The 57,671-nt window shown below is 71.8% G+C and carries 29 protein-coding genes, 1 tRNA gene and 1 pseudogene (2 of these 31 only partly in view); 20 read left to right on the forward strand and 11 right to left on the reverse strand.

Features of this window, described 5'->3' with window-relative positions:
• The 11 genes in view from AC2XR2_RS24715 to AC2XR2_RS24765 are tightly spaced (at most 59 nt apart) and all read left to right on the forward strand, a layout consistent with a single transcriptional unit that may run on beyond the window.
• Window positions 1–814 carry the 3' portion of an amino acid adenylation domain-containing protein gene (locus tag AC2XR2_RS24715; RefSeq protein ID WP_491516332.1) on the forward strand. Its footprint begins 4,232 nt before the window's first position, so 814 of the gene's 5,046 nt are visible here — the last part of the coding sequence; its start codon lies beyond the left edge, outside the window; the stop codon is at window positions 812–814.
• A complete protein-coding gene (locus AC2XR2_RS24720) occupies window positions 811–20,922 on the forward strand; it encodes an amino acid adenylation domain-containing protein (RefSeq protein WP_491516333.1) in 20,112 nt (6,703 codons plus the stop codon). The genes AC2XR2_RS24715 and AC2XR2_RS24720 overlap by 4 nt, the downstream gene beginning before the upstream one ends.
• Window positions 20,923–20,981: 59 nt before the next feature.
• Window positions 20,982–21,935 (forward strand): ornithine carbamoyltransferase, encoded by a 954-nt coding sequence (locus AC2XR2_RS24725; RefSeq protein WP_491516334.1) that lies wholly within the window; start codon window positions 20,982–20,984, stop codon window positions 21,933–21,935.
• Entirely contained in the window at window positions 21,932–23,224 is a 1,293-nt protein-coding gene (locus AC2XR2_RS24730) for an MFS transporter (protein WP_330265403.1), read from the forward strand. Before AC2XR2_RS24725 ends, AC2XR2_RS24730 begins: the two co-directional genes overlap by 4 nt.
• Window positions 23,205–24,002, forward strand: coding sequence for a thioesterase II family protein (locus AC2XR2_RS24735; RefSeq protein ID WP_491516335.1), 798 nt, complete (start codon window positions 23,205–23,207; stop codon window positions 24,000–24,002). The genes AC2XR2_RS24730 and AC2XR2_RS24735 overlap by 20 nt, the downstream gene beginning before the upstream one ends.
• Window positions 24,003–24,032: 30 nt before the next feature.
• Window positions 24,033–24,968 (forward strand): TauD/TfdA family dioxygenase, encoded by a 936-nt coding sequence (locus tag AC2XR2_RS24740; protein ID WP_491516336.1) that lies wholly within the window; start codon window positions 24,033–24,035, stop codon window positions 24,966–24,968.
• 7 nt (window positions 24,969–24,975) lie between these two features.
• Window positions 24,976–25,782, forward strand: coding sequence for a 4'-phosphopantetheinyl transferase family protein (locus AC2XR2_RS24745; protein ID WP_491516337.1), 807 nt, complete (start codon window positions 24,976–24,978; stop codon window positions 25,780–25,782).
• Window positions 25,779–26,711, forward strand: coding sequence for a TauD/TfdA family dioxygenase (locus tag AC2XR2_RS24750; protein ID WP_381300548.1), 933 nt, complete (start codon window positions 25,779–25,781; stop codon window positions 26,709–26,711). The genes AC2XR2_RS24745 and AC2XR2_RS24750 overlap by 4 nt, the downstream gene beginning before the upstream one ends.
• Window positions 26,699–27,991, forward strand: coding sequence for an MFS transporter (locus AC2XR2_RS24755; RefSeq protein ID WP_491516338.1), 1,293 nt, complete (start codon window positions 26,699–26,701; stop codon window positions 27,989–27,991). Before AC2XR2_RS24750 ends, AC2XR2_RS24755 begins: the two co-directional genes overlap by 13 nt.
• Window positions 27,975–38,687: a non-ribosomal peptide synthetase gene (locus AC2XR2_RS24760; protein WP_491516339.1), complete on the forward strand. Its 10,713-nt coding sequence runs from the start codon at window positions 27,975–27,977 to the stop codon at window positions 38,685–38,687. The genes AC2XR2_RS24755 and AC2XR2_RS24760 overlap by 17 nt, the downstream gene beginning before the upstream one ends.
• The gene (locus AC2XR2_RS24765) at window positions 38,680–39,696 is read left to right on the forward strand and encodes a serine hydrolase domain-containing protein (RefSeq protein WP_491516340.1); all 1,017 of its coding nucleotides are present in this window, start codon (window positions 38,680–38,682) and stop codon (window positions 39,694–39,696) included. Before AC2XR2_RS24760 ends, AC2XR2_RS24765 begins: the two co-directional genes overlap by 8 nt.
• A gap of 81 nt (window positions 39,697–39,777) precedes the next feature.
• On the opposite strand, the gene AC2XR2_RS24770 is transcribed toward AC2XR2_RS24765, so the two are convergent.
• Together AC2XR2_RS24770 and AC2XR2_RS24775 are read right to left on the reverse strand one after the other, a co-directional pair.
• Entirely contained in the window at window positions 39,778–40,491 is a 714-nt protein-coding gene (locus tag AC2XR2_RS24770; protein WP_491516341.1) for a DUF4097 family beta strand repeat-containing protein, read from the reverse strand.
• Window positions 40,492–40,562: 71 nt separating this feature from the next.
• Complete coding sequence (locus tag AC2XR2_RS24775) at window positions 40,563–40,817, reverse strand: hypothetical protein (RefSeq protein WP_381300543.1); 255 nt, start codon at window positions 40,815–40,817, stop codon at window positions 40,563–40,565.
• Between the two features lie 181 nt (window positions 40,818–40,998).
• On the opposite strand from AC2XR2_RS24775, the gene AC2XR2_RS24780 reads away from it, so the two are divergent.
• Window positions 40,999–41,637: a sensor domain-containing protein gene (locus AC2XR2_RS24780; protein ID WP_330265393.1), complete on the forward strand. Its 639-nt coding sequence runs from the start codon at window positions 40,999–41,001 to the stop codon at window positions 41,635–41,637.
• A 142-nt stretch (window positions 41,638–41,779) separates the two neighbouring features.
• Here AC2XR2_RS24780 and AC2XR2_RS24785 read toward each other — a convergent pair whose 3' ends face one another.
• On the reverse strand, window positions 41,780–43,651 hold the full coding sequence (locus AC2XR2_RS24785; RefSeq protein WP_491516342.1) for an AfsR/SARP family transcriptional regulator: 1,872 nt from the start codon (window positions 43,649–43,651) through the stop codon (window positions 41,780–41,782).
• 157 nt (window positions 43,652–43,808) lie between these two features.
• Window positions 43,809–44,324: a DedA family protein gene (locus tag AC2XR2_RS24790; RefSeq protein WP_491516343.1), complete on the reverse strand. Its 516-nt coding sequence runs from the start codon at window positions 44,322–44,324 to the stop codon at window positions 43,809–43,811.
• A gap of 151 nt (window positions 44,325–44,475) precedes the next feature.
• Here AC2XR2_RS24790 and AC2XR2_RS24795 point away from each other — a divergent pair, with 151 nt between their 5' ends.
• From AC2XR2_RS24795 to AC2XR2_RS24805, 3 genes are all read left to right on the forward strand, one after another.
• Window positions 44,476–45,765 (forward strand): sensor histidine kinase, encoded by a 1,290-nt coding sequence (locus AC2XR2_RS24795; RefSeq protein ID WP_449352576.1) that lies wholly within the window; start codon window positions 44,476–44,478, stop codon window positions 45,763–45,765.
• A complete protein-coding gene (locus tag AC2XR2_RS24800) occupies window positions 45,738–46,397 on the forward strand; it encodes a LuxR C-terminal-related transcriptional regulator (RefSeq protein WP_381300539.1) in 660 nt (219 codons plus the stop codon). Before AC2XR2_RS24795 ends, AC2XR2_RS24800 begins: the two co-directional genes overlap by 28 nt.
• 94 nt (window positions 46,398–46,491) lie before the next feature.
• Window positions 46,492–46,947: a phospholipase gene (locus AC2XR2_RS24805; RefSeq protein WP_449351507.1), complete on the forward strand. Its 456-nt coding sequence runs from the start codon at window positions 46,492–46,494 to the stop codon at window positions 46,945–46,947.
• Between the two features lie 167 nt (window positions 46,948–47,114).
• Here the strand turns inward: AC2XR2_RS24805 and AC2XR2_RS24810 are convergent, their stop codons facing one another.
• Window positions 47,115–47,483: a hypothetical protein gene (locus AC2XR2_RS24810; RefSeq protein ID WP_491516344.1), complete on the reverse strand. Its 369-nt coding sequence runs from the start codon at window positions 47,481–47,483 to the stop codon at window positions 47,115–47,117.
• Between the two features lie 544 nt (window positions 47,484–48,027).
• Here AC2XR2_RS24810 and AC2XR2_RS24815 point away from each other — a divergent pair.
• Window positions 48,028–48,216 carry an acyl-CoA carboxylase subunit epsilon gene (locus tag AC2XR2_RS24815; protein WP_491516345.1) on the forward strand — a complete coding sequence of 63 codons (189 nt, stop codon included), beginning with the start codon at window positions 48,028–48,030 and terminating at the stop codon, window positions 48,214–48,216.
• Window positions 48,217–48,436: 220 nt separating this feature from the next.
• A pseudogene (locus tag AC2XR2_RS24820) lies at window positions 48,437–48,649 on the forward strand (DUF8847 domain-containing protein); the annotation flags it as partial.
• A 157-nt stretch (window positions 48,650–48,806) separates the two neighbouring features.
• Here AC2XR2_RS24820 and AC2XR2_RS24825 read toward each other — a convergent pair.
• Window positions 48,807–49,274, reverse strand: a complete 468-nt coding sequence (locus AC2XR2_RS24825; protein ID WP_491516346.1) for a MarR family winged helix-turn-helix transcriptional regulator — start codon at window positions 49,272–49,274, stop codon at window positions 48,807–48,809.
• A 160-nt stretch (window positions 49,275–49,434) separates the two neighbouring features.
• Here AC2XR2_RS24825 and AC2XR2_RS24830 point away from each other — a divergent pair, with 160 nt between their 5' ends.
• Window positions 49,435–50,316: an LLM class flavin-dependent oxidoreductase gene (locus tag AC2XR2_RS24830; RefSeq protein ID WP_491518490.1), complete on the forward strand. Its 882-nt coding sequence runs from the start codon at window positions 49,435–49,437 to the stop codon at window positions 50,314–50,316.
• Between the two features lie 764 nt (window positions 50,317–51,080).
• Here AC2XR2_RS24830 and AC2XR2_RS24835 read toward each other — a convergent pair.
• The 3 genes from AC2XR2_RS24835 to AC2XR2_RS24845 all read right to left on the reverse strand — a co-directional run bounded on the left by AC2XR2_RS24835 (window position 51,081) and on the right by AC2XR2_RS24845 (window position 53,082).
• A tRNA-Pro gene (locus tag AC2XR2_RS24835) sits at window positions 51,081–51,154 on the reverse strand.
• A 34-nt stretch (window positions 51,155–51,188) separates the two neighbouring features.
• On the reverse strand, window positions 51,189–51,974 hold the full coding sequence (locus AC2XR2_RS24840; RefSeq protein WP_381302736.1) for a Pr6Pr family membrane protein: 786 nt from the start codon (window positions 51,972–51,974) through the stop codon (window positions 51,189–51,191).
• Window positions 51,975–52,155: 181 nt separating this feature from the next.
• Window positions 52,156–53,082 carry a metallophosphoesterase gene (locus AC2XR2_RS24845; RefSeq protein WP_381302737.1) on the reverse strand — a complete coding sequence of 309 codons (927 nt, stop codon included), beginning with the start codon at window positions 53,080–53,082 and terminating at the stop codon, window positions 52,156–52,158.
• 100 nt (window positions 53,083–53,182) lie between these two features.
• Between AC2XR2_RS24845 and AC2XR2_RS24850 the strand changes: the two genes are divergently transcribed.
• Complete coding sequence (locus tag AC2XR2_RS24850; protein WP_330265365.1) at window positions 53,183–53,647, forward strand: GatB/YqeY domain-containing protein; 465 nt, start codon at window positions 53,183–53,185, stop codon at window positions 53,645–53,647.
• Between the two features lie 125 nt (window positions 53,648–53,772).
• Here the strand turns inward: AC2XR2_RS24850 and AC2XR2_RS24855 are convergent, their stop codons facing one another.
• Window positions 53,773–56,052, reverse strand: a complete 2,280-nt coding sequence (locus AC2XR2_RS24855; RefSeq protein ID WP_491516347.1) for a transglycosylase domain-containing protein — start codon at window positions 56,050–56,052, stop codon at window positions 53,773–53,775.
• 508 nt (window positions 56,053–56,560) lie between these two features.
• Between AC2XR2_RS24855 and wblA the strand changes: the two genes are divergently transcribed.
• Entirely contained in the window at window positions 56,561–56,899 is a 339-nt protein-coding gene (gene wblA / locus AC2XR2_RS24860) for a transcriptional regulator WblA (protein ID WP_030324083.1), read from the forward strand.
• A 98-nt stretch (window positions 56,900–56,997) separates the two neighbouring features.
• On the opposite strand, the gene bagB is transcribed toward wblA, so the two are convergent.
• A protein-coding gene (bagB, locus tag AC2XR2_RS24865) for an ATPase BagB (protein WP_381302739.1) crosses the window boundary here: on the reverse strand, window positions 56,998–57,671 show its 3' portion. It continues 652 nt past the right edge of the window; only the last 674 of its 1,326 coding nucleotides appear in the window; its start codon lies beyond the right edge, outside the window; the stop codon is at window positions 56,998–57,000.

The following is a 57,671-nucleotide window of genomic DNA, read 5'->3' on the forward strand; positions in this document are numbered from 1 at the left end:
GCCCGCCGGGGTCGCGGGCGAACTGTACGTCGGCGGCACCGGAGTGGCCCGCGGCTACGCCAACCGCCCCGACCTGACCGCCGAACGCTTCCTGCCCGACCCGTACGGCACCCCCGGTGCCCGCCTCTACCGCACCGGCGACCGGGTCCGCCGACGCGCCGACGGCAACGTCGAGTTCCTCGGCCGGTTCGACGACCAGGTCAAGATCCGCGGCTACCGCGTCGAACTCGGCGAGATCCAGGCCGTCCTGACCGGACACCCCGCCGTGCGCGAGGCGTTCCTCACCGTCCACACACTCGACAACGGTGAGAAACAGCTCGTCGCCCACTACGTCGCCGAGTCCGGCGGCGACCTCGCCGACACCCTCGCCGCGCACTGCGCCCAGCGGCTTCCGGACTACATGGTCCCCACCGTCTGGACCCCGCACGACGCGCTGCCCCTCAACGCGAACGGCAAGGTCGACCGGCGCGCCCTGCCCGTCCCCGGCGCGGACACCGGGACGGCAGGCCGGGTGCCGCCGAGCGGACCCGTCGAGGAACGCATCGCCGAGATCTGGACCGAGCTGCTCGGCAGCCAGGTCGGAGCGCACGACAACTTCTTCCACGTGGGCGGCAACTCGATCCTCGCGATCCGGCTGATCTCCCGCATCCAGGAGGAGTTCGAGATCGATTTCGCGGTGCGGACGGTGTTTGAGGGACCCACGGTCGCGCGCCTCGCGGCCATCGTCGAGGAGCGCATCAGGGCGGAGATCGCCGCGCTCACCGACACCGAACTCGTGACGGACGAACTGCTGGTGAAGGGGTACGACGCATGACCGGGGACAAGGCTCAGACGGTCCGGGACGCCGCGGCACTGCGCGACGAGCTGCTGCGCCGCCGGATGGCGGGCCGGCGCGGCGCGGGCCGGCGCACGACGGTGCCGCGCGCGGACCGCACGGCCCCGCTGCCGCTGTCGTACGGCCAGCAGCAGATGTGGTTCCTGAACCGGCTGGAGCCGAACAGCACCGAGTACCTGGTGCCGCTCGTGCTGCGGCTGCGCGGACCGCTGGACACCGGGGTGCTGGGCCGCGCCTGGCAGACCCTCCTGGAGCGCCACGAGATCCTGCGCACCCGCTACGCCCTCGCCGGTGACGAACCCGTCCAGATCATCGACGCGCCGCGCCCCACCGTGCTCGACGTCACCGCGGTGGCGGACGAGCGGAGCCTGCTGCGTGCCGTCGAGGACGACATGGGCCGGCCCTTCGACCTGGCCGGGGAGTGGCCGGTGCGCGCCCGGCTGCTGCGGCGGGCCGCCGACGACCACGTGCTGTCGGTCGTCTTCCACCACATCGCCTGCGACGCCTGGTCCACCGGCGTCCTCGGCCAGGAACTCTCCGCCCTGTACGGCGCCTTCACCAGCGGCGCCGACAACCCCCTGGCACCCCTGCCGGTGCAGTACGCCGACTACGCGGCCTGGCAGCGCGCCGAGCTGAACGGTGGCGCCCTGTCCCGCCAACTCGACTACTGGACCGCCCGGTTGGCGGATCTCGAGGTGCTGGAGCTGCCCACCGACCGGCCGCGTCCCGCCGTGCGGGACACCGCGGGCGACAGCGTGGCCTTCACTCTGCCCGCCCCGCTCGCCGCCCGCGTCCGGGCGACGGGCCGGCGCCAGGAGGCCACCCCCTTCATGGTGGTGCTCGCCGCCTTCCAGGGCCTGATCGGCCGCTACACCGGTCGCACCGACGTCGCGATCGGCACCATCGGCTCCGGACGCACGCTGCCCGAACTCCAGGGCCTGATCGGATACGGCATCAACAGCCTCGTCCTGCGCGGCAGCTGGAGCGCCGATGCGTCCTTCGGCGAGCTGCTCGACACCACCCGCTCCGCCGTGCTCGACGCCTTCGACCACCAGGCCGTGCCCTTCGCGCAGCTCGTGGACCTGCTCCAGCCGGAGCGCGACATGTCCCGCACGCCGCTCTACCAGGTGGCGTTCACCATGCACGGCGAGCGGACGGCCACCTTCGAGCTGGCCGGCGTCACGGCGGAGCCGTACCTCGGCACCGGCAACATCGCGAAGACGGACCTCGACCTCCAGCTGACCGAGGGTGCCGACGGCTCGCTCACCGGCCGCTTCGAGTACGCCACCGCCCTGTTCGACCGCGCCACCGTGGAGCGCATGGCGGACCACCTCCTGCGACTCCTCGAAGCCGTCACCACCGACCCGGCCGCACGCCTGTCCGCGGCCGACATCCTCGGCGCCGAGGAGCGGGCCGTGCTGGTCGGCGGTCCTGAGCGGGTGGAGCCGGTGACCCGGCGGGTTCATGAGGTCTTCGCGGCGCAGGTGGCGCGTACGCCGGATGCCGTGGCGGTCGTGTTCGAGGGTCAGGAACTGTCGTACGCGGAGCTGGATCTGCGCGCGAACCGCATCGCGCATCTGCTGCGTTCGAAGGGGGTGGGTCCGGAGGACCTGGTGGGTGTCTGCCTGGAGCGGGGCATCGAGCTGATGCCGGCGCTGCTGGGTGTGCTGAAGGCGGGGGCCGCGTATCTGCCCCTGGATCCGGCGAACCCCGGTGACCGCCTCGCGTACATCGTCAAGGACGCGAAGGCTCCGGTGGTGCTGACCACGGCCGGACAGGCCGCAGTTCTGGACGGGCGCTACGACGGCGAGGTCATCGAACTGGACAGCGCAGCGGCTCTTCTGGCCGCGCAGCCCGGTACCGATCCCCTCGTCGGTGGCAGTCCGCAGAACCTGATCTACACGATCTACACGTCGGGTTCCACGGGCCGTCCCAAGGGTGTCGCCCTCACCCACGAGAACGTGGTGCGTCTGCTCGCGCGTGGTCAGGAGCATTACGCCTTCGCCGAGACCGATGTGTGGCCGTTGTTCCACTCCTACGCCTTCGACGTGTCGGTGTGGGAGATGTGGGGTGCGCTCTTGCACGGCGGACGCCTGGTCGTCGTCCCGTTCGCGGTCACCCGTTCTCCGGAGGAGTTCCTCGATCTGCTGGTCGAGCGGGGTGTGACGGTCCTCAACCAGACACCGTCCGCGTTCCGTGCGCTGGTCGGCGCTGCCCGTGACGGTGATCCGCGGATCGACCGGCTTGCTCTGCGTGCTGTGGTCTTCGCCGGGGAGAAGCTGGAGGTCGCCGACCTCAAGCCGTGGACCGACCGGCTGGGGCTTGCCCGTACCGCGCTGGTGAACATGTACGGGATCACCGAGACCACCGTGCACACCACCTACCGGCGGCTCACGGACGCGGATCTGGATCCGCAGGCCGGCAACCCCATCGGCCGGCCCCTGGCCGACCTGACCGTCCATCTCCTCGACGGCAACGGCGAGTTGGTTCCTGTCGGTGTTCCCGGTGAGATTTATGTCGGCGGCCCGGGAGTCGCTCGCGGCTATCTGAACCGGCCCGAGCTGACCGCCGAGCGGTTCGTGCCCGACCCGTACGGACCGGCCGGCGCCCGTCTCTACAAGAGCGGCGACCTGGCCCGTCGGCTCCCCGACGGGCAGTTGGAGTTCCTGGGCCGCGCCGACGACCAGGTCAAGATCCGCGGTTTCCGCATCGAACTCGGCGAGATCGAGAACGCCCTCGCCGCTCACGAGGCGGTCCGCGACGCGGTCGTCCTGGTCCGCGAGGACACCCCCGGCGACGTCCGGCTCGTCGCCTACGTGACGGCGGGCGACGCCGGCACCCCCACCCCGGCCGAGCTGCGCACCCTGCTCGCCGCCGCACTGCCCGAGTACATGGTCCCGGGGGCCTTCGTCGTCCTCGACCGGCTGCCGCTGACCACCAACGGCAAGCTCGACAAGCGCGCCCTGCCCGCGCCCGGCCAGGACGCGGTCGGAGCGTCGGCGTACGTCGCCCCGCGCACCGTCGTCGAGGAGCGGATCGCCGAGGTCTGGCAGGACGTGCTCGGCCTCGACCGGGTGAGCGTCGAGGACGGCTTCTTCGAGCTCGGCGGCCACTCCATCCGGGCGGTCACCCTCGTCGGACGGCTGCGTGCCGCCGGGTACGACCTGGCCGTACGCGACGTCTTCGAGTACCGCACCGTCGCGCGCATCGCCGAACTCGTCACCGGCCGCCCGGCGCCGGCCGCCCGGCCCACCACGGTCGCCCCGTTCTCCCTGGTGGCGGACGAGGACCGGGACCGGCTCCCGGAAGGCCTCGCGGACGCCTACCCGCTGTCGCAGGTCCAGCTCGGCATGGTCGTCGAGATGCTGACCGACGACGGAAAGCACCCGTACCACAACGTCACCTCCTTCCGAATACGCGACGAACAGCCCTTCTCCGAGGCGGCGTTGCGGGAGGCGGCGGCCGTCGTCGTCGCCCGGCACGACGTCCTGCGCACCTCCGTGGACCTCGCCGCGTACTCCGTACCCCTGCAACTCGTGCACGCCCACGCCGACATGGCCGTCGGAGTGCGTGACCTGAGCTCCCTCGGCGACGAGGAACTCCTGCTCTCGCTGCGGGAGTTCACGGCCACCGAGCGCGCGGACCTCTTCGACCTGGCCACCGCCCCGCTGCTTCGGCTGCACGCGCACCTCGCGGGCGACGGCAGTTGGTGGCTCACCAACACCGAGTGCCACGCGATCCTGGACGGCTGGAGCCACCACTCCTTCCTGATGGAGGTCCTGGAGGAGTACCGGCGGATCCGGGACGGCGAACCCGCCCCTGCCACCGCGGCGGACGAGCCCACGGCCCGCTTCGCGGACTTCGTCGCCGCCGAACTGACGGCGCTCGCCTCGTCGGAGTCGCGCGGCTACTGGCAGGACATCGTCACCGACCACGCCCGGCTGTCCGTCCCGGCTCCCTGGACGGGCGACGACCAGGACGCCGGACAGCCCTACCGCGTGCCCGTCCCCTTCCACGACCTGGAGGACCGGCTGCGGGCGCTGGCGACGAAGGCGGGCGCGTCGCTCAAGAGCGTGCTGCACGCGGCGCACCTGAAGACGATGAGCCTGATCACCGAGGAGGAGCGGTTCTTCACCGGCCTCGTCTGCAACGCCAGGCCCGAAGTCCTCGGCGCGGACCGGGTGTACGGCATGCACCTCAACACCCTGCCCTTCGCCTACGACCGCTCCGCCCGCACCTGGCGTGAGCTCGTCGGTCAGGTCTTCGCCCGCGAGATCGAACTCTGGCCGCACCGGGCCTACCCCATGCCCGTCATCCAGCGTGAACTCGCCGACGGCGAGCGCCTGATCGACATGCGCTTCAGCTACCACGACTTCGACCAGGTCGACCGGGACCGCGTCGACTACCTGGCGAGCATCGACGACAGCCCGACCGAGTTCCCGCTCGGCGTCTCCGCCCGCGTCGGCCACCTGGTCCTCACGGCCTCGCCCCGCGCTCTGAACAGGGAGGCCACCGACCGTCTTGCCGGGATGCTCCGCTCGGTCCTTGAGGCGATGGCGGCGGACCCGGAGGGTTCGGCGCGGGAGGCGCACCTGCCGGCGGAGGAGTACCGGCGCCAGGTGGTGGAGTGGAACGAGACGGGATTCGAGGCCGAGACCCAGTCGGTGCTGGAACTGTTCGAGGCGCAGGTGCTGCGGACACCGGAGGCCACGGCCGTCCGCTCCCGAGAACTGAGCCTCTCGTACGCGGAGTTGAATGCGCGGGCGAATCAGATCGCGCACTTCCTGCGGGGACGCGGCGTCGGTCACGAGTCGCGCGTTGCAGTGCTCCTGGACCGCGGTCCGGAGTTGATCGCGTCGCTGCTCGGCGTGTGGAAGGCGGGTGCGGCCTACGTGCCCATCGACCCGTCGTCCCCGGCCGAGCGGGTCGCGGCGATCGTGGAGACCTCGGGCGCTCTGGTGGTCCTGGATGACGCGCGGCCGTCGGTGGCGCACCTGCCGGTGACGGCCCCGGAGCGTGTCGATGACCTCGACCGGCTGGCGTACGTCATTTTCACGTCGGGTTCGACGGGGACACCGAAGGGCGTCGAGATCGCGCACCGCGGCCTGGTCAACCATGTCGCTTGGGCGGCACGGGAGTTGGCGTCACGGGGGTCGGGTGGGGCGCCGTTGTTCTCGTCGGTGGCGTTCGATCTGGTGGTGCCGAATCTGTGGGCGCCGCTCGTCGCCGGGCAGGCTGTGCAGACGGTGTCCGGGTCGGTCGACATGGCTGATCTCGGTGCGCACCTGGTGCGGCAGGGTCCGTACAGCTTCATCAAGCTCACCCCGGGGCATCTGGAGATCCTCGGCCACCAGTTGGACCCCGAGACGGTGGCGTCCCTGGCCGGGGTGGTCGTGGTCGCCGGTGAGGCGCTGCCCGGTGAGGTCGCGGGCCGCTGGCTCGCCGCACTGGGACCGGGCCGGCTCATCAATGAGTACGGGCCGACCGAGGCTTCTGTCGGTACCTGCGTCTACCCGGTGAACCAGGCAGAGCCGTCGGAGGTCGTGCCGATCGGCCGGCCGCTGCCGAACATGACGATGCATGTCCTGGACGCGCTGCTCCAGCCGGTTCCGGTGGGTGTGGCGGGGGAGTTGTACGTCGGCGGCACCGGAGTGGCCCGCGGCTACGCCAACCGCCCCGACCTGACCGCCGAACGCTTCCTGCCCGACCCGTACGGCACCCCCGGTGCCCGCCTCTACCGCACCGGTGACCTGGTGCGGCGGCGGGCGGACGGGAACGTGGAGTTCCTGGGCCGGCTGGACGACCAGGTCAAGATCCGCGGCTACCGCATCGAACTCGGCGAGGTCCAGGGCGTCCTGGCCGCCCACCCCGCCGTACGCGAGGCGTTCGTGACCGTGCACCACACGGACACCGGCGACAAGCAGCTCGCCGCCTACTACACGACCGCGGACGGTGAACCCGTCGAGGACCTGGCCGCGTTCTGCGGTCTGCGGCTGCCCGACTACATGATCCCGGCCACCTTCACCCCCCTGACCGCTCTGCCCCTCAACGCCAACGGCAAGATCGACCGCCGCGCCCTGCCCGCCCCCGACACGGACGGCGAGCAGACCGGGCAGGACGACCACATCGCCCCGCGCACCGACGTCGAGGAGCAGATCGCCGCCGTCTGGCGCCGGGTCCTGGAGCGTGAACGGGTCTCGGTGGACGACGACTTCTTCGACGTCGGCGGCCACTCCATCCGCGCCGTCGCCCTCGTCGGCGCGCTGCGCGCCGCGGGCTTCGACATCGGGGTGCGCGACGTCTTCGAGTACCGCACCGTCGCCCGGCTCGCCGAACTCCTCACCGGCCGGCCCGCGCCCGAGAAGGCCGCGCTGACCGGCGTGGCACCGTTCGCGCTCCTCCCGGAGGCGGACCGGGACGCGCTGCCCGCCGGCGTCCAGGACGCCTACCCGCTCTCCCTGGTGCAGACCGGCATGGTCGTCGAGATGCTCGCCGAGGAGGGCGGCAACAAGTACCACAACGTCAGCCTCTTCCGGATCCAGGACCCGGCCGGCGCCCCCTTCGACGTGGCGGCGCTGCGCGCGGCCGCCCGCACGGTCACCGGCCGCCACGACATCCTGCGCACGTCGATCGAGCTGGCCGCCTACTCGGTGCCCGTGCAGCTCGTGCACGAGCACGCCGAAGTGCCCGTCACCGTCCACGACCTGCGCGGACTCGCGACCGACGAGCAGCGCGCGGAGGCGCTGGCCGGCTTCCGCCGCGACGAGGGCTCCCGGCTCTTCGACCTGTCGGCCGCCCCGCTGCTGCGGATCGCCGCGCTCGTCGACGCCGACGACTCCTGGTACCTGGGGCTGACCCAGCCGCACGTCGTCACCGAGGGCTGGAGCCACCACTCCCTGCTGATGGAGATCCTCGACTGCTACCGGCAGCTGAGGGACCACGGTGTCGCGGACCCGCACGAGCCGATCGCCGTCCGGTACGCCGACTTCATCGCAGGCGAGCTGGAGTCCCTTAACTCCGCCGAGGACCGCGCCTACTGGCAGCACACCCTCGACACGCACGTGCCCTTCGAGCTGCCCGCCTCCTGGGCCGAGGCGGACGGTCCGCGCCGGCCCTCCCGGGCCCGCGTCGACCTGCGCGGGCTGGAGCGTCCGCTGCGGGCGTTCGCGGCCGCGGCCCGGGTGTCGTACAAGAGCGTCCTGCATGCCGCCCACCTGAAGGTGATGAGCCTGCTGACGGACGAGCCGGCGTTCTTCACCGGCATCGTCTCGCACGGCCGCCCCGAAGCCCTCGGCGCGGACCGGGTGTACGGCATGCACCTCAACACGCTGCCGCACCCCTTCGACCGGGACTCCGCCGCCACCTGGCGTGAGCTGGCCCAGCAGGTCTTCGCCCGCGAGGCCGGCACCTGGCCGCACCGCCGCTACCCGCTGCCCGCGATCCAGCGGCTGGCCGGCGGCCACCGGCTGATCGACGTGGTCTTCAACTACCTCGACTTCCACCAGGTCGACACCGGCCAGGTGGACATGGCGGGCGCGGTGCACGACGCCGCCACCGAGTTCGCCCTGCACGTCTCCGTGCTCGGCGGACACCTGGGGCTCAGCAGCCACACCCACGCCCTCGGCACCCGTCACGTCGAGCGGCTGGCCGCCCTCTACCAGGCGGTCCTGGAGGCGATGGCCGCCGACCCGGACGGTGACGCGCGCGTCGACCTGCTGCCGCAGGGCGAACGCGAACTGCTCGCCGCGCTGACCGGTCCGGCGCCCGCCGCCGCACCCCGCACCGTGCCCGCGCAGTTCGCCGCGCACGTCGCCCGCACCCCGGACGCCACCGCGCTCGTCCACGAGGGCACCACCCTCACGTACGCCGAACTCGACGCCCGGGCCAACCGGCTCGCCCACCACCTGACCGGCCTCGGCGTCGGCCCCGAGACGTTCGTCGGGATCAGCGTCGAACGCGGCCCGGACCTGGTCGTCGGCCTGCTCGGCATCATGAAGGCCGGCGGCGCCTACGTGCCGCTCGACCCGGCCTACCCGGCCGACCGTCTCGCGTACATGCTGGCGGACTCCGCGCTGCCCGTCCTGGTCACCCAGGAACACCTCCTCGCGAGCCTGCCCGCCCACGACGCGGCCGTCGTCCTCCTCGACGGGGACGCCGACCGGATCGCCGCCCGGCCCGCCACCGCGCCCGAGGTCGTCATGGACGTCGACCACGCGGCCTACGTCATCTACACCTCGGGCTCCACGGGCCGCCCCAAGGGCGTCGTCGTCACCCACCGCGGCACCCGCAACCTCGCCGACGCGCAGGCCGACGCCTTCGGGATCGCGCCCGGCGACCGCGTGCTGCAGTTCGCCTCGGTCAGCTTCGACGCGGCGTTCGCCGACCTCGCCCAGACGATCCTGTCCGGTGCCACGCTGGTCCTCGCCCCCGCCGACCGGCTGATGCCCGGTCCCGAACTGACCTCGCTCACCGCCGAGCACGCGGTCACCCATCTCACGCTGCCGCCCACCGCGCTCACCGTGCTCTCCCCGGACGACGGCCTGCCGGCCGCCGCGACCCTGGTGGTCGCGGGCGAGGCCTGCACCCCCGACCTGGTGGCCGCCTGGTCGCCCGGGCGGCGCATGCTCAACGCGTACGGGCCCACCGAGACGACCGTCTGCGCCTCCATCAGCGCGCCGCTGGCCGGGGCCGTGACCCCGCCGATCGGCCGCCCCATGCCCGGCTTCGTGCTGCGGGTGCTCGATGCCGCGATGCGGCCGGTGCCCGCGGGCGTCCCCGGCGAGCTGTACGTCGCCGGAGTGGGCCTCGCCCGCGGCTACCACGGCCGCCCCGGGCTGACCGCCGAGCGCTTCGTGCCCGACCCGTACGGGGACGAGCCCGGCGCCCGCCTGTACCGCACCGGTGACGCGGTGCGGCTGCTCGACGACGGCCAGCTCGAGTTCATCGGCCGCATCGACAACCAGGTCAAGCTGCGCGGCTTCCGCATCGAGCTCGGCGAGATCGAGACGGCCCTGGCCCGCCTCGAGGAGGTCAGGGACGCCGTCGTCGTCGTCCGCGAGGACACTCCCGGCGACAAGCAGCTCACGGCCTACGTCAGCGCGGCCGAGGGTTACACCCTCGCCCCCGCCGCCCTGCGCGCGGCCCTCACGGGCGCCCTGCCCGACTACATGCTGCCCGCCGCCTACGTCACCCTCGACGCCCTCCCGCTCACCGCCAACGGCAAGGTCGACAAGCGGGCGCTGCCCGCCCCCGACCGGTCGGCGCTCGCCGCCGACGCGGCCTACGTCGCGCCCCGCACCCGCGCCGAGGAACGCATCACCGAGGTCTGGCAGAACGTCCTCGGCGTCGACCGGATCGGCGTCCACGACAGCTTCTTCGACCTGGGCGGCGACTCGATCCGCGCGGTCTCGCTGATCGGCGCCCTGCGCGAGGCCGGCTTCGACCTCGGAGTGCGGGAGATCTTCGAGGGCCGTACCGTCGCGGCCGCCGCCGAACTCGCCACCGGCCGCCCCGCCCCCGCCGAGCCCGAGCCGGGGGTCGCCCCCTTCGCCCTGGTCACCGCCGCGGACCGCGACCGGCTGCCGGCCGGCCTCGACGACGCCTACCCGCTCTCGCAGGTGCAGATCGGCATGGCCGTCGAGATGCTCACCGACCCGGCGGGTGCCAAGTACCACAACGTCAGCGTCAACCGGATCCGCGACGGCGTGCCCTTCGACGCCGAGGCGCTGGCCGGCGCGGTCCGCCTGGTGACGGCACGCCACGACGTGCTGCGCACGTCGTTCCGGCTCGACGGCTTCTCCGTACCGCTGCAGTTGGTGCACACCGAGGCCACCGCCCCGGTCGCCGTCCACGACCTGCGCGGGCAGGACCCCGCCGCGCAGAACGCGGCGCTCGGCGCGTTCGTCACCGCCGAGAAGGCAGACGTCTTCGACCTGTCGGCCGCCCCGCTCCTGCGGGTCGCCGCGCTCGTCGAGAGCGACCAGGCCTGGCACCTCGCCCTCACCGAGTCGCACGCCATCACCGAGGGCTGGAGCTACCACGCCCTGATGATGGAACTCCTCGACACCTACGAGCAGGTGAGGTCCGGCTCGGCGCCCGTCGAGGTCACCGCCCCCGGTGTCCGCTTCGCCGACTTCATCGCCGCCGAACTGGCGTCCCTGGAGTCCGACGAGGACCGCGCGTACTGGCGGCGGATCACCGACACGTACGAGAAGTTCGAACTGCCCGCCCCCACCGCGACGACCGGCCCGGCGGAGAGCTACCGGGTCCGGGTGCCGCTGCACGACCTGGAACCGCGGCTGCGCACGTTCGCGTCGACGGCCCAGGTCTCCCTGAAGGCCGTCCTGCACGCCGCCCACCTGAAGGTGATGAGCCAGCTCACCGCCGAGGAGTCCTTCTTCACCGGACTCGTCACCGACACCCGCCCCGAGGCGGCGGGCGCCGACCGCGTCTACGGCATGTACGTCAACACCGTGCCCTTCGCCGTCGACCGCACCGCCCGCACCTGGCGGGAACTGGTCCGCCAGGTCTTCGACCAGGAAGTCGCGCTCTGGCCGCACCGCCAGTACCCGATGCCCGAGATGCAGCGGCAGGCGAGCGGCCGCCGGCTCGTCGACGTGGTCTTCAACTACCAGGACTTCCGGATGGTCGACACCGACCTCGTGGACGTCGAGTCCGGAATGGGCTCCGGCGGCATCGAGTTCGGGCTCGCCGTCACCACCCTGGCCGGCCACCTGAACCTGAAGACCAGCACCGCCAGCCTCTCCCGCACGGACACGGACCGCCTCGCGGGCATGTACCGCGCGGTCCTGGAGTCCATGGCCGCCGACCCGCAGGGCGACGCCCGGGCCGCGTACCTGCCGCCGGGGGAACGGGACGTGCTGCTCGCCGACTGGGCCACCCGGCCCACGGCGCCCACGGATCCCCGTACCGTCCACGGCGTCTTCGAGGAGCAGGCCGCCCGCACCCCGGACGCGGTCGCCGTCACCTTCGAGGACACCCGGCTCACCTACGCCGAACTCAACGCCCGCGCCAACCGCGTCGCCCACCTGCTGCGTGCCCGCGGCGTCGGACCGCAGACCCTGGTCGGCGTCTGCCTGGAGCGCTCCGCCGCCCTGGTGCCGGCGCTCCTCGGCGTCCTCAAGGCGGGCGGCGCCTACCTGCCGCTCGACCCGGCCTACCCCGCCGACCGCCTCGGCTACATCGCGGCCGACGCACAGGCCCCCGTCGTCCTCACCGAACGGTCCGCGGCCGGCACCCTGGAGGGCCGCTACGACGGTGAGCTGATCGTCCTCGACGAGGACCCGGCGCTGCTCGCGGCGCAGCCCGCGGACGACCCGGCCCCGCTCGCCACCGCGGACGACCTGATCTACGTCATCTACACCTCGGGCTCCACCGGAAAGCCCAAGGGCGTCTGCCTCAGCCACGCCAACGTGCTGCGGCTGTTCACCGTCACCGAGGAGCAGTTCCACTTCGGCCCGGCGGACGTGTGGACGCTCTTCCACTCCTACGCCTTCGACTTCTCCGTCTGGGAACTGTGGGGAGCCCTGCTGTACGGCGGCCGGCTCGTCGTCGTCCCGCAGCGGGTGTCCCGCTCGCCCGAGGACTTCCTCGGCCTCCTCGCCGACGAGCGGGTCACCGTCCTCAACCAGACGCCGTCCGCGTTCCGCTCCCTGGTCGGCGCCGCCCGCGACGGCGACCCGCGCATCGACCGGCTCGCCCTGCGCTCCGTGGTCTTCGGCGGCGAAAAGCTGGAGGTCGGCGAACTCGCCCCGTGGGCCGAGCGGCTGGGCCTCGACACCCCGCAGCTCATCAACATGTACGGGATCACCGAGACCACGGTCCACGTCACCCACCACCGGCTGACCCCGGCCGACCTGGCGACCCCGCTCGCCAGCCCGGCCGGCGGCCCCCTCGGCGACCTGCGGACCGTCCTCCTCGACCGCGACGGCCACCTGGTCCCGCTCGGGGTGCCCGGCGAGATCCACGTCGGCGGCCCCGGCGTCGCCCGCGGCTACCTCGACCGGCCCCGGCTGACCGCCGAGCGCTTCGTGCCCGACCCGTTCGGGGACGAGCCCGGCGCCCGCCTCTACCGGTCCGGCGACCTGGCCCGCAGGCTCCCCGACGGGAGCCTGGACTTCCTCGGCAGGATCGACGACCAGGTGAAGATCCGCGGCTTCCGCATCGAGCTCGGCGAGATCTCCGCCGCGCTCGGCACCCACCCGCAGGTGCGCGACGCCGTCGTCGTGCTCCGCGAGGACACCCCCGGCGAGAAGCGGCTGGTCGGCTACTTCGTGCCGGCCGACGGCGAGGCCCCCGGTCTGGCCGAACTGCGCGGCCACCTCGCGCGGACCCTGCCCGACTACATGGTCCCCGCGGCCTACGTGTCCCTCGACGGCATCCCGCTCAACGCCAACGGCAAGCTCAACCGGCGTGCGCTGCCCGCCCCGACGCAGACCGCGCTCGCCTCGGACACCACCTACCTCGCCCCGCGCACCGACGCCGAACGGCACATCGCCGCCGTCTGGCAGGACGTCCTCGGGGTCGACCGGATCGGCGTCCACGACAGCTTCTTCGACCTGGGCGGCGATTCCATCCGGGCCGTGCCGCTGGTCGGCGCGCTGCGCGCGGCCGGCTTCGACATCGGCGTGCGCGAGGTCTTCGAGCACCGCACGGTCGCCCGGCTCGCCGAGCTCGCCACCTGGCAGGACCCGACTCAGGAGGAGGCAGGGGTGCCGCCGTTCGCACTCATCACGGACGAGGACCGGGCGAAGCTGCCCGCGGGCGCCTACGACGCCTACCCGCTCTCGCAGGTACAGGCCGGCATGGTCGTCGAACTGCTCGCCGACGACGGGCGCAGCAACTACCACAACGTGACGTCGTTCCGCGTCAAGGACGAGACGCCGTTCTCCGCCGCCGCGCTGACCGAGGCCGTCCGGCTCGTGACCGCCCGCCACGACGTGCTGCGCACGTCGGTGCACGCCACCGGCTACTCCGTACCGATGCAGGTGGTCCACGCGGACGTCCCGGTCACGGTCCCGGTGCACGACGTCACCGGGCTCGGCCGGGCGGACCTGGAGAGCACACTGCGCGGCTACGTCACCTCCCAGCGCGAGGACCTGTTCGACCTGTCCACGGCGCCGCTGCTGCGGGTGGCCGCCCACCTCGAGGGCGAGGGCGCCTGGTGGCTCACCCTCACCGAGTCGCACGTCATCCTGGAGGGCTGGAGCCACGCCTCGCTGGTCAGGGAGATCCTGGAGACCTACCGGGCGGTGCGCGAGGGCCGTCCCGTGGAGCACGAGGAACTCCCGGTCCGGTACGCGGACTTCATCGCCGGGGAACTGGCGGCCCTGGCCGACGACGGCGACCGCGCCTACTGGTCCGGCATCGTCAGCGAGCACGCCAGGTTCGAGCTCCCGGCCGGCTGGGCCGAGGCCAAGGACAAGCCCGCGGGCTCCCACCGCGTCAAGATCACCTTCGGTGACCTGGCCGACGACCTGCGCGCCCTGGCCGCCACCACCGGCGCCTCCTTCAAGAGCGTGCTGCACGCCGCCCACCTGAAGGTGATGAGCCAGCTCACCGGCGACGCCGCCTTCTTCACCGGTCTGGTCTGCCACGGCAGGCCCGAGGTCGCGGGCGCCGAGCGGGTCTACGGCATGCACCTCAACTCGCTGCCGTTCGCGCACGACCGGCGCGCCCGTACCTGGCGGGAGCTGGTGGGCCAGGTCTTCCAGCGGGAGCTGGAGGTCTGGGACCACCGCCGCTACCCGATGCCCGCCATCCAGCGCGAGGCACGCGCGGGCCGGCTGATCGACGTCCTGTTCAACTTCGTCGACTTCCGCCAGGTGGACGACGAACTGGTCGACTCGGACGTCCGCATCAGCGAGACGCCCACCGAGTTCGGGCTCTCCGCCCACGCCACCGCCGACACCATCGTCCTCTCCACCTCCACCCAGGTCCTCGGCCGGGCCCACGCCGAACGGCTCGCCGGCATGTACCGGGCGGTCCTGGAGTCGATGGCCGCCGACACCGACGGCGACGCCCGCGCGATGTACCTGCCCGCGGGCGAGCGCGAGCGGCTGCTCGGCGAACAGAGCACCGAGTCCGCCGAGCCGGTCACCCGCCGGGTGCACGAGCTGTTCGAGGAGCAGGTGGCCAGGACGCCGGACGCCGACGCGGTGACCAGCGGCGAAGTGACGCTGTCCTACGCGGAGTTGAACGCGCGGGCGAACCGGATCGCGCGGGTGCTGCGGGCCAGGGGAGTGGGTCCCGAGACGCTGGTCGGGCTCTGCCTGGAACGCGGCGCGGACCTGTTGCCGGCGCTGCTGGGGGTGCTGAAGTCCGGTGCGGCGTACGTGCCGCTGGACCCGGCGAACCCGGTCGACCGCCTCGCGTACATCGTCGAGGACACGGCGGCACCGCTGGTCGTGACGACGTCGGCGCTGGCCGGGCTCTTCCCGGGCGAGGTGCTGCTCCTGGACGGCGACGCGGAGGTGATCGACGCCCAGGACGCGGCCGACCTCGGGGTCGGGGGCGACCCGGACAACCTGATCTACACGATCTACACGTCGGGTTCCACGGGCCGTCCCAAGGGGGTCGCGCTCACCCACGCCAATGTCGTACGGCTGATGTCGACGGCGCAGGAGCACTACGCGTTCGACGAGACGGACGTGTGGTCGCTGTTCCACTCCTACGCCTTCGACGTGTCGGTGTTCGAGATGTGGGGCGCGCTGCTGCACGGCGGCCGGCTCGTCGTCGTCCCCTTCACCGTCACCCGTTCACCGGACGAGTTCCTCGACCTGCTCGTCGAGGAGGAGGTCACCGTCCTCAGCCAGACGCCGTCCGCGTTCCGCGGCCTGGTCGCGGCGGCCGGTGACGGGGACCGCAGGGTCAAGCAGCTGTCGGTACGTGCCGTGGTCTTCGCCGGGGAGAAGCTGGAGGTCGCCGACCTCAAGCCGTGGACCGACCGGCTGGGGCTTGCCCGTACCGCTCTGGTGAACATGTACGGGATCACCGAGACGACCGTGCACACCACCTACCACCGGATCACCAAGCGGGACCTCGACCCGCAGGCCGGCAACCCCATCGGCCGGCCGCTCAGCGACCTGCGCGTCCATCTCCTCGACGGCAACGGGGACTTGGTGCCTATCGGCGTCCCTGGCGAGATTTATGTCGGCGGCCCGGGTGTGGCCCGTGGCTATCTGAACCGGCCCGAGCTGACCGCGGAGAGGTTCGTGCCGGATCCGTTCGGTCCTGCGGGTTCGCGGCTCTACAAGAGCGGTGATCTGGCGCGCCGTCTCCCGGACGGGAGTCTGGAGTTCGTCGGGCGTGCTGATGAACAGGTGAAGATCCGTGGGTTCCGGATCGAGCTGGGTGAGATCGAGAGTGTGCTGGGGGCGCATCCGGGGCTGCGGGACGCGGTCGTGGTGGTGCGTGAGGACGTGCCGGGTGACAAGCGGCTGGTCGGCTATGTCGTGGCCGCGAAGCCGGGTGAGGTGCCGGGTCTGGGGGAGTTGCGGGCGTATCTGTCGGCGTCGTTGCCGCAGTACATGGTGCCGGCCGCGTTCGTGCCGCTGGCCGGGCTGCCGTTGACGACGAACGGCAAGCTGGACAAGCGGGCGCTGCCCGCTCCGGAGGGTGTCGCGCTGGGCAGCGACCGGGCGTATGTGGCCCCGCGTACTGAGGTGGAGGAGCTGATCGCCGGGATCTGGCGGGAGGCCCTGGGTGTCGAGCGCGTCGGTGTCGAGGACGGCTTCTTCGACCTCGGCGGCGACTCCATCCGGGCCCTCGTCGTGGTCGGCGCACTGCGCGCCGCGGGCCACGACCTGGCGGTACGCGACGTCCTCGCCGCCCGCACCGTGGCCGCGCTCGCCGAACTGGCCACCGGGCGGCCGGCCCCGTCCGCCGAGGCCGCCGCACTGACCGCGCCGTTCGCCCTGGTCGCGGACGAGGACCGGGACCGGCTCCCGGCCGGGCTCGCCGACGCGTACCCGCTGTCGCAGGTCCAGCTCGGCATGGTCGTCGAGATGCAGAGCGGCGACAGCCGGCACAAGTACCACAACGTGGTCTGCGTCCGGATCCGCGACGAGCAGCCCTTCTCCCCGGAGGCGCTGCGTACGGCGGCGGCGGTGCTCACCGCCCGCCACGAGGTGCTGCGCACGTCTCTCGACCTCACCGCGTACTCCGTACCGATGCAGCTGGTGCACACGAACGCCGCACCCGTCGTCACCGTCCGGGACCTCCAGGGCCTGACCGCGCAGGAACTCGCGGACGCCATGAAGCAGTTCACCACCGACGAGCGCGCCGAACTCTTCGACCTCGCGGCGGCCCCGCTGCTGCGGCTCGGCGCACACATCGAGAGCGACGGCGCCTGGTGGCTGTCGGTGACCCAGTGCCACGTCATCCTGGACGGCTGGAGCCACAGCAATCTCCTGATGGAGGTGCTCGGCGAGTACCGGCGCGCCAGGAACGGCGAGGCACCCGGCGACGACCCGACGGCCGCCGTCAGGTTCGCCGACTTCATCGCCGCCGAACGCGACGCGCTCGCCTCCGCCGGGGACCGCGCCTACTGGCAGGAGATCGTCGAGAACCACGACCGCTTCGCCCTGCCGGCCGGCTGGGCCGAGCGCGCCGACTCGGCGCCGGTCGCCTGCCGCAGCAGGATCCCGTACGCGGACCTGGAGGAGCCGCTGCGCGCCCTGGCCTCGGCCGCCGGTGCCTCGCTCAAGAGCGTGCTGCACGCGGCGCACCTGAAGACGATGAGCCTGCTCACCGACCAGGAGCGCTTCTTCACCGGCCTCGTCTGCAACGCCAGGCCCGAGATCCTCGGCGCCGACGCCGTGTACGGCATGCACCTCAACACCCTGCCGTTCGCCCACGACCGCTCGGCCCGCACCTGGCGCGACCTGGTGGCGCAGGTCTACGGCAGGGAGACCGAGCTCTGGGCGCACCGCGCCTTCCCGATGCCGGTCATCCAGCACGAACTGGCCGCCGGTGACCGGATCATCGAAGCGCCCTTCACCTACCAGGACTTCCGGCAGATCGACCACGGCCTGATCGACACCAAGGCCACGGTCGGAGAGGGCGCCCTCGAGTTCGGGCTGCGGGTCTCGGCCCTCGGCGGATCGATCAACCTGCACGCCAGCAACCACGTCGTGGACCAGCGGCACCTCGACGGTGTCGCGGCCATGTTCCGCTCGGTCCTGGAGGCGATGGCGGCGGACCCGGAGGGTTCGGCGCGGGAGGCGCACCTGCCGGCGGAGGAGTACCGGCGCCAAGTGGTGGAGTGGAACGAGACGGGATTCGAGGCCGAGACCCAGTCGGTGCTGGAACTGTTCGAGGCGCAAGCTCTGCGGACACCGGAGGCCACGGCCGTCCGCTCCGGCGAACTGAGCCTGTCGTACGCGGAGTTGAATGCGCGGGCGAACCAGATCGCGCACTTCCTGCGGGGACAAGGGGTCGGTCACGAGTCGCGCGTGGCCGTGCTCCTGGACCGCGGTCCGGAGCTGATCGCGTCGCTGCTCGGCGTGTGGAAGGCGGGTGCGGCCTATGTGCCCATCGATCCGTCGTCCCCGGCCGAGCGGGTCGCGGCGATCGTGGAGACCTCGGGCGCTCTGGTGGTCCTGGATGACGCGCGGCCGTCGGTGGCGCACCTGCCGGTGACGGCCCCGGAGCGTGTCGATGACCTCGACCGGCTGGCGTACGTCATTTTCACGTCCGGTTCGACGGGGACGCCGAAGGGCGTCGAACTCCCGCACCGCGGCCTCGTCAACCACGTCGCCTGGGTCGCACGGGAGTGGCTGTCCCGGGGGACCACGGGCACCGCCCTCTTCTCGTCCGTCGCCTTCGACCTCGTCGTCCCGAACATCTGGGCACCGCTCGTCGCCGGCCAGGCCGTGCGCACCTTCTCCCAGGACATCGGTCTGGACCGGCTGGGCGAGCACCTGGCCGCCGGCGCCCCGTACAGCTTCCTCAAGCTGACCCCGGGACACCTGGAGGTCCTCGCCCACCAGCTGGACGAGAAGGCCCTCGCGGCGCTGACCGGGACGGTCGTGGCCGGCGGGGAGGCCCTCCCCGGCGAGGTCGCCGGCCGGTGGCTCGACCTGCTCGGCCCCGGCGGAATGATCAATGAGTACGGACCGACCGAGGCGTCCGTCGGCACCTGCATCCATCCGGTGACCGAGGCACAGCCCTCGGAGGTCGTACCGATCGGCCGCCCCACCCCCAACATGACGATGTACGTCCTGGACGCGCTGCTCCAGCCCGTTCCGGTGGGTGTGGCGGGGGAGTTGTACGTCGGCGGCACCGGAGTGGCCCGCGGCTACGCGAACCGCCCCGACCTGACCGCCGAGCGTTTCCTGCCGGACCCGTACGGGCCCGCCGGGTCGCGGTTCTACCGCACCGGTGACCTGGTGCGCCGGAGGGCGGACGGGAACGTGGAGTTCCTGGGCCGGCTGGACGACCAGGTCAAGATCCGCGGCTACCGCATCGAGCTGGGTGAGGTCCAGGGCGTCCTGGCCGCCCACTCCGCCGTACGCGAGGCGTTCGTGACCGTGCACCACACGGACACCGGCGACAAGCAGCTCGCCGCCTACTACACGACCGCGGACGGTGAGCCCGTCGAGGACCTGGCCGCGTTCTGTGGTCTGCGGCTGCCCGACTACATGATCCCTGCCTCCTTCACCTCCCTGACCGCCCTGCCCCTCAACGCCAACGGCAAGGTCGACCGCCGCGCCCTGCCCAGCCCCGACACGGACGGCGAGGACACGGCACAGCGCCCCTACACGGCCCCCGTCACCGCGACCGAGAAGCTCATGGCGGGCCTGTGGGAGCAGACCCTCGGCCTGGACCGGGTCGGCACCGGGGACAACTTCTTCGAGCTCGGCGGCCACTCGATGCTCATCATCAAGGTGATGGCGGCCGCCCGGAAGCTGAAGCTGCCCATCACGCTCCAGATGCTCTACCAGACGCACACCCTGGCCGAACTGGCCACCGCACTGGACGCCGCCGTCGGCGCCGGCCCCACGGCGGCGACCACCGGCAACTCCCCGGCGGCGCCCGCAGCCGACCGGCTGCCCGTCATGGACGAGCACCACATCCCCGGCGTCGCGGTCGCGGTCCTGCGCGACGGCGAGGTCGCGTCAATGCACGGCTACGGCGTCCTGGAGGCGGACTCGACACGGCCCGTCACCCCGACGACCCTCTTCCAGGCCGGCTCGATCAGCAAGCACATCACCGCACTCGCCGTGCTGCGCCTGGTCGACGAGGGCACCCTCGACCTCGACACCGACGTCAACCCCCGGCTCACCGGGGGCTGGCAGGTCACCGACGCGGCCGGCACCCCGGTGGCCGTCACCCTGCGCCAGCTGCTCTCGCACTGGTCGGGCCTGGTCTCCGTGCCGTACGCCGGCATCGCCCCGGGCGCGGCACTGCCGCCGCTGTCCGAGCTGCTCGCCCAGGTGCACAGCGAGGTGGCACCCGGCACCAGGTTCCTGGTGTCCAACACCAACTACTGGGTGATCCAGCGGCTGTTGGAGGACGTGACCGGGCTGCCGTTCGCCGAGCTGATGCGCCGTACGGTCTTCGAGCCGCTGCGCATGGCGCACAGCAGCTTCGACCAGGACCACCCGGAGACCTCGGGCAGGCCGGCGGCCGTCGGGCACGGACCGCTCGGCGACCCGGTCGAGGGCGGCTGGCGCGTCGGACCGCACCTCGCCTCCTCCGGGCTCTGGTCCACCGCGGCCGACCTCGCCAAGGTCGCCGTCGAAGTGCGCCGGGCCTACCTGGGCGAACCCTTCGCGTTCCTGTCGAAGCCGCTCGCCGAGGAACTGCTCACGCCCGTCGGTGAAGGCACCTTCTACGGCCTGGGCACGGTGGTCGACGGGGAGGCCCCCGCACTGGAGGCCGGGCACGGCGGCGAGCCGTACGGCTACCGCAACATGATGATCGTCCGGATCTCCGACGGCACCGGCTTCGTGGTCCTGACCAACGCCGCGTCGGGCCGTGCCGCCATCAAGGCCGTCTCGGCGGGCCTGCGCGAGCAGTCCGGTATCGGCGGCGGCGAACGCGCCGGGCAGTGGGCCCGGTGACCCCCGCACGTCCGGCCTCCGCATCCGCCCCGACCTCCCCTTCGAAAGGACGCCCCGCCGTGCGGCATCTGATATCCATCGACGACCTCACCGACGAGGACCTGCGGGCCGTCGTCGCCCGCGGCGCGCAGTTCGCCGCCGAAGGCCCGGCCGGCGCCCGCCCGCTGGAGGGCGACATCGCCGGCATCTACTTCCGCCGGACCTCCACCCGGACCCGCACCGCCTTCTCGGCCGGCGCGCTGCGGCTCGGCGCGCAGATCGTCTCGTACGGCCCCGGGGACCTCCAGCTGAACACCGGTGAGACCAGCGAGGACACCGGCCGGGTCATGTCCCGGATGCTCGACGTGCTCGTCGCCCGCACCGCGGACGACCCCGGCGAGCTGCGCGGCTGGGCCGCCCAGCACCGGATGTCCGTCGTCAACGCGATGAGCGCCGACGAGCACCCCACCCAGGCGCTCACCGATCTGACCACACTCCTCGGCCGGTTCGGCCGCTTGGAGGGGCTGCGCGTCCTGTACGTCGGCGAGGGCAACAACACCGCCTCCGCCCTCGCGCTCGCCCTCACCCGCTTCCCCGGAGTCGAGCTGGAGCTGCGCACCCCGCCCGGCTACGGCCTCGCCGACCGGTTCCTGACCCGGGCGGCGGAGCAGGCCGAGCGGCACGGCGGCCGGTTCGCCGAGCGCCACGACATGGCCGACCTGCCCGCCGACCAGGACGCCATCTACACCACCCGCTGGCAGACCACCGGCACCAGCAAGCCGGACCCCGACTGGCGTGACGTCTTCGCGCCGTTCCAGGTCGACGAGGCGCTGTGGGAGGCCAGCCCCAAGGCCGTCTTCCTGCACGACCTGCCCGCGCACCGGGGCGACGAGGTCACCGCCGGCGTCCTCGACGGCCCCGCGAGCCTCGCCTTCCAGCAGGCCGAGAACAAGATGCACAGCGCCATGGCCGTACTGGAATGGTGCCGCCGCGGCCCCACGGAGGCCGCGGACACCGCCGGGCGGCCGTGGTGACCCTCGCCCCCGGGGCGCCGGCCGAGGCCCGCCCCGAGCTGCCGCCGCTGCGCCGGAACCGGGACTTCGTCCTGCTGTGGTCCGGAGCGGGCATGTCGTTCCTCGGCACCCGGGTCACCGCCGTCGGGTATCCGCTGCTCGTGCTCTGGCACACCCGCTCCCCGATCTCCATGTCCCTGGTGACCTTCGCGGCCCTGCTGCCGGCCCTGCTGGTGCAGTTGCCGGCCGGGGCGCTCGTGGACCGGTGGGACCGGCGGCGCGTGATGGTGGTGTGCGAGGCGGGCCGCACGGTGGCGCTCGGCACGGTCGCGGTCGCGGTGCTCACCGGCCGTGTCTCGGTGGCGCACATCGCCGCCGTGGCGTTCGCCGAGTCCTGCCTCACCGTCTTCTACCGGCTGGCCGAACGCGGCGCCGTACGCAATGTGGTGCCCGAGGAGCAACTGCCGCAGGCCCTCGCGCAGAACGAGGCGCGGGGCCGGGCGGCGGGCCTGCTCGGCCAGCCCGCCGGCATCCTGCTCTACACGGCGGTGCGCTGGGTGCCGTTCCTGTTCGGCGCCCTCGCCTACCTCGTCTCGCTGGTGACCCTGCTGTTCATCAGGAAGGAGTTCCAGGGCGAGCGGACCGCCGCCCGCAAGGCGCTGCACCGCGAGGTCGCCGAGGGCATGGCGTGGCTGTGGCGCCGGCGTTTCCTGCGCACGGCCCTCGGCTTCGTCGCCGGCACCAACGCGCTGTTCCAGGTCCTCAGCCTCGCCGTGATCCTGATGATCAAGGACGAGGGCCGCTCGGAGGCCGTCCTCGCGGTCGTCGTGACGGGCGGCGGCATCGGCGGCATGCTCGGCGCGCTCACCGGGAGCTGGTGGATGCGCCGGTACAGCCAGCGCGGCATCCTCGTCGGCGGGCTCGCCGTCTGGGCCGCCCTGATCACGGCCATCGCCTTCACACACGCCGAACCGCTGCTGCTCGGGCTGCTGTTCGCCGGTACGAGTCTGGTCGGCGCCGTCTTCAACGTCGCCGCCGCCGTCTACCAGGTGCGCACCACCCCGGACGAGTTCCAGGGCCGCGTCGCCGGCACGGCGAGCCTCATCTCCTCCGGCACGAACTCGCTCGGCGCGCTCCTCGCCGGCCTCGCCCTCGAACTGTGGGGCGCCGCCGACTCGATCCTGCTGACCGGCGCCGCGATGGCCCTGCTGTCCCTGGGCGCCGTGCTCAGTCCCGCCCTGCGCACCGAGGACGCGCAGGCCGACACCGAAGTCCGAGGGGGAGAGGAAGATGGACGTGACCGGACCTGACAGCCCGGCCGCCTGGTTCCGGGTGCACCGGCGGTCCGTGGAGCCGCGGCTGCGGCTGGTGTGCTTCCCGCACGCCGGCGGCACCGCCCAGCTGTTCCACGGCTGGCCGGCGCGGCTGCCCAAGGACATCGAGGTCCTCGCCGTCCGCTATCCCGGCCGGCAGGACCGGCTGGCCGAGCCGTGCGTCGAGGACATGGCGACCCTCGCCGACCGGATCACCCGGGCGCTCGTCCCGTACCTGGACCGGCCGGTGGCGCTGTTCGGCCACAGCATGGGCTCCGCCGTCGCCTATGAGGTGGCGCTGCGCCTGGAGTCCCGGCACGGCACCACGGCCGCCCGCCTGATGGTCTCCGGCCGGGCCGCCCCGCACCGGGCTCCGCGCGGTGGGCTGCACGAGGACGACGACGACGCGCTGATCGCGGGCGTCCGCACCCTCGGCAGCCTGGGCTCCGAGGTGTTCGACATCCCCGAGCTGCGGGAGCTGCTGCTGCCCGCGCTGCGCGCCGACTACCGGCTCATCGAGACGTACCAACCCAGCGACCCGGTACCCGTACGCGCCCCCGTCAGCGCGTACATCGGCGACAGCGACCCCGGCTCCGGCCAGGAGCGCGCGTCGGTGGCGGCCTGGGCGGAACTGACCACCGCGGGCGACTTCACGCTCCGCTCCTTCCCCGGCGACCACTTCTATCTCGACCCGTGCGAGGCGGAGTTGACGGCCGACATCGCCCACCACCTGGAAGGAGTGGGACGAAATAGAAAATTTATAGCTTTCCCCTAGATAGTCATTGAATAGTGAAGGGATCGTCCCATGACTGAACAGCAGACCTGGTCGCCGCTGGAGATCGAGACCGAGCTCGCCGGCGGCGCGGATGAACTCGCCGACCGCCTCCAGGCGATGGGTGACGAACTGGGAGAGCTCCTCGTGCAGGAGAAGGCCCTGGTCTTCCGCGGCTTCGGGGTGACCCCCGGCTCCCTGGACGGAGTCCTCGACCTGCTGCTGCCGAACCGCCTCGCGTACGTACACGGCAACTCACCGCGCACCAAGGTCGGCAGCAACGTCTACACCTCGACCGAGTACCCGCAGGAGTTCACCATCTCGATGCACAACGAGATGAGTTACGCCCACGCCTGGCCGGCCCGGCTCGCCTTCTACTGCCAGGTCCAGCCCGGCAGCGGCGGCGCGACCCCGGTGCTCGACTCCGAGGTGTGGCTCGACTCCCTCGACGACGAGGTCAGGCAGGCCTTCGCCGACGGCGTCCGCTACACCCAGAACCTGCACGACGGCTTCGGCCTCGGCAAGAGCTGGCAGGACACCTTCGAGACCGACAGCCGCGAGGAGGTCGAGGCGTTCCTCGACGGCACCGGCGCCGGCTGGGAGTGGAAGGCCGACGGCGGCATCCACATCGAATCGGTCCGCCCGGCCACGATCCGGCACCCGGTCACCGGCACCGAGGGCTGGTTCAACCAGGCCGACCAGTGGCACCCGGCCGGCCTCGGCGACGACACCGCCGCGGCCCTCGCCCAGATCCTCCCCGAGGACGAACTCCCGCAGAACGTCACCTTCGCCGACGGCAGCCCGATCCCCGCCGAGTACGTGGCCCAGATCCGCGACCGGGGCCTGGCCCACGCCATCGACGTCGACTGGCGCACCGGGGACCTCCTCCTCATCGACAACGTGCTGCTCGCCCACGGCCGCCGCCCCTTCACCGGCGCCCGCCGCGTGCTGGTGGCGATGTCGGACTGATGACGCCATGACTGCTGAGACTGCCGAGTTCGAACGGCTGCGGGCGCAGGACGCCGTCCACATCTGGCGGGGCCGCGCACCGGACGCGCTGCTCCCCGACGACGCCGGACTGCTCTCCGCCGCCGAACTCGAGGTCGTACGACGCCGGTCGCAGCAGGCCGCCGTCCGGTACGCGGGAGCACACGCGGCCCTGCGCCGGGTACTGGCCCGCTACCTCGGCGAACCACCCGAGCGGATCAGGCTCGGGCGGCAGCCCTGCCCCCGCTGCGAGCACCCCGAACACGGGCGCCCGCGCATCGACTGGCCGCCCAGCGGCCTCGACTTCAACCTGTCCCGCTCCGGCGTGCACTGGCTGCTCGCCGTCGCCGCCGACCGGCAGGTCGGCGCCGACATCGAGGACGGCAGGACCGTCGACGTCGAGGGCTCGTCCACGATCGTGCTCACCGACGACGAACTCGCCCACATGCGGGCCCAGCCCACCCAGGAACTCCGCCTGGAGGCATTCTTCCGCTGCTGGACGCGCAAGGAGGCCGTGGTGAAGGCCTCCGGTGTGGGCATCGTCGCCGACCTGCGCACGATCGAGGTCCGCCCCGCCGCCCGCGGCCCGGTCCGCGTCACCCACGCCGAGCCGAACGGCCCGGACACCTGGACGGTACAGAACCTGCCCGCGGGCCCGGGACTGTTCGCCGCGCTCGCCAGGGAGGCCGGCAGCACCGGACCGGTACTGATGCGGGACTACCGGCGGGAGATCCAGAACCCGCCCCACGACCACGAGCCGCTCGACCCCGACAAGGAAGGAGCCCACGCCGTATGACCGCTGTCGAGTTCTTGGCGCCGCCGGGCACCCCCGGCACACCCGTCCACCCCTACCTCCAGGAGAACCACGACAAGCTGCGCCGCGTCCTCGCCGAGCACGGAGCGATCCTGCTGCGCGGCTTCGAGGTGGGCGGGGTGGACGGACTCGACGGCGTGGTCCGCGAGTTCTCCCGCTCGGCGCCGCTCACCTACGCGGAACGCTCCTCACCCCGCTCCACCATCAAGGGCCAGGTCTACACCTCGACCGACTACCCCCAGGGCGAGGAGATCTTCCTGCACAACGAGAACTCCTACCAGGCGGTCTGGCCGCGCACCCTGTACTTCTTCTGCATCGAACCGGCCCTCACCCAGGGCGCCACCCCGCTCGCCGACATCCGCGAGGTCTACCGCCACATCGACCCCGACATCCGCGACGAGTTCGCGCGGCGAGGCTGGCGCGTCGTGCGCAACTTCCACGCCGAGTTCGGCGTGCAGTGGCAGGAGGCCTTCGGCACCACGGACCGGGACGCGGTCGAGGAGTACTGCCGCGGCAAGGGCCTGGACCCGCAGTGGCGGCCGGACGGCGGACTGCGCACCACCGCCGTGCGCCGCGCCGTGCACACCCACCCCGAGAGCGGCGTCCCCGTCTGGTTCAACCACGCGACGTTCTTCCACGTCACCTCGCTGGCCCCGGAGGTCCAGGAAGGGCTGCGGGAGATCTTCGCCGAGGAGGACCTGCCCACCAACACGTACTACGGGGACGGCGGGCGCATCCCCGACGAGGTGATGGACCACCTGCGCGCGGCCTACCGTGCCGCGTCCACCCGCTTCGACTGGGAACGTGACGACATCCTCATCGTCGACAACATGCTCGCCGCCCACGGCCGCGAGCCCTTCACGGGCCCGCGCAAAATAGCCGTCGCCATGGCAGAACCGTGGGAGGGCTGACCGGAGAGGATCCACAGGAGCCGGCCACCGCGCCCCCGCTGCGCGCGAACCGGGACTTCCTGCTCCTGTGGTCCGGGGCCGCCGTGTCCTTCCTCGGCACCCGGGTCACCGGAGTCTCGTATCCGCTGATCGTCCTCTGGCACACCGACTCGCCCCTGGTGATGTCGGCGGTGTCGTTCGCCGCGCTGCTGCCCCTGCTGCTCGTGCAACTGCCCGCCGGCGTCCTCGTGGACCGCTGGGACCGGCGGCGGCTGATGGCGGTGTGCGAGGGCGGCCGGTTCCTGGCGCTCGGGAGCGTGGCGCTCACCCTGTCCGCCGGACACTTCTCGGCCGTCCAGCTGGCCGCCGTGGCGTTCACCGAGACGAGCCTGGCCATCGTCTACCGGCTCGCCGAGCGCGGCGCCGTACGCAACGTCGTGGCGGCCGGGCACCTGCCCGCCGCCCTCGCCCGGAACGAGGCACGCGGGCGGGCGTCGGTCCTGCTCGGCCAGCCCGGCGGAGTCGTCCTGCAGAGCGCGGCGCGCTGGGCCCCCTTCCTGTTCTCCGCGCTGGCCGGTCTGCTCTCCCTGGCCACGCTGCTGCTGATCAGGAAGGACTTCCAGGAGCGGCGCACGGCCACCCGCAAGCCGCTGCGGGCCGAACTGGCAGAAGGCATGCGCTGGTTGTGGCGGCGGCGGTTCCTGCGCGCCGCGCTCGCCTACGTCGCCGGCAGCAACCTCCTGCTCCAGGTACTGCCGCTCGCCCTGGTCGTCCTCGTCAAGGAGGAGGGCCGCGCCTCGGTCACCGTGGCCGTCATCGTCGGCGTCGGCGGCGCCGGCGGGATCGTCGGGGCGCTCAGCGGCGGTTGGTGGCAGCGCAGGACCCGGCTGCGCTCGGTGCTCGTCGCCGGACTCGGCACCTGGACGGTCCTGATCGCCGCCATGTCCCTCACCACCGAACCGCTCCTCCTCGGCGTGCTGTTCGCCGGCACCGGCTACATCACCGCGGTCTTCAACGTCGCCGCGGCCGTCTACCAGATCCGCACCACACCCGACCGCCTCCAGGGCCGGGTCGCCGCCACCTCCCACCTCGTCGCCACGGGCGCGAACGTGCTCGGCGTCCTGCTCGGCGGACTGCTCCTCTCCCTGGGCGGACCGGCCCCGGCCTTCCTGCTGCTCGCCGCCGCGATGGCCGTACTCGCGGCGAGCGCCGCCCGCACTCCCGCGCTGCGCGCCGAGGACTCCCCGACCGACCCCCCGACCGTCGTCACGAAGGAGCCTGGGCATGAGCCCGCAACCTGACCAGGACCAGCGAAGCGCCCGACTCCGCGCCGAACTGCTCAGGCGCCGTCTCGAAGGCGGTCGGGCAGGAGCCGGGCGCAGAAGCATCGGCCACGCCGACCGGAGCGGCCCGCTGCGACTGTCCTGGGGCCAGGAGCAGATGTGGTTCCTGAACCGCCTGGAACCGGACAGCCCCGAGTACCTCGTGCCCCTGGCCCTGCGGCTGCGCGGCGACCTCGACACCACCGCGCTCGACCGGGCCTGGGACGGCTTCCTCGCCCGCCACGAGATCCTGCGCACCCGCTACGTCCTCGACGGCGTCGAACCGGTCCAGATCGTCGACCCGGCGCGGCCGGCACGCTTGGCCACCGAGGACCTGACCCGACTCCCGCGCCGGGAACGCGAGTCGGCGGTGCACGACCGGATCGCGAAGGCCTGCGCGGAACCCGTCGACCTCGCCCGGGAATGGCCGATCCGCGGACGGCTCCTCAAGTGCTCCGACGACGACCACGTGCTGATCGTCGTGGTGCACCACATCGCCTGCGACGCCTGGTCGGCGCACCTCTTCGCCCAGGACATCAGCGGACTGTACAGCGCCTCGGTGGGCATCACCGGAGCGGACCCCGCGCCCCTGCGGTTCCAGTACGCCGACTACGCGGCCTGGCAGCGCGAGCAGCAGAACACGCCCGCCGCCGCCCGCCATCTCGACTACTGGCGCACCCAGTTGGCCGGCCTCACCCCGATCGGCCTGCCCACCGACCGGCGCCGCCCCGCCGTCCGCGACGCCACCGGCGGCACGGTGGCCCACGCCCTGACCCCCGAACTCACCCACGCCGTACGCGACGTGGCCAAGCGGCACGACACCACCCCCTTCGCGGTGCTGCTCGCCGCCTTCCAGGCACTCCTGGCCCGCTACACGGGACGCGAGGACGTCGCGGTCGGCACCCTCCTGTCGGCGCGCAACCGGCCCGAGTGGCAGCACCTCTTCGGATACGGCATCAACAGCGTGGTCCTGCGCGGACGGTGGGACGGCGACCCGACCTTCACCGAACACCTCGCCGCGACCCGCCGTACCGTGCTCGACGCCTTCGAGCACCAGGATCTGCCGTTCGCCCGGCTCGTCGCCGAGCTGGAGCCCGAGCGCGACCTGTCCCGCACCCCGCTCTTCCAGGTCCTCTTCACCCTGCGCGAGGAGACGGTCGACGACTACCGGCTGCCCGGCGTCACCCTCCAGGCACTGGAGCCGGCCGCCGCCCCGGCCCGCTTCGACCTCTCGCTGACCATGAACGAAGGACGCGACGGCGCTCTCACCGCCCGCCTGGAGTTCGCCACCGCCCTCTTCGACCGGACCACGGCCGAGCGAATGCTCGGACACTACGTACGCCTGCTCACCGCCGCCGTGACCCACCCCGCCACCCGACTCTCGAGCCTGGCCGTCCTCGGCGCCGAGGAGCGGGCCGTGCTGGTCGGCGGTCCTGAGCGGGTGGAGCCGGTGACCCGGCGGGTTCACGAGGTCTTCGCGGCACAGGTGGCGCGTACGCCGGATGCCGTGGCGGTCGTGTTCGAGGGCCAGGAGCTCTCCTACGCGGAGCTGGACGTGCGCGCGAACCGCCTCGCGCATCTGCTGCGTTCGAAGGGGGTGGGTCCGGAGGACCTGGTGGGTGTCTGCCTGGAGCGGGGCATCGAGCTGATGCCGGCGCTGCTGGGTGTGCTGAAGGCGGGGGCCGCGTATTTGCCCCTGGACCCGGCCAACCCCGGTGACCGCCTCGCGTACATCGTCAAGGACGCGAAGGCTCCGGTGGTGCTGACCACGGCCGGACAGGCCGCAGTTCTGGACGGGCGCTACGACGGTGACGTCATCGAACTGGACACCGCAGCGGCTCTTTTGGCCGCGCAGCCCGGTACCGATCCCGGGGTGGCCGGCAGTCCGCAGAACCTGATCTACACGATCTACACGTCGGGTTCCACGGGCCGCCCCAAGGGTGTCGCCCTCACTCACGAGAACGTGGTGCGCCTGCTCGCGCGCGGCCAGGAGCACTACGCCTTCGCCGACACCGATGTGTGGCCGTTGTTCCACTCCTACGCCTTCGACGTGTCGGTGTGGGAGATGTGGGGTGCACTGCTGCACGGCGGACGCCTCGTGGTGGTCCCGTTCGCGGTCACCCGTTCCCCGGAGGAGTTCCTCGACCTGCTGGTCGAGCAGGGTGTGACGGTCCTCAACCAGACACCGTCCGCGTTCCGCTCCCTGGTGGGTGCCGCCCGTGACGGCGATCCGCGGATCGACCGGCTCGCTGTGCGTGCTGTGGTCTTCGCAGGTGAGAAGCTGGAGGTCGCCGACCTCAAGCCGTGGACCGACCGGCTGGGGCTTGCCCGTACCGCGCTGGTGAACATGTACGGGATCACCGAGACCACCGTGCACACCACCTACCACCGGATCACCAAGCGGGATCTCGACCCGCAGGCCGGCAACCCCATCGGGCGCCCGCTCAGCGACCTGCGCGTCCATCTCCTCGACGGCAACGGTGACTTGGTGCCGATCGGCGTCCCTGGCGAGATCCATGTCGCGGGCCCGGGTGTGGCCCGTGGCTATCTGAACCGGCCCGAGCTGACGGCGGAGAGGTTCGTGCCGGATCCGTTCGGTCCTGCGGGTGCGCGGCTCTACAAGAGCGGTGATCTGGCCCGCCGTCTCCCGGACGGGAGTCTGGAGTTCGTCGGGCGTGCTGATGACCAGGTGAAGATCCGTGGGTTCCGCATCGAGCTGGGTGAGATCGAGAGTGTGCTGGGGGCGCATCCGGGGCTGCGGGACGCGGTCGTGGTGGTGCGGGAGGACGTGCCGGGTGACAAGCGGCTGGTCGGCTATGTCGTGGCCGCGAAGCCGGGCGAGGTGCCGGGTCTGGGGGAGTTGCGGGCGTATCTGTCGGCGTCGTTGCCGCAGTACATGGTGCCGGCCGCGTTCGTGCCGCTGGCCGCGCTGCCGCTGACGACGAACGGCAAGCTCGACAAGCGGGCGCTGCCCGCTCCGGAGGGTGTCGCGCTGGGCAGCGACCGGGCGTATGTGGCCCCGCGTACTGAGGTGGAGGAGCTGATCGCCGGGATCTGGCGGGAGGCCCTGGGTGTCGAGCGGGTCGGTGTCGAGGACGGCTTCTTCGACCTCGGCGGCGACTCCATCAAGGCGGTGGCACTGGTCGGCGCACTGCGTGCGGCCGGACTCGACGTCGCCGTACGGGACATCTTCGACCACCGCACCATCGCTGGACTAGCGGAACTCGTCGCGACACGGGGACGCGCCGTCGTCGAGGCGGCCGTGGCCCCCTTCGAACTGCTCGGCGCCGGCGACCGGGGCCGGCTCCCGGCCGGGCTCGCCGACGCGTACCCGATGTCGCAGACCCAGATCGGCATGGTCGTCGACCTGCTCGCCCACGACCGGAGCGCCCACTACCAGAACGTCGCGTCCACACGGATGCGCGCCGAGGTGCCCTTCGATCTGGAGGCGCTGCGCTCCGCGGCATCGACGGTGACGGCACGCCATGACGTGCTGCGCACCTCTTTCGACCTGAAGTCCTGCTCCGTCCCTGTCCAGTTGGTGCACAGGACGGCCGAGATGCCGGTGGCCGTGCGTGACCTGAGCGGACTGGAAGCCCATGAGGTGACCCGGAGCCTCGACGCCTTCCACGCCGAGGAGAAGGCCCGGTCCTTCGATCTCGCCGCACCCCCGTTGTTCCGGCTGACGGCGCATCTGGTCGCGGACGGCGGCTGGTGGCTCTCGGTCACCGAGTTCCACGGCATCGTCGAAGGCTGGAGTTACCACTCCCTGATCAAGGAACTTCTGTCCTGCTACGGGCAGTTGCTCGGCCCTGGGGAACCGGAGCCGTATGCCGCACCGGCCGTCCGGTTCGCCGACTCCATCGCCGGTGAACTCCGCGCGCTCGCGTCGGACGAGGACCGCGCGTACTGGCGCCGGACCGTCGAGGCGTACCCGAAATTCACCCTCCCCGCCGGTTGGGGCGCTCCTGACCAGCCCGTCGAACACTTCTGGGTCTCCGTACCCTTCGGCGATCTGGAGGACCGGCTGCGGGCCCTCGCGGCCCGGGCGGACGCCTCGCTCAAGAGCGTCCTGGTGGCCGCGCACGGCAAGGTCCTGAGCCTGCTCACTGGCCTGCCCGCCTTCACCGGCGGTGTCGTGGTGCACACCCGCCCCGAGACGGCCGACGCCGACCGCGTCTACGGCATGCATCTCAACACGGTGCCCTTCGTCTTCGACCGCACGGCGCCAACCTGGCGCCAACTGGTCGGCCGGGCCTTCGAACGGGAGGCGGGGCTCTGGCCGCACCGCCGGTTCCCGATGCCGGAGATGCAGCGCATGACGGGCGGGCAACGGCTCGTCGACGTACTGCTCAACCACGTGGACTTCGACCGGCTGGAGAGCGAAGCGGTCGACCTGGACAGCCTGATGGCGCCGGGTACGACGGAGTTCGACCTCGCGGTCACCACCGTGTCCCGGCACATCGGCCTGAAGACCAACACCCGGGTCCTGACCCGCCGGAACGCGGGCAGGATCGCGGACCTGTACCGACGGGTGCTCGAGGCGATGGCGGCGGACCCGGACGGGGACGCGGCCGAGGTGTTCCTCGCCCCGGAGGAGCGCGAGCTGCTGGAGCGGGTCAACGAGACGGGGTTCGAGGCCGAGACGCGGTCGGTGCTGGAGTTGTTCGAGGCGCAGGTGCTGCGGACGCCGGAGGCCACGGCCGTCCGCTCCGGCGAACTGCGCTCGTCCTACGCGGAGTTGGATGCGCGGGCGAATCAGATCGCGCACTTCCTGCGGGGGCGTGGGGTCGGGCATGAGTCGCGGGTGGCCGTGGTCCTGGACCATGGTCCGGAGCTGATCGCGTCGCTGCTGGGTGTGTGGAAGGCGGGCGCGGCCTATGTGCCCATCGATCCGTCGTCCCCGGCCGAGCGGGTCGCGGCGATCGTCGAGACCTCGGGCGCTCTGGTGGTCCTGGACGATGCGCGGCCGTCGGTGGCACACCTGCCGGTGACGGCACCGGAGCGTGTCGATGACCTCGACCGGTTGGCGTACGTCATTTTCACGTCGGGTTCGACGGGGACACCGAAGGGCGTCGAGATCGCGCACCGCGGCCTCGTCAACCATGTCGCTTGGGCGGCACGGGAGTTGACGTCGCAGGGTGTGGGTGGGGCGCCGTTGTTCTCGTCGGTGGCGTTCGATCTGGTGGTGCCGAATCTGTGGGCGCCCCTCGTCGCCGGGCAGGCCGTGCACACCGTCTCCGGGTCGGTCGACATGGCTGATCTCGGTGCGCACCTGGTGCGGCAGGGTCCGTACAGCTTCATCAAGCTCACCCCGAGCCATCTCGACGTGCTCTCCCTCCAGCTCACGCCGCCCGCCGCCGCCGCGCTCGCGCCCGTCCTGGTGGTCGCCGGAGAGGCCCTGTCGCGAGGCACGGTCGAGAGGTGGCGTGCCCTCGCACCCGAGAGCAGGCTCATCAATGAGTACGGGCCGACCGAGGCGTCCGTCGGTACCTGCGTCTACCCGGTGAACCAGGCAGAGCCGTCGGAGGTCGTGCCGATCGGCCGGCCGCTGCCGAACATGACGATGCATGTCCTGGACGCGCTGCTCCAGCCGGTTCCGGTGGGTGTGGCGGGGGAGTTGTACGTCGGCGGCACCGGAGTGGCCCGCGGCTACGCGAACCGCCCCGACCTGACCGCCGAGCGTTTCCTGCCGGACCCGTACGGGCCCGCCGGGTCGCGGTTCTACCGCACCGGTGACCTGGTGCGGCGGCGGGCGGACGGGAACGTGGAGTTCCTGGGCCGGCTGGACGACCAGGTCAAGATCCGCGGCTACCGCATCGAACTGGGTGAGGTCCAGGGCGTCCTGGCCGCCCATTCCGCCGTACGCGAGGCGTTCGTGACCGCTGGGAGCCACCAGAGCGGCACCGGTGACAAGCAGCTCGCCGCCTACTACACGACCGCGGACGGTGAGCCCGTCGAGGATCTGGCCGCGTTCTGCGGTCTGCGGCTGCCCGACTACATGATCCCTGCCTCCTTCACCTCCCTGACCGCTCTGCCCCTCAACGCCAACGGCAAGGTCGACCGCCGCGCCCTGCCCGCCCCCGGCCCGAACGCCACCTCCGCCCGCTCCTACACGGCCCCCCGCACCCCCGTCGAGGAGCGGTTCGCCGCTGTCTGGTGCGAGGTGCTGGGAATCGAACGGGCCGGGGTCCAGGACAGCTTCTTCGACCTCGGCGGCGACTCGATCCGCGCCGTCGCCCTCGTCGGCGCGCTGCGGGCGGAGGGCCACGACCTCGACGTACGGGATGTCTTCGACCGCCGTACGATCGCCGCGCTCACCGCACTCGTCGCCGATCGCGCGCCGGCCGTCGTCGAGGCGGCGGTGGCCCCCTTCGAACTGCTCGGGCCCGGCGACCGGGACCGGCTCCCGGCCGGGCTCGCCGACGCGTACCCGATGTCGCAGACCCAGGTCGGGATGGTCGTCGAGATGCTCTCCGACGAGAGTCTGCACCGCTACCACAGCGTGTCCTCGTTCCGGATCCGCGACGAGGAGCCCTTCGACGCCACCGCGCTGCGTGCGGCCGCCCGGGCCGTCGCCGCACGCCATGAGGTGCTGCGCACCTCGTTCGACCTCAACTCCCTCTCCGTGCCCGCGCAGTTCGTGCATCCCGAGGCCGAGATACCGGTGTCCGTGCACGCCTTCCCGGCGGGGCTCGACGCCGAGGGCGTTCAGCGGGCGCTCCGTTCCTTCCAGGCCGACGAGCGCTCCCGCCCCTTCACCCTCACGGCCGCACCCCTGCTGCGCCTCGCCGCGCACCCGGAGGCGCACGGCGCCTGGTGGCTGTCGATGACGCGCTGCCACGCGATCACCGAGGGGTGGAGCCACTACAACCTCCTCATGGAACTCCTGGACTGCTACCGGCAGTTCCGCGACGCCGGCACCCTCCCCGAGACGCCGTCAGAGCCGGGGATCCGTTACGCCGACTTCATCGCGACGGAGATGCGCGCCCTGACCAGCGCCGAGGACCGCGCCTACTGGGCGGCCGTCGTCGAGGACCACCCCAAGGTCGCACTCCCGGCCGGCTGGGGAGACCCCGGACGCCCGCAGGGGGAGCGGGTGCGGCGCCGGGTCGCGGTCTCCGACCTGGAGCCCGGTCTGCGGGCGCTCGCGGTCCGCGCGCAGACGTCACTCAAGAGCGTGCTGCTCGCCGCGCACCTCACGGTGCTCGGTGCCCTCACCGGCGAGAACTCCTTCTCCACCGGGCTCGTGTGCGACGCCAGGCCCGAGGCGGTCGGCGCCGACAAGGTGCACGGGATGTACCTCAACACCGTGCCCTTCCCCCACAACCGGGCGGCAGCAGGGGGCAGTTGGCTCGATCTGGTTCGTGCCGTCTTCGCCACGGAGGTCGGACTCTGGCCGCACCGGCACTTCCCGATGCCGGAGATGCAGCGGACGGCGGGCGGCCGCCGGCTCGTCGACGTGTCCTTCAACTACCTGGACTTCCGCCAGGTCGACACCGAACGGGTCGAGGTGGCGTCGACGCTCGCCGAGGGCGGCACGGAGTTCGACCTCGCCGTGACCACGCTGGCCGGACACCTGGCCCTGAGCAGCCGCGCGGGCGTCCTCGGCGAAGCCGACGCGGACCGGCTCGTGGACATGTACCGGGGCGTCCTGGAAGCAATGGCGGCCGACCCGGACGGCCCGGCCGACGACACCTGCCTCGCGGCAGCGGACCGGTCGCTCCTCGACGCCCTGCACACCCCGGCGCACGGGGAAGCGGCCCCGGACCTGCTGCCCGACCTCTTCGAGGCGCAGGCCCTCCGCACCCCGGACGCGGTCGCCGTCGTCCACGGCCGTACGACCGTGCGGTACGGAGAGCTGGACGCCCGCGCCGACCGCATCGCCCGCCTGCTGCGCGCCCGGGGAGTACGCACGGGCACGCCGGTCGGGGTGCTGCTGGCCCGTGAACCCGACCTGGTGGCGTGCCTGCTCGGGGTGTGGAAGGCGGGCGGGGCGTATGTGCCGCTCGACCCCGCGGCACCCAGTGAGCGGCTGGGGTTCATGCTCGCGGACGCACAGGTGCACACCTTGCTGACCCGGCGCGAGCACCTCCCGGCAGGTCTGCGCCACACGGGCGCGGTCTTCCTCGAAGAACCGGAAACGGAAGAGGAGACCCGTCCCAGCAGGCCCCGAGCCGTCGCGCCGCCCCGCACCACGGACCCCGATCACCTTGCCTACATCATCCACACGTCCGGCTCCACGGGCCGCCCCAAGGGCGTGCAGATCACCCACCGGGGCATCGCCCACCGGGTGGCCTGGTCCGTGCGCGAACAGGGCATCGGCCGGCACGACCGCGTCCTGCAGAAGACGTCGGTCGGATTCGACGCGGCCGGCTGGGAGTTGTTCGCCCCGCTGATCACCGGCGGCACGGTGGTGCTGGCCCCGGCCGGCGTCGAACGCGACCCGCAGGCGCTGCTGCGGGCCGTCGCCGACCATCGTGTGACGGTCCTCCAGGTGGTCCCCTCGGTGCTGCGGCTGCTGACCGGCACGGCGGGCTGGGAAGCGTGCACACAGCTGCGGACGGTGTGCTCGGCGGGGGAGCAGCTCGACGGCGAACTCGCCGACCGGGTGAGGAAGTTGCGGCCGGGTCTGGAGCTGTGGAACACCTACGGGCCCACCGAGTGCGCCGTCGACGCCACCGCGCACGCCGTCCCGGACCCGGTGGCCGACGCCCCGGTGCCGATCGGCCGGCCCCTGCCGCATGCGGGCGTGCAGATCCTCGACCCCGGCCTGCGACGGGTGCCGGTCGGAGTGGCCGGGGAACTCCACGTCGTGGGCGCCGCCCTCGCCCGCGGCTACGCGGGGCGCCCCGACCTGACCGCCGAGCGCTTCCTGCCCGACCCGTACGGCCCGCCGGGCGCCCGTATGTACCGCACCGGCGACCTGGTGCGGATCGCCTCGGACGGAACCCTCGTGTACGTGGGCCGCACGGACGACGAGGTCAAGATCCACGGAGTCCGGGTGGCCCCCGCCGAGACCCGCACCGCGCTGCTCGCCCTGCCCGGCGTACAGGACGCCCTGGTGCTGCCCCGGCAGGCCCCCGACGGCACCGGGCAGCGACTCGTCGCGTACGTGGTGGCGAGCGGGCCGGCCGACGGCACCGCACTGCGGCAGCAGCTCGCCGGCCGGCTCCCCCCGGCCTTCGTACCCACCGCGTTCGTGTCCCTGGACCGCATCCCGCTCACCGTGAACGGCAAACCGGACCGCACCGCCCTGCCCGCGCCCGAACCGGCCGCCGACCGTGAGTACACGGCCCCCGCCACCCCCGTCGAGCGCGCCCTCGCGGCGATCTGGTCCGAGGTGCTCGGTCTCGAACAGGTCAGCGCACGCGACAACTTCTTCGACTACGGCGGGGACTCCCTGCTGGTCATCAAGGTCATCGGCGCGGCCCGCAGGCGTGGGCTGCCCGTGTCCCTGCGGATGCTGTACGAGTACGACACCCTGGCCGACCTGGCCGGCGCCGTCGACTCGCTGACGGAAGGACAGGACATGACGCCCGACGCACCACCGGCGCCCACCGCGCGCCCCGCGCCGGCTCTCCCGCACATCTCCAGGGCGGGCCTGGAGGACGTCATGGCGGCCCACCGCATCCCCGGGGTCGCGGTCGCCCTGCTGCGCGGCGGCGAGGTGGTGTCGGTCGAGGGCTACGGGGTCACGGCCGCCGACCGCCCGCAACCGGTCACCCCCCGTACCGCGTTCCAGGTCGCGTCGGTGAGCAAGCACGTCACCGTGCTCGCCGTCCTGCGTCTGGTGGCCGAGGGCGAGCTGAACCTCGACGGGGACATCAACCGCCACCTCACCGGCTGGCAGGTCCCGGACGGCGCCCGCATCACCCTGCGCGAACTCATCAGCCACCAGGGCGGCCTCAGCCATGTCCCGCCCACCAACTTCCTGCCCGGCGAACTCATGCCGACGGTCCCCGAGATCCTGCACGGCCGTCCGCCCGCCACCAACGAGCCGGTCCGGGCCGTGCACCCCGCGGGCACCACCTTCAAGAAGAGCAACATCAACTTCTCGGTCCTCGAACAACTGCTCCTCGACGTGACCGGCGAGCCGTTCGGCGCGATGATGCGGCGCCTGGTCCTCGACCCGCTCGGCATGGCCGACAGCACCTTCGACCAGGGGCACCCGGCCGTCGCCGCCCGCCCCGTCGCCATCGGCCACGACACCGAGGGCGAGCCGATACCCGGCCGCTGGCGGGTGCGCAACGAGGTCGCGGCCGGCGGCCTGTGGGCGAGCGCCGAGGACCTCACCAAGGTGTCCCTGGAGATCCGCCGGGCCTACCTCGGCGAGCCCGGCACCCTCATCGGCCGCCCGCTGGCCCAGCAGATGCTGACCGTCTGGCACCCCGGCAGCTTCTACGGCCTCGGCACCGTCCTGGACACCACGGGCGGCGACGTGGAGTACGGACACGGCGGCCGGACCGTCGGCTACCGGGTCGGCACCTTCACCCGCGTCGACAGCGGGGAGGGCCTGATCGTGCTGACCAACTCCGAGAACGGCAAGTACGCGAACACCTTCGTCGCCGACGCCGTACGGCGTGCGGACGGCGGGCTCGGCACCGGTGAGGCGATCGCCGCCTGGGCGAACGGCACCGACGAGCCGGTTGAGCCGGCGGCCGCCCGTGCGTGAGGGGACGGCCGGGCGGCTGCGCCGGGCCGTGGGGCAGCGCCCGGACGGCGAGGCCACGGCCGTGCTCGTACACGCCGAGGGACCCGCGGGACCGTGGTCGGCCGCGGCCGGGGTCGCCGATGTCACCACCGGCGAACCGGCCCGGCACGAGCACCGGTTCCGGATCGGCGGGGTGACCAAGACCTTCCTCGCCGCGACCGTCCTCGCCATGGCCGAGGACGGCCTCCTGGACCTCGACGAACCCGTCGACCGGCACCTGCCCGGCCTGCTGCCGGCACCCGTCACCACCCGCCGGCTCCTCGACCACACCAGCGGCCTGGCCGACGAGAGCGACGTCCGCTACAACGACACGCCCTGGTTCCTGCGCCACCGCCTCGACACGTTCACGCCCGAGCAGCTGCTCGCCCGGCCGCTGCGGCAGCCGCTCGACTTCGCCCCCGGCACGGCCCAGCAGATCACCCGCGCCAACTACGTCGTCCTCGGCATGCTCGTCGAGCGGGTCGGCGGACGCGGCTACGCGAAGGAGATCGAGGAGCGCGTCCTGCGGCCGCTCGGGCTGGACGCCACCACGCTGCCCGGCACCGACCCCGCCCTGCCAGCACCGCACCTGCGCGGGTACGAGGACGGCCTGGACATCACCGAGCACAGTCCGACCATCCACGGCGCCGCGGGCGAGATGATCTCCACCGTGCCCGACCTGGACCGCTTCCTGACCGCGCTCCTCGGCGGTGAACTCCTCGGCGAACAGGCCCTCGCGCAGATGTTCCGGGTGCCGGACGTGCCGTACGTCAAGGGCGGGCCGGCCTTCTGCGGGGCCGGCCTGGACAGCATGGTGCTGCCCGGCGGCACCACCGTGTGGGGCATGGCGGGCGTGGTGCACGGCTACCTGGCCGGGATCGGCGCCACCCGCGACCTCGGGCACCGCGTCGTCTACATGATGGCCCCGCGCACCCGGGGCACGCTGCGGGTGCCGCCCGCGGTGCAGTCGATCCTCGCGGCGGCCTTCTGAACGACGGCGACGGGCCGGGCACCTCCCCGATCAGGGGGTGCCCGGCCCGTCGCCGTCACCGTGCCGCGATGCCGCCGGGGCTCAGCCCGCGGCGCTCAGCCTGACGTCGCCGCCGTCCGTGTGCAGCGTGATCTTGCGGGCGGCCGCGGGGTCGGTCTTGATGTCGACCTTCGACGAGCCGCCGTTGCTGGTGGCCTTCACCGCGTACGCCTCGGCCCCCGGCACCTGCACCGACACGTCGCCGGCCCGGGTGTCGATGTCCACGGTGTCCGGCGCCGTGGTGAACCGGGCGTCGATCGCGCCGCCGTTGCCGTCCACGGTGAACCGCTTGGAGGTGACCCGGTCCGCGGTGACCTTGCCCCCGCCGGACTTCACCTCGAGGGCGCCGGCGAGCCCGGACACCGACACGTCCCCGCCCTTGCTGTCCAGGACGGCCGCGAGCGCCTTCGGCACCTCCAGGGTGTAGTCCACCGTGCACTTGGAGGACCCGCCGTCCTCGAGGCAGCCGTCCCCGGGGGTCAGCAGCAGCGTGCCGCCCCGCGTGGTGTGCTCCGTCTCCGGCTTGTCACCGCTGTACGTCACCTTCTCGGTGACCCTGACCTTGGTGCCGTCACCGGCGACGACCTTGATGTCACCGCCCGGGGTCCGCACGTCGAGCGCCGACACCGTCCCCTTCACGTCGTACGAGGTGCTCGTGCTCTTGGATCCCTCCTGACCGACCTCGCAGCCGGTGGCGAGCACGCCGGCGGCGAGCGCGAGGACGGCGGCGGACAGGTGGCGGACGCGGAGCTTCATGATGGCCTCTTCTTCTTTCGGTGCTCTGGATGACGTCAGGTCTTCAGATCTGCGCAGGTGCGGGGCGGGGGCTAGGAGACGGGGCGGCGGTTCACGCACCGGCCGCCCTCGCGGTAGGAGGCGTGGGAGAAGGAGCCCGGGGTCTGGGCGACCCACACGCCCCCGACGACCTGGGCCCGGACGACGGAACGGGTGGTCCCGGTGCCGGGGAGCGGGCCGCTGAACACCACGGTCGGCGCGGCCCCGCCGGCCGGCAGACGCCCGGCCACCAGCGAACGCTGCGGGCACGTCTCGACATAGCTCTGGGTGTTCGCGACCGTCGACATGTGGACTCCCGAGTGACTTGGCCCCGCTGCTGCGGCGCTCCGGCTGCTGACTCAACAAAACCGTGCGTCGGGGGTCCGGCACATTGCGGCGGAACCGAGTCTTCGGGGTAGGGCCAGGCATACCCCGGAAGTAGAACTGGGCTGCTGGGCGCGGGGGGCACCCGATTTCTACGGTGGAGTCATGGCAATCCTGGAAGCGACATCGGTGTGGGGGGCGGTCCGCCGCCCCGGGTTCCTGTTCTCGTCCTGGCCGTGGCGGGCGACCGCCTATCTGCTGAGCAGTGCCCCGGTGGGCCTGGCCGGGCTGCTCGCGATCCTCACCGCGTTCGCGGTGGGCGGCGCGCTCTCCGTCGTGGTCGTGGGGGTTCCCGTCCTGCTGGCGGCCCTGTTGTCCGGTGTCCCGATGGGCGTGGTGGAGCGGCGCCGGCTGCGGATGGTCGGCCACCGCGCCCTGCGCGACCCGCACGAGGATCCCGAGGAGCCGGGGCTCGGCCCCTGGTGCAGGAAGCGGTTCTGCGAGGCCGCCAGCTGGCGGGAACTGGCGTACACGCTGCTGTTCGTGACCGTGCTGTGGCCGCTCGACCTGCTGGCCGTGGTCTTCGCGTTCGCCGTTCCGCTGGGCCTGATGGCCACCCCGTACATGCTGGCCGCGTACGGCGGCGGCGAGTCCACGATGGCGCTGAAGCAGTGGGCGGTCACCTCCTACCCGCAGGCCTGGGCCTTCGCCGTCCTCGGGGTGCTGCTGCTGCCGGTGGCGGCCTACGCGCTGACCGTGGTGGCCGGCGCCCGGGCCGGCTGGGCGCGGACTCTGCTGACCTGACCGGGCACGGGGCCTCATCCGCCAACCTCCCTCCGCGCCGCTCACGTTGATCCATTCAACGGGGCGGCGCGTCGGCCTGCCCGGCGTGTCAGCTGGCAGCACCCTGCCCCGGCAGGACGTTGCGAGCGGCCCGCCCGGGGCGTCAGCAGCGGGCCCCCGCCAGCGAGCGGGCGAACATCAGGACCACCTCGTGGAAGCGGTACTGCGGCAGCCCCGTGGCGCCCACGCCCGCCATCTCCAGCAGGGACACATCGGTCAGCCGCTCCAGGAAGTCCTCCGCCGCCTGCTCCGGGATCCCGAACAGCCGCCCCGCCGTGACCGCGGGGAACGGCCCGCGCCCGAGCGCGGTCAGCTCGGCGAGGAGCTCGTGCTCCCGCGCGCTGAAGCCGCGCATCGAGGACAGCACGGACTGCCGTACGTCGAGGTCCCCGAAGCGCAGTTCGTGCAGGCGGGTGTCCTCCTTCGCGAGCCGGTCCGCGAGCCGTGTCGCCGACCAGTACGGCCGGGACGCGAGGCGCGCGCCGGCGACCCGCAGGGCGAGCGGCAGCCCCCCACAGGAGGCCACGATCGCGGCGGCCGCCTCGTGTTCGACCGCGATGCGCCGCACGCCGGCGACCGCCGCCAGCAGGGCGAGGGACTCGCCCTGGTCCATCGGCGCGCATGCCGTCGTGTGCGAACCGGACACCGCGCACAGCCGGGTCCGCCCGGTGACCAGCACCGCGGCCGAGGCGCTGCCCGGCAGCAGGGGATCGAGCTGGAGATCACCGGCCGCGTTGTCGAGGAGGATCAGCAGCCGCTTGCCCGCCGTGCGGGTGCGGTACAGCCGCACCAGCTCGTCCAGGTCGGCGGGCGGGCCGTCGAGCGCCGCGACGGGCTCACCGAGTCCGCGCAGCAGCCGTACCAGGATCTCGGCCGGGTCCTTGGGCGTGCCGTCCGCGTGGCACAGGTTCGCGTACAGCTGCCCGTCCGGGAAGTGCTGGACGCTGGCGTGCGCGGCGTGCACGGCGAGCGCCGTCTTGCCCACCCCCGCCATGCCGGTGATCAGCATGCGCTGCGGCCGGAACGCAGGCCGCCGGCCCGCGGGCGGCGGCGCCAACTGCTTCAGGAGTACGGCGAGTTCCTGCTCCCGGCCGGTGAAGTCGGCGATGTCGGCGGGCAGCATCGCCGGGGGCGCGACCTGTGACGTGCGCGCCTGCGTGACCGTGAACGGCCGACCGCCCGGGTTCTGCGGGGTGTTCGCGTGCGGCGCGGACGCCGCCGCCGAGGCCGTCGGCCGGGGCAGGTCGAGGGTGCTGTTGAGCACCGCCTGGTAGGCGGCGTTCAGGTCGGCGCCGGGATCGACGCCCAGTTCCTCGGCGAGCGTGCGGCGGCCCTGCCGGTAGACGTGCAGCGCGTCGGCCTGCCGGCCGCACCGGTACAGCGCGGTCATCAGCTGGGCGCGCAGCCGTTCCCGCAGCGGGAACTCCGCCATCAGGCCGATCAGTTCGGGAACCAGCTGCTGGTGCCGGGAGAGGGCGAGGTCCGCCTCGATGCGGTGTTCCAGCATGGCGGTGCGCGCCTCCTCCAGCTGCGGCAGTTCCGCGTCGGCCAGGAAGGACGTGACGTTGGCGAGCGCGGGGCCGCGCCACAGGTCCAGGGCCCCGCTCAGCAGGTCGTGCGCGTCCTGGTGGCGCCGCTCGGCGAGTGCCGTCCGGCCGAGCCTGCCGAGCCGCTCGAACTCCGCGGTGTCCAGGCGCGCGTCGTGGGTGAGGATGAGGTAGCCGGGCGGACGGCGTACCAACTCCACCTCGGAGCCGAGGAGTTTGCGGAGCCGGGAGATGTACGTATAGATCTGGGCGCTCATGGTGGCGGGCGGGTCCCAGCCCCACAGCAGCGCACTCAGCCGGTCGTCGGTGACGATCTTGCCGCGGGCGAGCAACAGGGCGGCGAGCACGGTGTGCACCTTCGCCCCCGACATGGAGACGCGCCGTTCGCCCTGCCTTGCTTCCACCGGACCGAGAAGCCGGAAATCCATGAGTCCCCCACTCACTGCCATGCACTGCTGTCGAAAAAGGCCGGCGGATTGCCGAAGCCTTCTGCTGCACCATTCTTCGAAGCTGTGACCTGGTAGGTCATCAGCGGCGGATGGCAAGAGGCTGCGGTGGCAAAAGGCTGCACGTTCGTTCCCCCCTTCACAGTCCCGGGCTGAAACCCATGCCGTAGCCGACGAGCACGAAGGTCGGCGCCCACACCGCGCTGCTCACGACGGACCAGGTCAGATAGGACCGCACGGACATTCCCGAGACCCCGCACAGGGTCGGTACGAGGGTGCGCAGCCCTGCCGTGAACCGCCCCACGAACACCGCCCGGCCGCCGTGCCGCTGGATGGCGGAAAAAGCGCGGGCGGCGGCGCGGGACCGCAGCAGCCGGCGCGGGACACGGTCCAGGAGCCGGGTGTTCCAGCGCCGCCCGGCCGCGTAGCCGAGGCCGTTGCCGAGGACCGCGCCGAGCAGCGCGGTGACCACGATCCAGCCGAGCGGGACCCGGCCGTGATGCGCCAGCACGCCGCCCATCACCACCGCGGTCTGCCCCGGGAGCAGCACGCCGATCAGCGGCAGCGCCGCCTCCAGGGCCGGCAGCAGCAACACCGCCGCCAGGACCCCCCAGGTCCCGAACACCAGGGTGTTCTCGGTCAGCCACGTCATCATCTCCGGCCCCCTTCAGCCGCCTCCCAGACAACCGCGCGGGCCCGCGAGGATCACGACCACTGGGCTGAGTCCTGAGGTAGGGCAGGCCCTACCCCCGACCCTCGGTCTGGAGGGATGGCTCCGGCAGAGAACCGCCTTCTACCGTGAGGCCATGCGCTCACTCAACGTGTGGCAGGCCCTGACCCGCTCCGGCTACCTGCGCTCCGGCTGGCCCTGGCGGGCCGCCGCCTACCTCCTCAGCAGCGCCCCCGTCGGCATCGTGGTGCTGCTGGCGATCGTCCTCGCGGCGGCGGTCGGCAGTGCGCTGGCCGTCGTACTGGTCGGGCTGCCGCTGCTCGCGCTGCTCGCCCTGTCCGGGCTGCCGGTGGCGGCTGTGGAGCGGCGGCGGCTGCGGCTGGTCGACCGGCGTCCCGCTCCCACCCCGCACCGGGTGCCGGACGAGCCGGGCCTGATGGCATGGGTGCGCACCCGGTTCCGGGAACAGGAGACCTGGCGGGAGCTCGGTTACACGCTGGCGTTCGCGACGGTGCTGTGGCCGCTCGATCTGCTGGTGTTCGTCATGGCGCTCGTCGTGCCGGTGGGCCTGGTGGCGACCCCGGTCCTGATGGCGACGGTCGGGGACGGCGAGGAGGCGCCCGTGCTGAAGATGTGGACGGCGACCAGCTGGCCCGAGGCCTTCGCCGTCGCCGTCGCCGGCCTGCTGCTCTTCGCCGTCAGCGCGTATGCGATCGGCGCCGTGGCGGTGGGCCGCGCCGAACTCACCCGGCTCCTCATCGCGCCCGTGGAGACCGACCTGGGGGAGAAGGTCACCGAACTCGTGCGCTCCCGGGTCCGGTTGGTCGACGCGTTCGAGGCGGAGCGCCGCCGGATCGAGCGCGACCTGCACGACGGAGCCCAGCAGCGCATCGTCGCCCTGACCATGGCGCTCGGCCTGGCCCGTCTCGACGCCCCGCCCGGCCCGCTGGCCGACCAGCTCGCCAAGGCCCACGACGAGGCCGGCAAGGCGCTGGCCGAGCTGCGGGAGCTGATCCAGGGCATCCATCCGAAGGTGCTCGCCGACTTCGGGGTGGGCGCGGCCGTCGCCGACGCCGCCGACCGGTCGGTGGTGCCGGTGGACGTCTCGGTGGATCTGCCGTCGCGGCTGCCCGAAGCGGTCGAGGCCGCCGCCTACTTCGTGGTCTGCGAGGCGCTGGCGAACGTCGCCAAGCACAGCGGGGCGGCGCGCGCCGAGGTGACCGGCCGGCACGCGGACGGGTGGCTCGTCTTCGAGGTACGGGACGACGGCTGCGGCGGCGCGGACGTCCAACGGGGCAGTGGGCTCACGGGACTTGCGGACCGGGTGTCCGTACTGGATGGCAGACTGACCCTGTCCAGCCCTGCCGGGGGCCCGACCCTACTGCGTGTGGAGATCCCTTGCGAGCCGACCGAGCGCTCCGTGTAGTCCTGGCCGAGGACAGCGTGCTGCTCCGCGAAGGACTGATCGGCCTGCTCGGCCGCTTCGGCCACGAGGTGGTCGCGGCGGTCGGTGACGCGGAGGCACTGATGGCGGCCGCAGCCGAGCACACCCCCGACATCGTCGTCACCGACGTACGGATGCCGCCGGACTTCAAGGACGAGGGGCTGCACGCCGCCGTACGGCTGCGGGAGGCCCAGCCCTCGCTGTCGGTCCTGGTGCTGAGCCAGTACGTCCAGCGCAGTTACGCGTCCGAGCTCCTCGACTCCGGGGACGGCTCCGGCGTCGGCTATCTCCTCAAGGACCGGGTCGGCCAGGTCGAGGAGTTCCAGTCGGCCCTCCTGGAGGTCGCCGGGGGCGGCACGGTCGTCGACCCGGAGGTCGTCCGCCAGCTGCTGCGCCGTCGGCGTGACCCGCTCGAACGCCTCACGGCCCGCGAGCGCGAGGTCCTGGCCCTGGTGGCGGAGGGCAAGTCCAACACGGCGATCGCCCGCCAACTCGTCGTCTCCGAGGCGGCGGTGGGCAAGCACATCGGCAACATCCTCATGAAACTGGACCTCCCGCAGGCGGACGAGACACACCGCCGGGTCCTCGCGGTTCTCGCCTACCTCCGGGCCTGATGCCGTATATGGCTGCGCCATAGCCCCCGAGGCCAGGCTGTGCCCGCCCCGCGCACCCCGCGCAGGGCGCCCACACAGCCCCCGGAGGCTCCCGATGCGCAGCCGTCTCGCCACGCCCCTCGCCGCCGCAGCCCTCGCCGTGCCGCTCGCCCTCGCCGTAGCGGCCGCCCCCGCCCAGGCCGCCCCCGCCGACAAGCCGCAGCTGCTGAGCAGTTGGACCCAGACCAGCGCGAGCAGCTACGACTCCTGGGCGACGGCGCGCAACAACCAGGCCTCCTACAGCGCGTACGGCTTCGACTGGTCGACCGACTACTGCACCACGTCCCCCGACAACCCCTTCGGCTTCCCTTTCCAGATGTCATGCGCACGTCATGACTTCGGCTACCGCAACTACAAGGCCGCGGGCTCCTTCGACGCCAACAAGTCCCGCCTGGACAACGCCTTCTACGCGGACCTCAAGCGGGTGTGCACCGCCTACTCGGGCGTCAAGCGCACCTCCTGCGACGCCTCGGCATGGACCTACTACCAGGCGGTCGACAAGCTGGGCTAGGCCGCGGGGTCATCACTAACCGGACAGGACGAAAGGCCCGTCACCGAACAGGGCGGGACGGGCCTTCGTCGAGGTAAAGGCAGCTTTCGCTGCTGGGTAAATACGTGCTGGGTGAATACGTGCCGGGTCAATACGCGCTGGGTCAATACGCGCTGGGCTTACCGGGGTTACTCCGACGGCAGCGGCAGGACGCTGTCCCAGCTCGGGTCTTCCTGCACGGTGTCCCAGCTCGGGTCCTGGGGAGCGGAGTCCCAGCTGGGGTCTTCCTGCACGGTGTCCCAGCTCGGGTCCTGGGGAGCGGAGTCCCAGCTGGGGTCTTCCTGGACGCTGTCCCAGCTCGGGTCCTGCGGAGCGGAGTCCCAACTCGGGTCCCCCTGGACAGCGTCCCAGCTGGGGTCCTGCGGCGCCGCCACTACCACCCCCGCAGCCGGGGACGCCCCCGCCGCGTGAGCGACGGCCCCCGCGGCCGGCGCACCGAACACGACGGCGACGGTGGCGACGACGACAAAACCCCTGCGCACAACGCTGACCTTCATGAAGACCCCCTGGATAGCTTTTCCGAAAGACCGGAAAAGAAAGACAATGAGCGGGCAGGCATATTCCATCGGAATTACCGTGAACGCCCTCCGCCTTTCCGGTGGGCGCCCCCCGATGAATTAGATTCTTGTCCGTCGCCCACCCCTGCCACCAGGGCAATCGCATGTCAGGGTGCTGCGCTGGCAGTAGCTTGACAGCGGATCACCGCGTTCCGATTCAGCGGCCGGAAGTATTCCGTTTTTCCCTGTGTAGAAGAAGTAAAGGTGAAGGGCCTAAAGCTGGTTCCGACGCGCACACAAGAACCCGGCAGAGGAGTACGCACAGCCGGCCCGGCAACGGGCCCACCGCCACCCCGCCCCACGCAGAGGCCGGAACTTGCCACGCACACCGCCGGCTGCACCTGAGCACAAGCGCTCACACACCGACGGGACCGCCACCGCCGCGAAAGGCACGGCGACCACCGCCTACCCCGACCGCTAGGCGCGCAGCGCTCGGAGCCCCACAGGCACGCAGGTAACCCAACCCACGTACACAGGAGCCGAAATGTCCACCACCCAGCCCCCACGCCCCCTGTTCACCGTAAAGCGCGGCACCCCAGACGCCACCGAACTGGCCGCCCTCACCGCAGTCCTCCTCACCCGCGCCAGACACCCCCACCCACCCACCACCCCCACCCCCCGCCCAACCTGGCCCGCCCCGTCCTACCGAGTCCCCGGCGACTGGCGCCACTGACTACCCCCCGAGCGGCCCGGCAGCACCGACACCCGGTACACGCAGACCAAGCACCTGCGCGCTGCGGGCCCCAGAGCATGAGCGAACACCCCGCCCTGCCTCGGTCTCGCCCGCCGCCGATCCGACGTGCTCTTCGCGATGCTCCACGACGGCGAGCACCTTGCCCTTCCCAACCCGCTCGTGCTCGGCTGGCTCCATGGCGGCAGAAGAATCCGAGCACATGCAGCTCATCCACCGCTGGCTGGCCGGCGAGGTGGTCAACAACCACGTCGGCATCAAGGTCGTCGGAGGCCCGTCCAACGGCCGAACAAAGATCGTGCAACTCGGCCCGGACGGGTCACCTCCCGCCCAATTCCGCACCTCCGGCGGCCGGGCAGAACCCGACCACCACCTCTACGAGGCAGTCCGCTCCACCGACACCCCAGCAGGCTGGGTCTACTCACACCTCGGCATCGCCGCCACACCCACAGGCTTGCCCGAAGAGACAGGGGCCCCAGATCCTGCTCCACCTCTCCGGCGCGCTTTGCCGTCCACGCAGCCTGCCCCCCAACGGTTGGAGGGAGCCCCGTGTCGCCGATTGCGGAAGTCCGTCACGCCGAGTCAGACGTCTGATCGGCATTCGCCGGGGTCGCGACGAGAGACTGCAGCGCGCGGACAAAACACCCGGCGTCCGTGCTGGAGAGAGGGGCGAGGAATCGGCGTTCGATCTCCTGGCGGGCGAGTTCGGCGTCGCGAAGGCGCTCCCGTCCGGACGACGTCAGCCGCACGATGTTCTTGCGCCGGTCCTGGGGACTGCGCCGCCTCTCGACGAGTTCCTTGCCCTCCAGGGCGTCGATGAGGGCCACCATCGTGGTGCGGTCGACACCCAGCTTCCCCGCCGCTTCCAGCTGGGACAGCTCGTCATGCGCGTCGAGGACGGCGAGAACCGCCAGTTCACGGCCGTCGATCCCGTGCGGCGCCAATGCCCGCGCGGACTCCTCGGTCAGCCGCAGGTACGCGTGCTTGAGCAGGTAGCCGAGGCGGGAGGCGAGAACCTCGGGCGGGACGTCGCGAGTCATGGCCGCAGCGTATCCAGAGACTGATAGTCAGTAACACTGATGATCATCTACAGTGATGGTTGCGTCGCCGTCAACGGCGGCATGCCGACTCGAAGGGCGCGTGGCAAGGATGTCCGACCAGCACCCCCTCCCCGTGACATTCGGAATCAAGACCACCCCGATGCGCGTCCCCTACCAGGACATTCTCCGCGTGTGGCAGGAGGCCGACGAGCTGCCCGACATCGCGGACGCCTGGCTGTGGGACCACCTCATGCCGATCGTCGGCCCGAAGGACGGGCAGATCCTCGAAGGATGGTCGCTGCTGAGCGCCCTGGCAGCCAGGACCCAGCGGCTGCGCCTGGGCCTGCTCGTGACGAGCAACCGGATCAGGCCGCCCGCTGTCCTCGGCAAAATCGCCACCACAGTCGACGTGATCTCCGGAGGCCGCCTGATCATGGGCCTCGGCGTGGGCGGCACCCTGCAGCCACCCGGCGCGGGCGGCATCGCCGGCGCGAACCCGGCCGTCGCGGAATACGCGGCCTACGGCCTCCCACTCGTCCCGCCCGCCGAAGGCATCGCCCGCCTGGAGGAAACCATCACCATCCTCCGCGGCATGTGGACGCGGGACGTCTTCGACTTCCACGGGCGCTACAACACCCTGACCGGCAACCACAACGAGCCGAAACCCGTGCAGCAGCCAGGACCACCCCTGCTGATCGGCGGCTGGGGAAACAGGACGCTCCGCCTGGTCGCCGAGCAGGCCGACATCTGGAACATCCCCGGACCGCCGCACAACACCCTGGACTACATCACCGAGCGCAGCGCCGTTCTCGACGACCACTGCGCCGCCATCGGCCGTGATCCGCGCACGATCACGCGCTCCGTGCAGTACATCGTCTCCTACGACGACCCGGCCACCGACCGCAAGGCCATCACGGACCTCATCGCCGCAGGCATGACGCACATCGTGCTGAGCCTGCGGAGCCCCTATCCCCCACAAGCCGCCCGATGGCTCACCAACGAGATCATCACACCCGTGCGCGGCACAACCGAAGAACCCTGATGACAGAACCGCCCACCACCGGCAAGACGCTCCCCCTGCCGTGGGCTGGCGTGCCTCTCACCTGTGCTGATGGTCCGCAGGCGTTTCCGGCGTGTCCGCCGCTGTGGGTGGGCGTCATCACGCAGTCAGACACTCACGTGGGGCCCGGTCTGCCGACCTGGCTCGGCATCCGCCGTCCGGCTGCCGCCCTGAGGACCCGGCCAAGAACGCGTCGGCCATGCTTCTGTTCCAGACCGCTCTCGTCGATCCCCTTCTGCAGCACGGCCTGACTCACCTCGCAAGCGTCTCGCAGATCCGCTCCCTCAGCGTCAGCGGTAGGGCACCAGTCAAGTGCCGGCCCGTTCGCACGAACACGCTCAACCAGCCGCAACCGAGCTGCGTACACGCTGAGTTGCAGTGCGACCAACCCCCGCGGGAGCTCGATGTCGACCATGAGCGAAGGGCAGGTACCGGACGCTCGGCTCGGGAAGCTGCGAGCATCTGCGGCTGCTTCGGGTTCCGGCCTGGGCGAACGGACGAGGTGCGACCACTCGGAGCCAGCTCGTCCCCTGGCCGCGATGAGCCAAGCCAGTACCTGCTCGGTCAACGGGCCCGTCGTCGGGGCCTTCGTCGTTCCAGTACGTGCGCCAGCCTCTCGCCGTCTGGCGCACAGGAGACACCAGGACCCGCAAGTCCCGGCGCGCTGCGTAATTGCCCTCTTACTTCAGCAACGCCAGAGGGCCCTCACTGATTCAGTGAGGGCCCTCTGAACTGCTATCCAGCTGTCGGGGTGGCGGGATTTGAACCCACGACCTCTTCGTCCCGAACGAAGCGCGCTGCCAAGCTGCGCTACACCCCGATCGTCGCTGCTTGTCGCGGCGACGTCGTTTACTTTAGCCCACCGGTGGCTGGAGACGAAATCCGGTTTTGGCGCGGTGGCGGATGGGGTTCGGGCGGGCGTGGTCGAGGGCGACCAGGAGGATCGCGAGGGCGTAGATGGACAGGCCGAGGAGGAGGGCGTTGCCCAGGACGCTCTTGTAGCCGTGGAGGTCGACGTCCAGGAAGGGGTAGAGGTAGCGGCCCGGCGTGCCCGGCAGGATCAGTTCGCCTCGGGTGAAGGTGAACAGCAGGTAGGCCAGGGGATAGAGGAGCCAGCTCGCCGCCTGCCGCAGGTGCAGGCGGCCCGGTGCCGTCAGGAACAGCCAGTCCGCCGCTGCCGCCGCCGGGATCGCCGTGTGCAGCAGGTGCGTGGTCACCGCGTGCCAGCCCGTCGGGTTCGCCGCCGCGCCCGTCAGGGCGAACGGGCTCGACGCGTTCGTCAGGAGCAGGTGGTACACCAGTCCCGTGATCGTGGCGTAGAGCAGTGTCGCGCCCGTCAGAGCCGAGGGCAGGGGGCGACGGGCCTTCCACGCCCGGCGGGCCGACAGCAGGAACACCGCGGCCACGAGGACCGCGCTCTGCACCGAGAAGTAGCTCAGGGCGCGGATCGGGCTGCTCAGCAGTATTTCCAACGTCACGGTCGCCACGGCGACCAGTGCCACCAGTACGCGGAAGACGGCGGCCACGGGGTGACGTACGGGAGTCACCACCGCCGTCGCGGGGACGGGGGAGGGCAGGAAGGCGGGCACGCCCGGGATGGCGGGGAGGTCCGGGATGTCCCTGGGTATCGGCGCGGTCATGCCCTCACGCTAGACAGGGAGGGCAAAAGGGGCGATACGGGCGGTCCGTGCGGGTTAATCCAGCCGCCCGCCACAGCGCTCAGCTCAGCTCCCGTGGCCGGCCGACTCCGCCCGTCCAGCCAACCCGACCCGATCCACTCCCGCCCCTACCCCCGCTCCACCCCCACCCCTACCCCCGCCCTTACCCCCGCGCCACCAACGTCAGCAACGACACCTCCGGCGGGCAAGCGAACCGCACCGGTGTGTACCGGTTCGCCCCGCACCCCGCCGACACGTGCAGATACGACGTCCTGCCCTCCGCCGTGTGCCGGGACAGGCCCTTGACCCGGTCGGTGTCCAGGTCGCAGTTGGTCACGAACGCGCCGTAGAAGGGGAGGCAGACCTGGCCGCCGTGGGTGTGGCCGGCCAGGATCAGCGGGTAGTCGTCGGCGGCGAAGGCGTCCAGGACGCGGAGGTACGGGGCGTGGACCACGCCCATCGAGAAGTCCGCCGCGGCCGACGGACCGCCCGCCACCTCCGCGTACCGGTCCCGCTTGATGTGCGGGTCGTCCAGGCCCGTCAGCTCCACCGACACGCCCTCGATCTTCAGCATGCCCCGCGTGTTCGTGAGGTTCTGCCAGCCCGCCGCGTCGAAGCCGTCCCGCAGGTCCTCCCACGGGTTGTGGACGACCCTCACGGCGGGCGGGTTGCCGTTCAGGCCGTGGCGGCCCTGGGCCTTCTCGTACAGATAGCGGACGGGGTTGCGGAACATGGGCCCGTAGTAGTCGTTCGAGCCGAAGACGTACGCCCCCGGGAACTCCATCAGCGGGCCCAGCGAGTCCAGCACCTCCGGCACGGCCTCCGGGTCCGACAGGTTGTCGCCCGTGTTGATCACGAAGTCGGGGCGCAGGCCCGCCAGCGAGCGCAGCCAGCGCTGCTTCTTGCGCTGGCCGCCGACCATGTGGATGTCGGAGACCTGAAGCACCCGCAACGGGCGCATACCGGCAGGCAGGACGGGGACCGTCACCCGTCGCAGGCGGAAGGAGCGGGCTTCGAAACCCGCGGAGTAGGCCAGTCCGGCGGCGCCAACCGCCGCGATTCCCAGGGGGACTCCGTATCGCGCGCGCATGCCTCCATCGTGTCAGATCGCGACGGCATCCTTGACCGGCCGCCGCCCGCACGGTAAATGGGCGCGCGCCCGTCCTCCGGCACCTGCGACAATCACACCCATGACCACGCTCAAGTCGAAGCTGCAGGAAGACCTCAACGCCGCGATCAAGGGGCGCGACGAGCTGCGCTCCTCGACGCTCCGGATGACGCTCGCCGCGATCACCAACGAGGAGGTCGCGGGCAAGGAGAAGCGCGAGCTCTCCGACGACGAGGTCCTGAAGGTGATCACCAAGGAGGCGAAGAAGCGCCGCGAGGCCGCGGACGCCTTCGCCAAGGGTGGTCGGGCCGAGTCCGCCGAGCGGGAGAAGGCGGAGGGCGGGGTGCTCGCCGAGTACCTGCCCAAGCAGCTCAGCGACGACGAGCTGAACGCCATCGTGGCCCAGGCCGTCGAGGAGGCGAAGGCCGCCGGCGCCGAGGGGCCGCGGGCCATGGGCGCCGTCATGAAGATCGTGAACCCGAAGGTCGCGGGCCTCGCTGAGGGCGGCCGGGTCGCCGCGGCCGTGAAGAAGCTCCTGGCCGGCTGACGGCCACCGGCAACGCCGGCCACAACAAGACGAACGGCCCCTTGACCGTCGTAGGAGATCAGTCCTTACGACGGTCAAGGGGCCGTCTCATGTCGTGCGGGCGTCAGCGGCGGCCCGTGCGGGCGTCAGCCCCGCCCACCCCCGTTCCCGTTCCCCCCGTTGTTCTGCCCCTGGAGGAAGCCCTCCGGGATCGAGAAGCTCGGGTTCGGGAAGGTGGTGTTGCCGTCGTCACCGCCGTCATTGCCGCCGTTGTCGTTCCCGCCGTTGTCGTTCCCGCGGTTGTCGCCGTTGTCCCCGTCGTCGTCGCCCTTGCCGGGGTCTTCCTTCTTCGGCATGTCCGGGATGTTGACGAGGTTGAAGCTCGGGGCGTCCTTGCCCTGCAGCGCGCCCTCCATCATGTCGCGCCAGATCGGGCCGGGGACCTTGCCACCGAACACCTTCTCGTTCCAGACGCCGCCGATCGTGATGTTCTGCATCTTGCGCTTGTGGGCGGGGTCGCCCACCCAGACCGCACCGGCCATGTTCGGCGTGTAGCCCACGAACCAGGCCGCGTAGCGCTCGTCGGTCGTACCCGTCTTGCCCGCGCTCGGACGGCCGGCGCCGAGGCCCGCCTCCGAACCCGTGCCGTCCTCGACCACGCCCTTGAGGAGCGTGTTGATGGTGTCCGCGGTGTTCTCCGACATCGCCCGCGAGCAGGTCGACTTCGGGACCTGGAGGGACTTCGACTTCTCACCGACCCGCTGGGTGATCGACTCGATGGCGACCGGGGTGCAGTACATCCCGCGCGAGGCGAAGGTCGCGTACGCGTTCGCCATGGTCAGCGGGGAGACCTCCTGGGTGCCCAGGGCGATCGACGGCCGCTGCTGGATCTTGCCGCCGTCGGCGCGCTCGATACCCATCTTCGCGGCCATCTCCGTCACCGGGCAGATGCCGATGTCGCTGATCAACGACACGTAGTAGGTGTTGACCGACTTGGCGGTCGCCGTCTTCATGTCGTACGGGCCGACCTCGGAGGTGTTCTCGTTGGTGACCGGGACGCCCTTCTCGTTCCAGACGCTGCCGTTGCACGCCTGAACCGGGGCCGGATAGTCCATCTTGTACGGCGAGGGGTAGATCTGCGTCGCCGGCTTGCCGCCCTCTATGGCGGCCGCGGCCACGATCGGCTTGAACGTCGAACCGGGCTGGTAGCCCGCCCCGCCGCCCATGTCCTGGTTGACCGAGAGGTTGAGCGTCGTCTCGTTCTTCTTGTTGTTGATGCCGTACGGCCGCGACTGGCCCATCGCGAGGATCTTGCCGGTGCCGGGCTGGACGATGGTCGCGGCGGTGGCCACCTGGTCCTTCTGGTAGACGTGCTCCTTGATGGACCGCTGGACCGACTTCTGGGCCTGCGGGTCCATCGTGGTGCGGATCGTCAGACCGCCCTGGTTCCAGACCTTGGCCCGGGCCTCCTTGGTCTTGCCGAAGACCGGGTCGGTCAGGAAGACCTCACGGACGTAGTCGCAGAAGAAGCCGGCGCCCTTGACCGCGGTGATGCAGCCGTTCTTCGGCTTGCTGACCTTGAGGCCCAGCGGCTGCTCCTTGGCCTTGTCGGCCTCCGCCTGGGAGACGTCGCCGACCTCGGCCATGCGCTGGAGCACGGTGTTGCGCCGCTTGGTCGCCTCGGCCTCGTCGTTGACGGGGTCGTAGCGGCTCGGGGACTGGACGATGCCCGCGAGCAGGGCCGACTGCTCGAGGTTGAGGTCCTTGGCGTGCTTGGAGAAGTAGCGCTGCGAGGCCGCCTCGACGCCGTACGCCTGCTGACCGAAGAACGTGATGTTCAGGTAGTTCTCGAGGATCTTCTTCTTGCCGAGTTCCTCTTCGAGCTGGATCGCGTACTTCAGCTCGCGGATCTTGCGGCCGATGGTCTGCTGGGTGGCCTGGGCGACCTTCGTCGGGTCGTCACCGGCCTCCTCGATCGCGACGTTCTTCACCAGCTGCTGGGTGAGCGTGGAGGCGCCCTGGGCGACCCCGCCGCTCTGGGCGTTCTTGTTGAGCGCGCGCAGCACGCCCTTCAGGTCGACCGCGCCGTGCTGGTAGAAGCGCGAGTCCTCGATCGCCACGATCGCCTTCTGCATGTACGGCGAGATGTCCTTGAGGTCCACCACCGTGCGGTCACGTGAGTAGACCGTGGCGATGGTGCCGCCCTCGGCGTCGAGGATCGTGGTGCGCTGGCTCAGCGGCGGGGTCTTCAGGTTGGCGGGGAGCTCGTCGAAGCTCTCCACCGACCCCTTGGCCGCGAGCCCCAGCGCACCGGCCGCCGGCAGCGCGATGCCGGCCATCACCGCCCCCGCGAGGACACTGACACCGAGGAACTTGGCGGCCTGCTGCGTGGGCGACAGACCGCCGCCCGAGCGCTTCTTCGACATAGGGGGCAGCCTAATCCGTCCTCATGAGCGTTCAGAGAGAGCCCATGTCACGGCATGGCGACGGAAGCGGGCACGACCGCGTCGGAGCGGGCATGGCGACGGCAGCGCCCTACCTTCCCATTCGCCGGACACGCGCACAGGCATTGGCCTAAGCTGCTCTCAACTGTCACAGCAGTAGGGCCACGTATCAATACGTCCGGCGACCCCGAATCGTTCCGGTCGTTTCTCAACTTTTTTGGTGAGGACGTGTCCGAATCCGCCTCGTGTGTCATCAGGTGCCCGTTGTGACGCAAGACAAGTGTCCTGGTTTGCCGGGATAGTCATGTATGTCGCGGGCTCACTCCCCCGGGTGATCTGCCGCTTACGCATAGTCCGTTCGGGCCATTCAAGATTGGGCCCGAAGGGGGTGTTGCGCTGTGCCTGCCTTCCGTAACGTCCTCAACTGGCGGCGGTGAATATGCCGCTGCCGCCGTGGGGGAGCCTCGATTCGGGAGAGGACGGCGCCGGTATGGGCTGGGTAGTCGACTGGAGTGCGCAGGCGGCCTGCCGCACTACCGATCCGGACGAACTGTTCGTCCAAGGAGCAGCGCAGAACAGGGCGAAGGCAGTGTGCACCGGATGTCCGGTACGCACGGAGTGCCTCGCCGACGCGCTGGACAACCGCGTCGAGTTCGGCGTGTGGGGAGGCATGACAGAGCGCGAGCGCCGCGCCCTGCTGCGCCGGCGGCCGACGGTCACGTCGTGGCGCAGGCTGCTGGAGACGGCGCGCGTCGAGTACGAGCGGGGGGTCGGCATCCTGCCCCTCGAGGACGACGAGATCTACGAGAACTACGCGGCGGTGAGCTGAGGGCGCAGCCCTCGGTCCCCCGGGTCGGCGTCGGCTGGGTCGGCGTCGGTGCGAGGGTTCCCGTCCGCGTGCGAGGGTCCCCGTCCACGGTGCGCCGTCTACGGTGCGAGCGCGCCGTCCACGGTGCCTGGTTCGGGCAGCTCCGGCCGCCCGGCCGCGAGCCGGTTTCCGATGTCCCGCAGCCCCGCGAGGTCATGCACGTCGCCGGGCAGCGCGGCCACTTCGGCCACCGCCACTTCGGGGTGGAGCGCGGTGAAGCGGTCACGCGTGCGCTGTTCGCGGGAGAGCAGTTGCATACGGTCGGCGTGCAGCCTCAACAGGCCTGCGGTGAGCCGGTCGGCGGTGCGCTCCGGGTCGACGGGGGAGTCCGACTCGGGAGCGGGTGATTCTGAACTGCCGTACGTGTCGGGAGAGTTACGAAGTCCAGCTTTCCCGCCCTCCTGATCGACAATGCGGGGCTCTTCAAGATTTTCCGCGGCGGCGAGCGCCCGCTCGGCCGAGAGCCGGTCGGCGCCGCTGCCGTGGACTCGGTTGAGCACCAGACCGGCCAGCGGCATGTCCTCCGCGGCCAGCCGCTCCACGAAGTACGCGGCCTCGCGCAGCGCGTCCCGCTCCGGGGCCGCCACCACCAGGAACGCCGTCCCCGGCGCCTGGAGCAGCTTGTACGTCGCGTCCGCGCGTGTGCGGAAGCCGCCGAAGGTGGTGTCCATGGCGGCCACGAACGTCTGCACGTCCTTGAGGAGTTGGCCGCCCAGCAGCTTGCCGAGGGTGC

Source organism: Streptomyces sp. LS-MS-L19, assembly GCF_058382285.1.

Coding starts and splice junctions, on each gene's coding strand:
- AC2XR2_RS24720 (WP_491516333.1), top strand. CDS start 811: ATGACCGGGGACAAGGCTCAGACGGTCCGGGACGCCGCGGCACTGCGC.
- AC2XR2_RS24735 (WP_491516335.1), top strand. CDS start 23,205: ATGGACGTGACCGGACCTGACAGCCCGGCCGCCTGGTTCCGGGTGCAC.
- AC2XR2_RS24740 (WP_491516336.1), top strand. CDS start 24,033: ATGACTGAACAGCAGACCTGGTCGCCGCTGGAGATCGAGACCGAGCTC.
- AC2XR2_RS24745 (WP_491516337.1), top strand. CDS start 24,976: ATGACTGCTGAGACTGCCGAGTTCGAACGGCTGCGGGCGCAGGACGCC.
- AC2XR2_RS24750 (WP_381300548.1), top strand. CDS start 25,779: ATGACCGCTGTCGAGTTCTTGGCGCCGCCGGGCACCCCCGGCACACCC.
- AC2XR2_RS24760 (WP_491516339.1), top strand. CDS start 27,975: ATGAGCCCGCAACCTGACCAGGACCAGCGAAGCGCCCGACTCCGCGCC.
- AC2XR2_RS24770 (WP_491516341.1), bottom strand. CDS start 40,491: ATGAAGCTCCGCGTCCGCCACCTGTCCGCCGCCGTCCTCGCGCTCGCC.
- AC2XR2_RS24775 (WP_381300543.1), bottom strand. CDS start 40,817: ATGTCGACGGTCGCGAACACCCAGAGCTATGTCGAGACGTGCCCGCAG.
- AC2XR2_RS24780 (WP_330265393.1), top strand. CDS start 40,999: ATGGCAATCCTGGAAGCGACATCGGTGTGGGGGGCGGTCCGCCGCCCC.
- AC2XR2_RS24785 (WP_491516342.1), bottom strand. CDS start 43,651: ATGGATTTCCGGCTTCTCGGTCCGGTGGAAGCAAGGCAGGGCGAACGG.
- AC2XR2_RS24790 (WP_491516343.1), bottom strand. CDS start 44,324: ATGATGACGTGGCTGACCGAGAACACCCTGGTGTTCGGGACCTGGGGG.
- AC2XR2_RS24795 (WP_449352576.1), top strand. CDS start 44,476: ATGCGCTCACTCAACGTGTGGCAGGCCCTGACCCGCTCCGGCTACCTG.
- AC2XR2_RS24805 (WP_449351507.1), top strand. CDS start 46,492: ATGCGCAGCCGTCTCGCCACGCCCCTCGCCGCCGCAGCCCTCGCCGTG.
- AC2XR2_RS24810 (WP_491516344.1), bottom strand. CDS start 47,483: ATGAAGGTCAGCGTTGTGCGCAGGGGTTTTGTCGTCGTCGCCACCGTC.
- AC2XR2_RS24815 (WP_491516345.1), top strand. CDS start 48,028: ATGTCCACCACCCAGCCCCCACGCCCCCTGTTCACCGTAAAGCGCGGC.
- AC2XR2_RS24825 (WP_491516346.1), bottom strand. CDS start 49,274: ATGACTCGCGACGTCCCGCCCGAGGTTCTCGCCTCCCGCCTCGGCTAC.
- AC2XR2_RS24830 (WP_491518490.1), top strand. CDS start 49,435: ATGCGCGTCCCCTACCAGGACATTCTCCGCGTGTGGCAGGAGGCCGAC.
- AC2XR2_RS24840 (WP_381302736.1), bottom strand. CDS start 51,974: ATGACCGCGCCGATACCCAGGGACATCCCGGACCTCCCCGCCATCCCG.
- AC2XR2_RS24845 (WP_381302737.1), bottom strand. CDS start 53,082: ATGCGCGCGCGATACGGAGTCCCCCTGGGAATCGCGGCGGTTGGCGCC.
- AC2XR2_RS24850 (WP_330265365.1), top strand. CDS start 53,183: ATGACCACGCTCAAGTCGAAGCTGCAGGAAGACCTCAACGCCGCGATC.
- AC2XR2_RS24855 (WP_491516347.1), bottom strand. CDS start 56,052: ATGTCGAAGAAGCGCTCGGGCGGCGGTCTGTCGCCCACGCAGCAGGCC.
- wblA (WP_030324083.1), top strand. CDS start 56,561: ATGGGCTGGGTAGTCGACTGGAGTGCGCAGGCGGCCTGCCGCACTACC.